At 60.2% G+C, this 57,671-nt stretch carries 54 protein-coding genes (2 of these 54 cut by a window edge); 23 read left to right on the top strand and 31 right to left on the bottom strand.

The features are described 5' to 3' along the window. The 4 genes in view from MLC70_RS08205 to lnt are tightly spaced (each overlapping or abutting the next) and all read left to right on the top strand, a layout consistent with a single transcriptional unit that may run on beyond the window. A protein-coding gene (locus MLC70_RS08205) for a PhoH family protein (protein WP_248182915.1) crosses the window boundary here: on the top strand, nt 1–981 show its 3' portion. Its footprint begins 3 nt before the window's first position; only the last 981 of its 984 coding nucleotides appear in the window; its start codon lies off the left edge, out of view; the stop codon is at nt 979–981. Then, nucleotides 978–1,451, top strand: a complete 474-nt coding sequence (gene ybeY / locus MLC70_RS08200; RefSeq protein WP_248182912.1) for an rRNA maturation RNase YbeY — start codon at nt 978–980, stop codon at nt 1,449–1,451. Before MLC70_RS08205 ends, ybeY begins: the two co-directional genes overlap by 4 nt. Next, nucleotides 1,448–2,293 (top strand): CorC family transporter, encoded by an 846-nt coding sequence (locus MLC70_RS08195; RefSeq protein ID WP_248182909.1) that lies wholly within the window; start codon nt 1,448–1,450, stop codon nt 2,291–2,293. Before ybeY ends, MLC70_RS08195 begins: the two co-directional genes overlap by 4 nt. Continuing rightward, nucleotides 2,283–3,830, top strand: a complete 1,548-nt coding sequence (gene lnt, locus MLC70_RS08190) for an apolipoprotein N-acyltransferase (RefSeq protein WP_248182907.1) — start codon at nt 2,283–2,285, stop codon at nt 3,828–3,830. The genes MLC70_RS08195 and lnt overlap by 11 nt, the downstream gene beginning before the upstream one ends. Before the next feature lie 32 nt (nt 3,831–3,862). On the opposite strand, the gene MLC70_RS08185 is transcribed toward lnt, so the two are convergent. After that, complete coding sequence (locus MLC70_RS08185) at nt 3,863–4,414, bottom strand: zinc ribbon-containing protein (RefSeq protein WP_248182905.1); 552 nt, start codon at nt 4,412–4,414, stop codon at nt 3,863–3,865. A gap of 195 nt (nt 4,415–4,609) precedes the next feature. Between MLC70_RS08185 and leuS the strand changes: the two genes are divergently transcribed. The 5 genes from leuS (at nt 4,610) to MLC70_RS08160 (ending at nt 9,966) form a co-directional block, all read left to right on the top strand. Continuing rightward, entirely contained in the window at nt 4,610–7,195 is a 2,586-nt protein-coding gene (leuS, locus tag MLC70_RS08180) for a leucine--tRNA ligase (RefSeq protein ID WP_248183078.1), read from the top strand. A gap of 1 nt (nt 7,196) precedes the next feature. Further along, nucleotides 7,197–7,769: an LPS-assembly lipoprotein LptE gene (locus MLC70_RS08175; protein ID WP_248182903.1), complete on the top strand. Its 573-nt coding sequence runs from the start codon at nt 7,197–7,199 to the stop codon at nt 7,767–7,769. Between the two features lie 2 nt (nt 7,770–7,771). Then, nucleotides 7,772–8,779, top strand: coding sequence for a DNA polymerase III subunit delta (holA, locus tag MLC70_RS08170; RefSeq protein ID WP_248182902.1), 1,008 nt, complete (start codon nt 7,772–7,774; stop codon nt 8,777–8,779). A 99-nt stretch (nt 8,780–8,878) separates the two neighbouring features. Continuing rightward, complete coding sequence (locus MLC70_RS08165; RefSeq protein WP_248182900.1) at nt 8,879–9,142, top strand: hypothetical protein; 264 nt, start codon at nt 8,879–8,881, stop codon at nt 9,140–9,142. Nucleotides 9,143–9,516: 374 nt separating this feature from the next. Then, nucleotides 9,517–9,966 (top strand): endonuclease, encoded by a 450-nt coding sequence (locus MLC70_RS08160; RefSeq protein WP_248182898.1) that lies wholly within the window; start codon nt 9,517–9,519, stop codon nt 9,964–9,966. Between the two features lie 91 nt (nt 9,967–10,057). Here the strand turns inward: MLC70_RS08160 and MLC70_RS08155 are convergent, their stop codons facing one another. From MLC70_RS08155 to bioB, 9 genes are all read right to left on the bottom strand, one after another. After that, entirely contained in the window at nt 10,058–11,848 is a 1,791-nt protein-coding gene (locus tag MLC70_RS08155) for an acyl-CoA dehydrogenase C-terminal domain-containing protein (RefSeq protein WP_248182896.1), read from the bottom strand. A 189-nt stretch (nt 11,849–12,037) separates the two neighbouring features. Then, the gene (locus MLC70_RS08150; RefSeq protein WP_248182895.1) at nt 12,038–13,837 is read right to left on the bottom strand and encodes an acyl-CoA dehydrogenase C-terminal domain-containing protein; all 1,800 of its coding nucleotides are present in this window, start codon (nt 13,835–13,837) and stop codon (nt 12,038–12,040) included. Between the two features lie 241 nt (nt 13,838–14,078). Continuing rightward, the gene (locus MLC70_RS08145; protein WP_248182893.1) at nt 14,079–14,684 is read right to left on the bottom strand and encodes a putative metalloprotease CJM1_0395 family protein; all 606 of its coding nucleotides are present in this window, start codon (nt 14,682–14,684) and stop codon (nt 14,079–14,081) included. Between the two features lie 85 nt (nt 14,685–14,769). Further along, nucleotides 14,770–15,015, bottom strand: a complete 246-nt coding sequence (locus MLC70_RS08140; RefSeq protein WP_248182892.1) for a flagellar biosynthesis protein FlgE — start codon at nt 15,013–15,015, stop codon at nt 14,770–14,772. A gap of 51 nt (nt 15,016–15,066) precedes the next feature. Further along, nucleotides 15,067–15,759 (bottom strand): dethiobiotin synthase, encoded by a 693-nt coding sequence (gene bioD, locus MLC70_RS08135; RefSeq protein WP_248182891.1) that lies wholly within the window; start codon nt 15,757–15,759, stop codon nt 15,067–15,069. 3 nt (nt 15,760–15,762) lie between these two features. Beyond that, nucleotides 15,763–16,578 carry a malonyl-ACP O-methyltransferase BioC gene (gene bioC, locus MLC70_RS08130; protein ID WP_248182890.1) on the bottom strand — a complete coding sequence of 272 codons (816 nt, stop codon included), beginning with the start codon at nt 16,576–16,578 and terminating at the stop codon, nt 15,763–15,765. After that, on the bottom strand, nt 16,578–17,321 hold the full coding sequence (locus MLC70_RS08125; RefSeq protein WP_248182888.1) for an alpha/beta fold hydrolase: 744 nt from the start codon (nt 17,319–17,321) through the stop codon (nt 16,578–16,580). Before MLC70_RS08125 ends, bioC begins: the two co-directional genes overlap by 1 nt. After that, nucleotides 17,318–18,508 (bottom strand): 8-amino-7-oxononanoate synthase, encoded by a 1,191-nt coding sequence (gene bioF / locus MLC70_RS08120; protein WP_248182887.1) that lies wholly within the window; start codon nt 18,506–18,508, stop codon nt 17,318–17,320. The genes MLC70_RS08125 and bioF overlap by 4 nt, the downstream gene beginning before the upstream one ends. Nucleotides 18,509–18,546: 38 nt before the next feature. Then, a complete protein-coding gene (gene bioB / locus MLC70_RS08115; protein ID WP_248182886.1) occupies nt 18,547–19,605 on the bottom strand; it encodes a biotin synthase BioB in 1,059 nt (352 codons plus the stop codon). Between the two features lie 49 nt (nt 19,606–19,654). On the opposite strand from bioB, the gene MLC70_RS08110 reads away from it, so the two are divergent. Then, nucleotides 19,655–20,389 (top strand): ComF family protein, encoded by a 735-nt coding sequence (locus MLC70_RS08110; protein ID WP_248182885.1) that lies wholly within the window; start codon nt 19,655–19,657, stop codon nt 20,387–20,389. Here MLC70_RS08110 and MLC70_RS08105 read toward each other — a convergent pair. After that, a complete protein-coding gene (locus MLC70_RS08105) occupies nt 20,386–21,528 on the bottom strand; it encodes an NAD(P)/FAD-dependent oxidoreductase (protein ID WP_427902095.1) in 1,143 nt (380 codons plus the stop codon). The genes MLC70_RS08110 and MLC70_RS08105 overlap by 4 nt on opposite strands. Nucleotides 21,529–21,684: 156 nt before the next feature. Between MLC70_RS08105 and MLC70_RS08100 the strand changes: the two genes are divergently transcribed. From MLC70_RS08100 to cmoB, 5 genes are read left to right on the top strand one after another with little or no spacing between them, the layout of a single operon-like run. After that, entirely contained in the window at nt 21,685–22,122 is a 438-nt protein-coding gene (locus MLC70_RS08100) for a hypothetical protein (RefSeq protein ID WP_248182884.1), read from the top strand. 10 nt (nt 22,123–22,132) lie between these two features. Continuing rightward, nucleotides 22,133–23,134, top strand: a complete 1,002-nt coding sequence (locus MLC70_RS08095; RefSeq protein ID WP_248182883.1) for a serine/threonine protein kinase — start codon at nt 22,133–22,135, stop codon at nt 23,132–23,134. 34 nt (nt 23,135–23,168) lie between these two features. Continuing rightward, on the top strand, nt 23,169–23,522 hold the full coding sequence (locus MLC70_RS08090; RefSeq protein WP_248182881.1) for a PA3694 family proteiin: 354 nt from the start codon (nt 23,169–23,171) through the stop codon (nt 23,520–23,522). Then, on the top strand, nt 23,515–24,276 hold the full coding sequence (gene cmoA / locus MLC70_RS08085; protein WP_248182878.1) for a carboxy-S-adenosyl-L-methionine synthase CmoA: 762 nt from the start codon (nt 23,515–23,517) through the stop codon (nt 24,274–24,276). Before MLC70_RS08090 ends, cmoA begins: the two co-directional genes overlap by 8 nt. A 9-nt stretch (nt 24,277–24,285) precedes the next feature. Then, nucleotides 24,286–25,278 carry a tRNA 5-methoxyuridine(34)/uridine 5-oxyacetic acid(34) synthase CmoB gene (gene cmoB / locus MLC70_RS08080; protein WP_248182877.1) on the top strand — a complete coding sequence of 331 codons (993 nt, stop codon included), beginning with the start codon at nt 24,286–24,288 and terminating at the stop codon, nt 25,276–25,278. A 68-nt stretch (nt 25,279–25,346) separates the two neighbouring features. Here cmoB and MLC70_RS08075 read toward each other — a convergent pair whose 3' ends face one another. The 11 genes from MLC70_RS08075 to MLC70_RS08025 all read right to left on the bottom strand — a co-directional run bounded on the left by MLC70_RS08075 (nt 25,347) and on the right by MLC70_RS08025 (nt 38,332). Beyond that, a complete protein-coding gene (locus tag MLC70_RS08075; RefSeq protein ID WP_248182876.1) occupies nt 25,347–26,642 on the bottom strand; it encodes an adenylosuccinate synthase in 1,296 nt (431 codons plus the stop codon). 14 nt (nt 26,643–26,656) lie between these two features. Beyond that, nucleotides 26,657–27,838 (bottom strand): ATP phosphoribosyltransferase regulatory subunit, encoded by a 1,182-nt coding sequence (locus MLC70_RS08070; protein ID WP_248182874.1) that lies wholly within the window; start codon nt 27,836–27,838, stop codon nt 26,657–26,659. Nucleotides 27,839–28,017: 179 nt separating this feature from the next. After that, nucleotides 28,018–28,893 (bottom strand): protease modulator HflC, encoded by an 876-nt coding sequence (hflC, locus tag MLC70_RS08065; RefSeq protein WP_248182873.1) that lies wholly within the window; start codon nt 28,891–28,893, stop codon nt 28,018–28,020. A gap of 2 nt (nt 28,894–28,895) precedes the next feature. Then, nucleotides 28,896–30,086, bottom strand: coding sequence for an FtsH protease activity modulator HflK (hflK, locus tag MLC70_RS08060; RefSeq protein WP_248182872.1), 1,191 nt, complete (start codon nt 30,084–30,086; stop codon nt 28,896–28,898). A gap of 77 nt (nt 30,087–30,163) precedes the next feature. Further along, nucleotides 30,164–31,462 (bottom strand): ribosome rescue GTPase HflX, encoded by a 1,299-nt coding sequence (gene hflX / locus MLC70_RS08055; protein WP_248182871.1) that lies wholly within the window; start codon nt 31,460–31,462, stop codon nt 30,164–30,166. Nucleotides 31,463–31,583: 121 nt separating this feature from the next. After that, nucleotides 31,584–31,835 carry an RNA chaperone Hfq gene (gene hfq, locus MLC70_RS08050; RefSeq protein WP_248182869.1) on the bottom strand — a complete coding sequence of 84 codons (252 nt, stop codon included), beginning with the start codon at nt 31,833–31,835 and terminating at the stop codon, nt 31,584–31,586. Nucleotides 31,836–31,869: 34 nt separating this feature from the next. Continuing rightward, nucleotides 31,870–32,868 (bottom strand): tRNA (adenosine(37)-N6)-dimethylallyltransferase MiaA, encoded by a 999-nt coding sequence (miaA, locus tag MLC70_RS08045; protein WP_248183074.1) that lies wholly within the window; start codon nt 32,866–32,868, stop codon nt 31,870–31,872. 57 nt (nt 32,869–32,925) lie between these two features. Next, nucleotides 32,926–34,845 (bottom strand): DNA mismatch repair endonuclease MutL, encoded by a 1,920-nt coding sequence (gene mutL / locus MLC70_RS08040; protein ID WP_248182867.1) that lies wholly within the window; start codon nt 34,843–34,845, stop codon nt 32,926–32,928. A gap of 20 nt (nt 34,846–34,865) precedes the next feature. Beyond that, nucleotides 34,866–36,209, bottom strand: coding sequence for an N-acetylmuramoyl-L-alanine amidase (locus tag MLC70_RS08035; protein WP_427902098.1), 1,344 nt, complete (start codon nt 36,207–36,209; stop codon nt 34,866–34,868). A gap of 60 nt (nt 36,210–36,269) precedes the next feature. Then, nucleotides 36,270–36,764 (bottom strand): tRNA (adenosine(37)-N6)-threonylcarbamoyltransferase complex ATPase subunit type 1 TsaE, encoded by a 495-nt coding sequence (gene tsaE, locus MLC70_RS08030; RefSeq protein ID WP_248182866.1) that lies wholly within the window; start codon nt 36,762–36,764, stop codon nt 36,270–36,272. Between the two features lie 5 nt (nt 36,765–36,769). Beyond that, nucleotides 36,770–38,332, bottom strand: coding sequence for an NAD(P)H-hydrate dehydratase (locus MLC70_RS08025; RefSeq protein ID WP_248182864.1), 1,563 nt, complete (start codon nt 38,330–38,332; stop codon nt 36,770–36,772). Nucleotides 38,333–38,463: 131 nt separating this feature from the next. Between MLC70_RS08025 and queG the strand changes: the two genes are divergently transcribed. Then, complete coding sequence (gene queG, locus MLC70_RS08020) at nt 38,464–39,528, top strand: tRNA epoxyqueuosine(34) reductase QueG (RefSeq protein WP_248182863.1); 1,065 nt, start codon at nt 38,464–38,466, stop codon at nt 39,526–39,528. Here queG and orn read toward each other — a convergent pair. Continuing rightward, the gene (orn, locus tag MLC70_RS08015) at nt 39,523–40,065 is read right to left on the bottom strand and encodes an oligoribonuclease (RefSeq protein ID WP_248183069.1); all 543 of its coding nucleotides are present in this window, start codon (nt 40,063–40,065) and stop codon (nt 39,523–39,525) included. The two genes, queG and orn, sit on opposite strands and share 6 nt — an antisense overlap. A gap of 165 nt (nt 40,066–40,230) precedes the next feature. Here orn and rsgA point away from each other — a divergent pair, with 165 nt between their 5' ends. Beyond that, complete coding sequence (gene rsgA, locus MLC70_RS08010; RefSeq protein ID WP_248182862.1) at nt 40,231–41,286, top strand: small ribosomal subunit biogenesis GTPase RsgA; 1,056 nt, start codon at nt 40,231–40,233, stop codon at nt 41,284–41,286. 15 nt (nt 41,287–41,301) lie between these two features. Here rsgA and motB read toward each other — a convergent pair whose 3' ends face one another. Next, the gene (gene motB, locus MLC70_RS08005) at nt 41,302–42,261 is read right to left on the bottom strand and encodes a flagellar motor protein MotB (RefSeq protein ID WP_248182861.1); all 960 of its coding nucleotides are present in this window, start codon (nt 42,259–42,261) and stop codon (nt 41,302–41,304) included. Between the two features lie 55 nt (nt 42,262–42,316). After that, nucleotides 42,317–43,168, bottom strand: a complete 852-nt coding sequence (gene motA, locus MLC70_RS08000) for a flagellar motor stator protein MotA (RefSeq protein WP_248182860.1) — start codon at nt 43,166–43,168, stop codon at nt 42,317–42,319. Between the two features lie 145 nt (nt 43,169–43,313). On the opposite strand from motA, the gene asd reads away from it, so the two are divergent. Next, on the top strand, nt 43,314–44,174 hold the full coding sequence (asd, locus tag MLC70_RS07995; protein ID WP_248182858.1) for an archaetidylserine decarboxylase: 861 nt from the start codon (nt 43,314–43,316) through the stop codon (nt 44,172–44,174). A 51-nt stretch (nt 44,175–44,225) separates the two neighbouring features. On the opposite strand, the gene epmA is transcribed toward asd, so the two are convergent. Next, entirely contained in the window at nt 44,226–45,200 is a 975-nt protein-coding gene (gene epmA, locus MLC70_RS07990; RefSeq protein ID WP_248182855.1) for an EF-P lysine aminoacylase EpmA, read from the bottom strand. A 9-nt stretch (nt 45,201–45,209) separates the two neighbouring features. Further along, the gene (gene efp, locus MLC70_RS07985; protein WP_248182853.1) at nt 45,210–45,785 is read right to left on the bottom strand and encodes an elongation factor P; all 576 of its coding nucleotides are present in this window, start codon (nt 45,783–45,785) and stop codon (nt 45,210–45,212) included. A gap of 45 nt (nt 45,786–45,830) precedes the next feature. Between efp and epmB the strand changes: the two genes are divergently transcribed. The 3 genes from epmB to MLC70_RS07970 all read left to right on the top strand — a co-directional run bounded on the left by epmB (nt 45,831) and on the right by MLC70_RS07970 (nt 51,038). Continuing rightward, nucleotides 45,831–46,871: an EF-P beta-lysylation protein EpmB gene (gene epmB / locus MLC70_RS07980; protein WP_248182851.1), complete on the top strand. Its 1,041-nt coding sequence runs from the start codon at nt 45,831–45,833 to the stop codon at nt 46,869–46,871. Nucleotides 46,872–47,088: 217 nt separating this feature from the next. Then, nucleotides 47,089–48,888, top strand: coding sequence for a GTPase (locus MLC70_RS07975; RefSeq protein ID WP_248182848.1), 1,800 nt, complete (start codon nt 47,089–47,091; stop codon nt 48,886–48,888). 65 nt (nt 48,889–48,953) lie between these two features. Then, complete coding sequence (locus tag MLC70_RS07970; protein ID WP_248182846.1) at nt 48,954–51,038, top strand: EAL domain-containing response regulator; 2,085 nt, start codon at nt 48,954–48,956, stop codon at nt 51,036–51,038. A gap of 30 nt (nt 51,039–51,068) precedes the next feature. Here MLC70_RS07970 and serB read toward each other — a convergent pair whose 3' ends face one another. Both serB and parC read right to left on the bottom strand, forming a co-directional pair. After that, entirely contained in the window at nt 51,069–52,277 is a 1,209-nt protein-coding gene (serB, locus tag MLC70_RS07965; protein ID WP_248182844.1) for a phosphoserine phosphatase SerB, read from the bottom strand. Continuing rightward, nucleotides 52,270–54,564, bottom strand: a complete 2,295-nt coding sequence (parC, locus tag MLC70_RS07960) for a DNA topoisomerase IV subunit A (RefSeq protein ID WP_248182842.1) — start codon at nt 54,562–54,564, stop codon at nt 52,270–52,272. Before parC ends, serB begins: the two co-directional genes overlap by 8 nt. Nucleotides 54,565–54,833: 269 nt before the next feature. On the opposite strand from parC, the gene MLC70_RS07955 reads away from it, so the two are divergent. Beyond that, the gene (locus MLC70_RS07955; protein ID WP_248182841.1) at nt 54,834–55,088 is read left to right on the top strand and encodes a hypothetical protein; all 255 of its coding nucleotides are present in this window, start codon (nt 54,834–54,836) and stop codon (nt 55,086–55,088) included. A 116-nt stretch (nt 55,089–55,204) separates the two neighbouring features. Beyond that, nucleotides 55,205–56,842 carry a methyl-accepting chemotaxis protein gene (locus MLC70_RS07950; protein WP_248182840.1) on the top strand — a complete coding sequence of 546 codons (1,638 nt, stop codon included), beginning with the start codon at nt 55,205–55,207 and terminating at the stop codon, nt 56,840–56,842. Nucleotides 56,843–56,875: 33 nt separating this feature from the next. Here MLC70_RS07950 and MLC70_RS07945 read toward each other — a convergent pair whose 3' ends face one another. Next, nucleotides 56,876–57,460: a YceI family protein gene (locus tag MLC70_RS07945; protein ID WP_248182838.1), complete on the bottom strand. Its 585-nt coding sequence runs from the start codon at nt 57,458–57,460 to the stop codon at nt 56,876–56,878. A gap of 67 nt (nt 57,461–57,527) precedes the next feature. Next, nucleotides 57,528–57,671, bottom strand: partial view of a cytochrome b gene (locus MLC70_RS07940; protein WP_248182836.1) — the end only. Its footprint extends 408 nt past the window's final position; 144 of the gene's 552 nt are visible here — the last part of the coding sequence; its start codon lies off the right edge, out of view; its stop codon occupies nt 57,528–57,530.

Raw genomic sequence — 57,671 nt, 5'->3', positions numbered from 1 at the left:
AAAGAAAACGATTCCAGACAGTTTGACCTGCACCCGGTTGATCAGCGGCGGCTGACCACACTTTGCGGCCAGTTTGATGAGCACATCAAGCACATTGAGCGGCGCATGCGGGTCAACATCGGTCGGCGCAACCACCATTTCCGGGTCGAAGGCGAGACCGAGCATGTTGCTGCGGCGGTGGAAGTTATCCGCCACCTGTATCGCGAGACCGAAGCCACGGAAGACATCTCGCCCGACACCGTGCACCTGTTCATCCGCGAAACCGGCTTCGAACGGCTGCCCGAAGACGTTCCCTACGATGGCTCGGCCACCGTGATCAAGACACCGAAGCTGCAGGCCAAGCCCCGTGGTGCCAACCAGCAGAAGTACGTGCACAGCATACGCACCCACGACATCAACTTCGGGATTGGCCCGGCGGGTACCGGCAAGACCTGGCTGGCGGTGGCCTGTGCGGTGGAGGCGCTGAAAGATGAGCAGGTCAAACGCATCCTGCTGGTTCGACCGGCTGTAGAGGCAGGCGAAAAGCTCGGCTTCCTGCCCGGCGACCTGGCCCAGAAAGTGGACCCCTACCTCCGGCCACTCTATGACGCCCTGTATGAAATGCTGGGCTTCGAACAGGTTACCCGATTGATCGAAAAAAGCGTGATCGAGATTGCACCGCTGGCCTTCATGCGTGGGCGCACGCTGAACAACTCGTTCATCATCCTCGACGAAAGCCAGAACACCACCCGCGAGCAGATGAAAATGTTTCTGACCCGCATCGGCTTCGGGTCAACCGCCGTGATCACCGGTGACACCACCCAGGTGGACCTGCCCCGTGGACAGAACTCCGGCCTGATTCACGCCGCTGGCGTGCTCAGCGAAGTATCCGGGATCGGCTTTACCCGGTTTGAATCCAAAGATGTGGTTCGTCACCCGTTGGTGCAGCGCATTGTTGAAGCCTACGACTCCTTTGACGACGGGAGTTCAAGCGGCCAGTGAGCGAGCTGACAGTAGATTTGCAGCGTATGACTGACGCGGATGGAATCCCTGCGGACGACGCGTTCGGGCAATGGGCCCGGAAGGCGTGGCTGGGAGACGATCCGTCTGAAGTGACCATCCGTATTGTCGACGTTGACGAGAGCGCCGAGCTGAACAGCCAGTACCGGGGAAAAAGCGGCCCGACCAATGTGCTGTCCTTCCCATTTGAGGCGCCAGCGGGTATAACAGTTCCGTTGGCCGGTGATCTCGTCATTTGCGCGCCAGTCGTTGAAAAAGAAGCCAAAGATCAGCACAAAACGTTGGCGGCCCATTGGGCTCACATGGTGGTGCATGGCATGCTGCATCTCCAGGGTTACGATCACATTGAAGACAACGATGCCGAGGTCATGGAAGCCCTCGAAATCCGGCTGCTGGAGCAGCTTGGACATGGCAATCCTTACGAATCAGAGGAAACGGAAAAAGACTCATGAGCGACGATCAGTCGAGTCGCAGTCAGGGCAACAGGTCCTGGCTGGAGCGTATATCGCAGGCCTTTTCCAGTGGGCCTGAGTCCGTAGAGGACGTGCTGGAAATCCTGCGGGATGCCGAATCCCAGGAGATTATCGACGCCGATGCCATGAGCATCATCGAAGGCGCCATGCAGGTCATCGACATGCGGGTGGACGAGATCATGATCCCCCGCTCGCAGATGGTCACTGTCAAGGCGGCTCAGGACCCCAAAGAATTCCTCGGCGAAATCATGTCATCCGCCCACAGCCGATTTCCGGTGATTGGCGACAGCCAGGACGATGTCATCGGCGTGTTGCTCGCCAAAGACCTGCTGCCGCTGGCTCTGAACAATGAGCTGGACTGGAACCACACCCGCGAAATCCTCCGGCCACCCACATTCGTGCCCGAAAGCAAGCGCTTGAACCAGCTGCTGAAAGAGTTCAAGGAAAACCGCAACCACATGGCCATTGTGGTGGATGAATACGGTGGCACAGCCGGCCTGATCACCATCGAGGATGTACTGGAGCAGATCGTCGGCGAGATCGAGGACGAGCACGATTTCGACGAGGAAACGCACATCAAGGCCCGCGGTGATGGCACCTACGCCGTCAAAGCCGTCACGCCGGTTGACGATTTCAACGAGTTTTTCAAGACCGAACTGGATGAAGAAGAGTTCGATACCATTGGTGGCGTTGTGCTGAAGGAATTCGGTCACCTGCCCAGACGGGGCGAATCGGTTGCATTTGGCGGGCTGCAATTTACTATTGCGAACGCTGATAACCGAGTCATCCGTCTGCTGCAGGTAACCCGAAGTGAGCAATAACGACACCCAGGCCCGAATTCCCGATACCCGCCTGTCCGAGAACCGCTGGCTGCTGATTGCCACCCTGGTGGTGGCCGGCGGGCTGCAAACCCTGACGTTCTCGCCCTTCCACTGGTGGTGGCTCGGCCCGGTATCGGTGACACTGATTCTGCTGGCCTGTGTGCCGCTGGCGCCACAGAAACTCTTCCGCGCTGGCTGGCTTACCGGCCTCGGGCTGTTCGGCAGTGGCGCCAGCTGGGTCTACATCAGCATCAGCGAACATGGCAACACCTCCATTCCGGTGTCCCTTCTCCTGACCGTCGTCTTTGTTGCCGGGCTGGCCCTGTTTCACGGGCTGGCGTTCTGGGGCTGGGGCAAACTCGCGAAAGAAAGCTATGTGCGGCGGCTGCTGCTGTTCCCGGCCATCTGGATTCTTGGAGACTGGGTACGGGGCTGGCTGCTGACCGGCTTCCCCTGGCTCTACCTCGGCACCGCCCACGTGGACGGACCGCTCGGCGCCTTCGCCCCCCTGGTGGGCGTGCATGGGGTGACGCTCTGGGTCACCATCACCGGCGTGGCATTCTTCGCGTGCTGGTGGCTGTATCTGAACCGACGCACCGCCAGCGCCGCAATGGTTGTTGTGGTCGTCCTGCTGCCCTGGGTTACCGGGCCTGCTCTTTCCAAAGTGGAGTGGACTCAGGTCAGTGATGAACCCATCACCTACGCTTCCATGCAGGGCAACATTCCCCAGCAAATCAAGTGGGATCCGGACTTCCTGCGGGATCAGATCATCGTGTATCTGGGCCTGACTGAAGAGGACTGGAACACCGATCTGATCCTCTGGCCGGAAACCGCCATCCCCATTCCCCAGGACAGCGCCGGCAAGATTATTGACCACATCGACGAGGAACTGGGCGAGCGCAGCACGCTGATCACCGGCATTCCCTGGTACGGCTTCAGCGATCGCATCGAGGATTTCACGTTCCATAACAGCATCATGGCCATCGGCAACGGCGAGGGCATGTACCACAAGCAGAAACTGGTGCCGTTCGGCGAGTATGTTCCGCTGCAACAATGGCTGCGGGGGCTGATTGGTTTCTTTGATCTACCCATGTCCAGTTTCAGCCGGGGGCCTGCCAACCAACCCCCGTTGATCGCCAACGGCCACCGCATCATGCCCTTCATCTGCTATGAGGTGGCGTATCCGGACTTCGTCGCCCGTAACGCCCGCAACACCGACATGCTGCTGACCATCAGCAACGATGGCTGGTTCGGCGACTCCATCGGCCCGCTGCAACATCTGCAGATTGCCCGCATGCGGGCGCTGGAAACCGGTCGCTACATGTTGCGGGGCACCAACAACGGCATGACGGTGGTGATTGACCAGCATGGCCAGATCAGCGAGTCGATCCCCCAGTTCACCCGCGGCACGCTGCGGGGTGAAGTGTTTGCCGCCAGCGGTAACACGCCCTACATGCTAACGGGCTCCTGGCCAGTCCTGACCCTGGCACTCATCCTGATTGTGTTCGTCCGTGAGCGCATCATTCCCAAGCCGTAGGTTGGATTAGCGACGCGTGCTCCGACCCACGATCAGTCTGGCTGGTTGCGGGGCCAGCGACTGGTTACCCGCTCGTAGTAGTGGGAGCCACAGGCCTCGCAGGGCTCCAGGTGACTGGTCGCGGTCAGGCAGCGCATGTGGTTGCAGTTCAGGCACTGGAACATGCCGGCCGTCGCCACCTCCCCGGAGATGTAGTGGCCCACCTCCTGATTTTCCAGTTTCTGTTTCAGCTCCAGGGTATCCACCAGGGTCTGGTCAGCCACCGACAGCAACCGGTCCGACAGCTCGTGCTCCAGCAGCGCGATGTCCAGCTGCAGCCATTCCTTCAACCCTTCGCCGGTTTCATCGACAAAGTGTAACAAGTGCTGCAGGTCCCGCTGCAGGTAATCACCGAGCAGGTCGGCCTCTTCCCGTGTCATCTCATCCAGTTCGTACTCCACCTCAACGGCTTTGCGGACCTCCTCGTCCAGGGTCTGTAGCGACTTCTCCTGTAACTCGTTAAGGCCTGCTTGCACCCTTGCCAGCATACGGTCATAAACTTCCAGTGCTTTCCCGGACAGGTGGTTACGCTCAGTCTCGGTCATCGGTGACTCCTTTTGAACGTGGGGGGCGTTGGCAGCCAGGGCGACCTGCGCCACTGCTCTAAGTCTGGCACAGGTTCCGCAAATTGGCAGACTACCTGTTAGTCCTTGTGTGCGTTAGAATGTCCGGCCCGCTCCGGACATCGTTTTGATACAGGGTTTTATTTTCCACACAAGGTAATTTCGGTAATGGCAGGAATGGACGAGCAATACAATCCACGTGACGTAGAACAGAGTGCACGCACTTTCTGGGAAGAGAACAAAACCTTCACCGTCAGGGAAGAGCCCGGCAAACCGAAGTACTACTGCCTGTCCATGTTCCCCTATCCGAGCGGCAAGCTGCACATGGGGCACGTCCGCAATTACACCATCGGCGATGTCATCTCCCGATATCAGCGCATGCAGGGCAAGAACGTCATGCAGCCCATGGGCTGGGACGCGTTCGGATTGCCGGCGGAAAACGCCGCCATTGCCAACCGAACCGCGCCTGCCAAGTGGACCTACGCCAACATCGAATACATGAAGAATCAGCTCAAGCAGCTCGGCTTCGGGTACGACTGGGACCGCGAACTGGCCACCTGCAAGCCGGACTATTACCGCTGGGAACAGTGGTTCTTCGCGCGCCTCTACGAGAAGGGCCTGGTGTACAAAAAGATGTCCACCGTCAACTGGGACCCGGTTGATCAGACGGTTCTGGCCAACGAACAGGTGGTGGATGGTCGCGGCTGGCGCTCTGGCGCGCTGGTCGAGCAGAAAAAGATTCCCCAGTGGTTTATCCGCATCACCGATTATGCCGAAGAACTGCTCAACGACCTGGATCAGTTGGAAGACTGGCCCGAGCAGGTCAAGACCATGCAGCGCAACTGGATCGGCAAATCTGTGGGCACCGAACTGACCTTCCCGCTGAAAGGCAGTGATGAGGGCCTGACGGTCTACACCACCCGACCGGATACCCTGATGGGGGTCAGTTACATGGCGGTGGCTGCAGAGCATCCGCTGGCCCGGGCCGCTGCCGAGCGTCACCGGGATGTCGCCGAGTTTGTGGACGAATGCCGCAACAGCAAAGTGGCCGAAGCCGAGCTCGCCACCATGGAAAAGAAAGGCATCGACACCGGGTTCAAGGCCATCCATCCGCTGACCCAGGAAGAAATTCCTGTCTGGATCGCCAACTTCGTGCTGACAGACTACGGCACCGGCGCCCTGATGGCGGTACCCGGGCACGACGAACGGGACCACGAATTCGCGCTGAAATACCGCCTGCCGATCAAGCAGGTGATCGCCGCGCTGGATGGCCGCGAAATTGATGTACAGGAAAAGGCATTTACCGAGAAGGGCACCCTGGTGTCTTCCGGCAAGTACAGCGGCCTGACCAGCGATGAAGCCTTTGATGAGATCGCAAGCTATCTGGAAGACCAGGACATTGGCCGCCGCACCGTTAATTACCGGTTGCGCGACTGGGGCGTGTCCCGACAGCGTTACTGGGGGGCACCCATTCCGATGATGACTCTGGCGGACGGCACCGAGCGCCCGGTTCCGGATGACCAGCTGCCGGTAACGCTGCCGGAAAACGTGGAAATGGACGGCGTTCAGTCGCCCATCAAAGCCGACCCTGACTGGGCGAAAACCTCTTACAACGGCCAGCCTGCTACCCTGGAAACCGACACTTTTGACACCTTCATGGAGTCTTCCTGGTACTACGCCCGCTTCTGCAGCCCCAACTACGACCAGGGCATGCTGGACCCGGCCGCGGCCAACTACTGGCTGCCGGTAGACCAATACATTGGCGGGATCGAGCACGCGATCCTGCACCTGCTGTATGCCCGTTTTTTCCACAAACTGTTGCGGGACGTAGGCCTGGTCACCAGTTCCGAGCCGTTTAACCGCCTGCTCTGCCAGGGCATGGTGCTGGCGGAAACCTACTACCGGGACGACGCCAACGGTGGCAAGACCTGGATTTCCCCCGCCGACGTAACCGTGGAGCGAGACGCCAAAGGTCATGTTACCGGTGCGGTCCACAAGCAGGACGGGCAACCGGTGGAAGTGGGCGGCGTCACCAAGATGTCCAAGTCCAAGAACAACGGCATTGATCCCCAGGCCATCATTGATCAGCACGGCGCCGACACCGTGCGCCTGTTCATGATGTTTGCAGCGCCCCCGGAACAGTCTCTGGAATGGTCTGACAGCGGTGTCGAAGGCGCACATCGCTTCCTCAAGCGCCTCTGGCGGCTGGTGGGCGAATTGAGTGACGGCGGCGCTGTTCCGCCGCTGGACATTGATGCCCTGAACGATGCCCAGAAAGATCTGCGCCGCAAAACCCATGAAACCATCGCCAAGGTCAGCGACGACATCAGCCGCCGGTTGACCTTCAACACCGCCATTGCGGCGGTGATGGAGCTACTGAACGAGGTCAGCCGCCTCGGCGACAACGAACCCCAGAGCCGCGCCGTGCGTCAGGAAGCGCTGGAAGTGGCCGTACTGATGCTGTCGCCGATCGTACCTCACATCTGCCACCGCCTCTGGCAGGCGCTGGGTCATGACACCCCGGTGGTGGATGCCACCTGGCCAAAGGCAGACGAAAGCGCCATGGTGCGCAGCCAGATCCAGGTCGTTCTGCAGGTGAACGGCAAGGTTCGTGCAAAGGCGGATGTGCCGGCGGACATCGACAAGGCGGGGCTGGAAAAGCTCGCCCTGGAGAACGAGAACGTGGTTCGTTTCACCGAAGGCCAGACGGTCCGCAAGGTGATCGTGGTGCCCGGCAAACTCGTCAACGTGGTGGCCAATTGATATGACCCTGAGAGCCCACACCGCCAGGATTGCCCGCCTTAGTGGCGTCGCAACACTGTGCCTTGCCCTGGCAGGGTGCGGTTTTCAATTGCGCGGTGCCCCTCCGGTGCCGCCGGGTCTTCAGCCGCTGGCAGTGTCCTGCGTTGAGCAGATTCCAGCCGAGCTCTGCCAGGCAGTAAAAGAACAACTGGAGCTTGGCGACATCGACGTACGCTCGCCCGATGAAGCCGATTTCCTCCTGCGCCTGCAGAGCTTCGAACAGGACCGGCGCGCCAATGCCATTACCGCGCAGGCCGCAGCCGCCGAATACACGCTGCGACAGATTGTTACTATCGAGGTGCTGACCCGCGAGGAACTGCCGCTGATTGCCGAAACCCGGCTCAACAGCAGCGAAACCTACCGGTTCGACGAAACCAACGTACTGGCCAAACAGCGGGAGGAGCAGGAGCTTCGCCAGCAACTGTTCGACCGCCTGGCACAGCAGGTCATCTTTCGCCTCGCGCCGCTGACCGACGCCCGCATTGCCGAAATACGGAGAGCGGCGGAAGAGGATAGCAGCCAGGATAGCCGCTGATTATGAAAACCCAACCGGCGCAACTTCCGCAGCTACTGAAAAAGTCCCTCGCACCGGTATATCTGATCTCCGGGGATGAGCCGCTGCTGGTTCAGGAAAGTTGCGATCAGGTTCGAGCCGCCGCGCGCGCAGCCGGGTTTCACGACCGCATGACTTATCATGCCGATCACCAGTTGGACTGGAACGCCGTAGGCGAGGAGTTCAGCGCGCTGTCCTTGTTCGCGGAAAAACGCCGCATCGAGATACATCTGCCCACCGGCAAACTCGGCGACGGCCGCGCCGTGCTGGAGCGTGTGCTCCAGAATCCCCCGGAAGACATCATCCTGATATTGATCAGCGCCCGGCTCGATGCCGCCGAAACACGGCGTAAATGGTACAAGGAGCTCCAGAACAAAGGTGTTCACGTGCCGGTCTGGCCGGTGGACGGGGACAAGTTTGCCGGCTGGCTGCAGCAGCGATCCACCGCCCGCGGGTTGCAGCTTACCCGCGGTGCGCTCGCCATGCTCGCGGAACGGCTCGAGGGGAATCTGCTTGCCGCCAGTCAGGAGCTCGATCGTCTGGCACTGTTTGGCGACGCAAAAACCATTGATGAGGAGGCCATAGAACAGGCGGTGCAGGACAGCTCCCGCTTCAACGGCTTTGAGCTGGTTACCGAGCTGCTTGCCGGTCGCGCTGCGCATGCCCGCAAGATGATCGGTGTGCTTCGGCAGGAGGGCGAGAACCCGCTGGGACTGCTCGCGGTTCTGACCCGTGACCTGAATCTGACACTGGAACTGAGCGCGGCCCTCGGGCGCAGAGAGGCCCCCGCCGGCTTCCTCAAACAGCGCGGCGTGTTTCAGCCTCAACGGGCACGCATCATTGAGCAGGCCGCGCGCCGCCTCTCCCGACCACAGCTGCACAAAGCGCTGGAACTGTGCAGCAGCATTGATCGCGCCACCAAGGGTTTCGATCCCGGCTCGCCCTGGCATTTCCTCGAGGATATGGCGACCCATCTCCACCGCCGCACCTGATCCAGATCAATCCCGCACCGCCCCTGTGAACGGCACCCTTGCAGCTTTTCGAATTCCGGAGCATTGTAGAAGCACCATCACTCAAAGGAGGTGACTGATATGAATCTTCAGGAAGATCTCAAAAAGCTGTCGGAAAAAATCAGGCAGTATCGTGACGAGGCCCGGGTTCAGCTGCATCTGGCACGGGAGGACGTGAAAGACGAGTGGGATGATCTCGAAAAAGACTGGGAGAAGTTCCGCAACAAGCTCGATCTCGTGCTGCACGATGCCGAGGATGCAACCCACGATGCCAAACAGACGGCGCAACGATTGGGCGAAGAAGTGCGGGCCGGCTATGAACGCATCCGCGACCGCTTGAAATAACGACGCAACGAGTTAACACAATAATACAAAACAAGACACCAGAGGCTCTGATTCACCGAGCCTCTGTGCCATACTTCACAGTGTTTAGTGAACCAAGCGTCATTTTCTTGTCCATCACGGGTTAACATTCAACCAAGGGTGGCCTGAATAGCAAAGGCGTTTGCAGACACTGCGAGGTATAAACCGATATGAATAAAAAAAGACTAACCTTACTGACACTCTCTCTTCTTCTGTTACCCCCGCTAGTTATTGGTCAGAACACCAGATTCAGTGATCCCGATACGGTTGCGCGAGACCAGTTCTGGGGCACTCTTTACGCTGACGGTGGCACATCCTTCTTTTGTGAAACGCCTTTTACCAGCAAGGGCTTCATCATGACCGAAGGTCACGTCTACCCACTGGCGGTCGTGCGCAGCTCACTGGGCTGCGGCACATCAAACCAATGCAGCAATGACGATCGATATCGGCAGATCGCTTCCGATCTTCATAACATGGTACCGGTAGCTACCCGCGTGGAAATACGTCGCCGCAACGCCCGCTATGAGCAACTGGGAGCCGGCGCCCGGGAGGACGAATGCGGCAATCGCGAAAGCGCGCAGTTCTTCGAGCCCCCGGCCCCGGTCAAAGGCGACGTGGCACGGACCGTCGCCTACATGGTCGATACCTACGATCTGCCCTGGGTGGGAACCTCCACCGTATTCAAAGGCTGGAACAGGGTGGATCCTCCGGATGACCGGGAGCTGACCCGACACCGTGAGATCAGCGAGCTTCAGGGCAATGACAACCCGTTTGTCACCAATCCCGACCGGATGGCAAATCTGTAGCTCTTCCCGGGTTATGTCTACGGACAAAAAAGGCAGATCCCTTCCGGGATCTGCCTTTTTCATGTCCGCAATATCTTCTGAACGCGAGCGATCAGAATTCCTCTGCAGTTAACGCCATCATCGATTCACTGCCACTGCGGATGCCTTCCGCCAGTGACACTGTCTTGGGCAGCAGGCGGTCGAAGTAGAAACGTGCGGTCTTCAGCTTGCCGGTATAAAAGCCGGACGTGTCGCCCTCGGCTTTTGGAGCCGCGGCCTTGACGACTTTCGCCCACATGTAACCCAGCGCGGTCAGACCGAACAGATCCAGATAGTCCACGGAGGCAGCACCGACAGCATTGGGGTTGTCACCCGCCTGCTTGATCACGTGCTCGGTAACATCGGACAGGCGCTCGAACGCAGCCGCCAGAGGCTCGAGGTAGGGGCGCAGGTTCTGATCGCCGCTGTTTTCTTCGATAAACGCAGCCACGTCGTTTGCGAACAGCTCATAGAGTTTACCCTGGCTGCCCACCACCTTTCGGCCCATGAGATCCAGCGCCTGAATGCCGTTGGTGCCCTCATAGATCTGGGTGATACGGCAGTCCCGGACCAACTGCTCCTGACCCCATTCGCGGATGAAGCCGTGACCACCAAAGACCTGCTGACCCATGATACAGGCATCCAGACCACGGTCGGTCAGGAACGCCTTGGCGACCGGTGTCAGCAACGCCACCATGCCTTCGGCGTGCTTGCGACGCTCGTCGTCTTCGGCGTACTTGGAGATGTCCAACCATTGGGCAACGTAGGTCGAGAACGTACGGCCGCCTTCCACATAGCTCTTCATGGTCAATAGCATGCGGCGAACGTCCGGGTGCACCAGAATCGGGTCGGCCGCTTTCTCCGGCTGTTGGGCACCGGTCGGGGCACGGCTCTGGGTACGATCAAGCGCGTACTCACGGGCGCTTTGCAGTGATGCCTCAGCGGCACCAATGCCCTGGATGCCAACACCCAGACGCTCGTAGTTCATCATGGTGAACATAGCCGCCAGGCCCTTGTTCTCCTCACCTACGAGCCAACCCTTGGCGCCGTCAAAGTTCATCACGCAGGTGGCTGAGCCCTTGATGCCCATTTTCTTCTCGATGGAGCCGCAGCTGAAGCTGTTACGCTCGCCCAGGGAACCGTCTTCATTGACCAGGAACTTCGGCACCAGAAGCAGGGAGATGCCCTTCGGGCCTTTCGGGGCGTCGGGCAGCTTGGCCAGCACCAGGTGGATAATATTCTCCGCCATGTCGTGCTCGCCCCAGGTAATGAAGATCTTGGTACCTGTGACGTTGAAGGAGCCGTCGCTGTTCGGCTCGGCTTTGGTGCGGATAATACCCAGATCGGTACCGGCATGAGGCTCGGTCAGATCCATGGCGCCGGACCAGACACCGGAATACATGTTGGGCAGGTACTTTTCTTTCAGCTCCTGGCTGCCGTGGGCATCAAGGGCCAGGCAGGCACCGGCAGTCAGCATCGGTGCCAGGCCGAACGCCATGTTAGCGCCTTGCATCATTTCTTCGAACTGGGCGACCAGGGTTTTGGGCATGCCCATACCGCCGAATTCCGGGTTACCACCCAGGCCGTTCCAGCCACCTTCCACGATGGTCTGATAGGCTTCCTTGAAGCCTTCAGGGGAGGTCACCTCACCGTTGTTCCACTGGGTGCCCTGCTCGTCACCCTCCCGGTTCAGCGGCGCAAGCACGCCACTGGTGATTTTCCCGGCTTCTTCCAGAATGGCGTCAGCGGTGTCCGGATCCACGTTCTCCGCTACTTTTGGCAGCGAAGCCCAGAGTGCCGGGGCATCGAAAACTTCGTTCAGAACAAAGCGCATGTCACGTAAAGGGGCCTGATAATCAGCCATCAAAAACTCTCCAAATTGCAGTCAGTCTGTCGGCACGCCCGCTATGATGGGCTTTAACGTGCCGCTCGGCTATGTGTCCGCTCAAGGTTATTTTTATCGGGCAGTATTCTACCCTATTGGCGTCGCTAACTCATGAAAAAAGCCCGCCTCCGGGGAGAGCGGGCTTTTTCTGGGTTACCTGCCCGCGCCTCAGAGGGCGAAGGCTTCTTCCGGCATATCCATCAGGCTGTCAGCACCGGCCAGCATGCTCTCGGCGTGAGCCTTGGCACGGGGCAGCATACGCTTGAAGTAGAAGCGCGCAGTCTGAACCTTGGCGTTGTAGAACATTTCTTCCGTGGTTCCGTCGGCCATCTTGTCCAGCGCAACCTTGGCCATGCGGGCCCAGAGGTACGCGAATACGGCGTAACCGGAATACATCAGGTAGTCCACGGATGCAGCACCGACTTCCTCGCGGTTCTTCATCGCAGTCATGCCGATCTTCATGGTCAGATCGCCCCACTCTTTGTTCATCGCCGCCAGCGGCTCAAGGAATTCCTTCAGCTGGTCGTTGTCAGCATTTTCCTTGCAGAACACATGTACCTGCTTGGTGAACCCTTTCAGAGACTCGCCCTGGGTCATCAGAACCTTACGGCCCAGCAGGTCCAGCGCCTGGATACCGGTGGTACCCTCGTAGATCATGCCGATGCGGGCGTCACGTACGTTCTGCTCCATGCCCCACTCGGCGATGAAACCGTGACCACCGAACACCTGCATGCCCAGGTTGGCAGCTTCATAACCGATTTCGGTCAGGAACGCCTTGGCAATCGGTGTCAGGAAGCCCAGCGCTTCGTCAGCCGCCTTGCGCTCTTCCTCGGTCTTGCCACGCTGAACGACGTCAGCCTGCTGTGCGGTCAGGTAAATCAGCGCACGGGCGCCTTCGGCCACGGCTTTCTGGGTCAGCAGCATACGACGCACGTCCGGGTGAACGATGATCGGATCCGCAATACCCTCCGGGTTCTTCGGGCCGCTCAGGGAGCGCATCGCCAGACGATCCTTGGCGTAGGTCAGGGAGCCCTGGAAACCCAGTTCCGCAGCGCCCAGACCCTGAATCGCTGTACCGATACGGGCAACGTTCATGAAGGTGAACATGCAGTTCAGGCCCTTGTTCTCCGGCCCGATCAGCCAGCCCTTGGCGCCGTCGAAGTTCATTACACAGGTGGCGTTGCCGTGGATACCCATCTTGTGCTCGATAGAGCCACAGGAAACCGCATTACGCTCACCAGCAGATCCGTCTTCGTTCGGCAGGCTCTTGGGTACGATGAACAGGGAAATACCCTTGGTGCCTTCCGGCGCGCCCGGCAGGCGGGCCAGAACGATGTGCACAATGTTCTCCGCCATGTCGTGCTCACCGGCAGAGATAAAGATCTTGGTGCCGGTAATGGCGTACGTGCCGTCCGCATTCGGCTCAGCCTTGGTACGCAGGGTGCCCAGGTCAGAACCGCAGTGCGGCTCGGTCAGACACATGGTACCGGTCCACTCACCGCTGATCAGTTTAGTGAGGTAGGTCTGTTTCTGCTCTTCGGTGCCGTGCTCTTCGATGGTGTTGGTGGCGCCGTGGCTCAGGCCCGGGTACATACCGAACGACCAGTTACAGGTGCCGACCATCTCGCTCATGACCAGGCCGAGGGAGCTTGGCAGCCCCTGACCGCCGTAGTTGGGATCGGCAGTCATGGACGGCCAGCCACCTTCTACGTACTGCTGATAGGCTTCCTTGAAGCCGGTCGGCGTTTTCACACCGTCTTCGCTCCAGGTGCAACCTTCGCGATCACCAACCTGGTTGAGCGGAGACAGAACCTGCTCACAGAACTTGGCACCTTCCTGGATAATGGCGTCAACCATATCCGGAGTTGCATCCTCGGCACCTTCCAGATTGGCGTAGTGCTGCTCGCTGTCCAGCAGCTCGGTCATTACGAATTTGATGTCACGCAGGGGCGCTTTGTAATCAGGCATGGAATCCACCTCAGATGTTCGGTCCTGTCCGCAACACAGGTTGCAGCTCTCGGCCTTGGGGTTTGCTCAGACACTGCGACGCTATCGCATCACAGCCTTAATTAAACACTTGTTTGAAACATACGTTTAGAGGCACAGAATTGTCAATAGCCGCTTCTGAAATTTGTGTTGCGTTTTGTGGCCAGGACAGCCAGGGCAAAAGGCTTGCAACCGAAAAAAGACAGGGAGAAAACTTATGGAATCAGGCGGTTACCGATCGGTTACCACCGAGCTCCGGTTCACTGATGCGAGATACAGCCTGATAGGTTTCGCTGGCCTGACGGGAAAGTCCGGGGCGCTCATCGCCACGCTCCTCCGACATCTCCCGCGACACCTCCACCTGAGCCTGCAGCATAGTCTGCATTGCCTGTGCTGCAACGGACCGATCCTGCGCCGAGGGTTCCGCCGGGGCCATGGCCGCCGCCCGAACCACGCGCATTTTCTCGATGGTGGCCTGCGGGTCCCCCTCAACCGGAGCGACATCGATGGAGACTTCACCGCCCACAGCATACTGAGCGCCATCCGGTCCACGTTGGAAGACGTAGGAAATAGCGCCGGCGTATTGGCCGCCAACGGCCTGATGCGCGGTCTCGTGGGCCCTGACTTCACGATCGCGGGCCTTGAGTTCCGACAGCTCCTTCAGCTGCGCCTCGTCCAGATTCTGACCGTTGGCCGCCGCATTTCTGGCCGCGGATTCCCTGACGCGCTCAACCTGATCCGGATTCTCACCACCACGCGGGCTGGCGCCAGAAGGTTTAGTGCGTCCATAGGCCGCAGTGTTTCCGTCCGGCGGAAGGACAGGAGACATTCCTGAATACAGGGAGGGAGAGGGTCCGGATATCATCGGGTCAGGCGACCGGGATCAACGGGTGTCAGGCAAACATCAGGCCCGCTCAGGCCTTGATGTCCAGCAGAGTGCCAAGAGTTTCGTCGGCGGTTTTGACCACTTGGGCGGACGCCTCGACGCTGCGCTCGTATAGCTTGAGATCAACGATCGGCTCGATCAGGGAGTTGCCGCCATCGGCCGTACCCTGAGGACCGTCGGCGCCACCGCGGGCGATTTTCCGGGCAGCGTTCTCCATGCCCATCATGCCGTCCTGGATACCCTGAATGCCAATTCCCAGTGCGTTGTTGATCATGACCAGACCACCAGATGACCGAATATTGACTCCAGTAAGCCACAAACCTGGTCAATTTTCAAACAAAACATCCACAGTCAGGTGCCGCGCCAGTTCGGCGGGGTCCGGCTGCACTTGCCAGGGAATCACTCCCAGGCAGGGCGCTCCGAGCCCCATCAGCAGGTAGTTCAGGGTTTCCTGCTCACAGCTCATCACCTCCTGATCAGGCCGGTTCGCCACCCAGCCTGCGAGGGTCAGGCCGTCATTGCGAATAGCCTCGGCACTCAGCAGGGCATGATTGATACACCCGAGCCGGAGGGGCACAACCAGTATCACCGGTATGCCCATTTCTCCGGGTACTGCCGAATAGGTTTCCCGATCGTTGAGCGGCACCCGCCAACCCCCTGCCCCCTCGATCAGCAACAGATCCGCTGGCCGGACCTGCATGCCCCGGCAGAAACCCACCAGGCGCTGCGCCGTCAACTGCCGCCCCGCGATTTCCGCCGCCACATGAGGCGCAATGGCAGGCTTCAGGGCAATGGGGTTGACCTGATCATAAGGCAACGACTCGGTCATCGCCGACTGCAGAATGAGCGCATCCTCGTTCCGCAATCCGTAAGGCGATTCATCGCATCCGGAGGCAATGGGCTTCATCGCAAGGGTGCGTTTGCCCAGGCCTTTGGCGGCCTCAAGGATAGCCGCTGAGGCGATGGTTTTTCCCACACCGGTGTCTGTTCCGGTGACAAAAAAGGTTTTTTTGGCCATGACTCACTTACCGTATGAAATCCAGCATGCTTCGTAGGATGCGGAAATGGACCCGCATGATCGTTTCGGATAATGCTCACACATCGCCCGGACGCGGCCCGGAGCGGTCAGCGTGTTGCGCCGATCCGCTCCTTTGTAGACCGCACCCAGGTGTTTGAGCTCACGCCCCAGCGTAAGCGGCGAAGCGTAATCGAGCTCTATCGTTTGTGTGTCCAGCCCGGCACCCGGTAGCTGATGATGAACCTGCTTTGCCACCGCCGCCGCGGTATCGAACGCATTGACATGGCGATGGCCGGGATCCGCCTGCGCCCACGCCTGCGCGAGTTCCCGCAGGCTGCCTTCGAGCAGCGTGGAACATTGCAGCACGCCCCCTCTGTTCAGCACCCGGCGGCATTCTGCAAACACCCGATCAGGATGCTCACACCATTGCACCATCAGATTACTGAACACCACATCAAAGCTGCCGTCTGCAAACGGCAACTGTTCGGCGTCGGAGACCACCCAGCGGATGCCTTCCGGACTGTTCCTGCGCGCGTGGTCAATCATACCGCCGGACAGATCGACGGCAGTCACGTGAGCCCCGGGGTAACGCCGGGCCAGTTGGCGGGTGAAATAACCGGTACCACACCCCAGGTCCAGGATGCGCAGGGGCGCGCGGCCTGGCTCGAACGGCGGCAGCCGCGCGATCATGAAGGCTCCCATCCGTTGCTGCAGACGCGAAGCCATCTCGTACGTCGCTGTTGCCGCGCCGAAATCCGTCGCAATCTTGACCTTTTCAACCGGCGCGGCCAGCGAACCGGGCTTCATCGGCATACCCATCAAACCTTCCCGCCTGCTTCCTCAAGAAATGCTGCCATCATCTGCCGGCAACGCTCAGCCGCCTGCCCTGCCGGCCAGTGCGCCATGCCGCTGACCACACGCGCCTGATGACGCCCGGCTATGCCCGACCAGCCCGCCCAGGGCCTGACCACGGCATCCCTCTCGCCCAGCAAGTGCAACGCGGGCGTGGTCGATTCCGCCCACAGTGCCCGCTGGTCCTCCAGGCGAAGCCACTCCAACCCTTTGTCGAGATTCGCGCCAGACACCGGCGAACCCGCTTCGAGCCAGGGCCTCAGCTGTTGTCTGAGTCGCCGCTCGCCTTTATCGCCGTTGACCAAAAGCCATAAAAAATGCGACCACTGGCGCGCCGGATCCCGGGCAATGCCCGTGGCAAAATGATTGAAGTCGCCGGCCGGCATACCGGAACGCCAGCCCCCGGCGGCAGTGAAACGAGGAAATCCACCGACCGTGATCACGGCGGTCACCGCACCGGACCGTCGGGCTGCCGCAGCCATCGCAACCTGGGCGCCGAGCGACCACCCCAGCCAGACCGCCGGCTCCGGATGCCGGGCCAACAGGGTGTCGGCGACGTCCGCCACGGAATCGCAGGCGGTCATGAGCGCGTCGTCCAGGCTGATCAGCACCGTCTTGCCGGGCCAGCCGTCATACAACCCTGAGAGCATCTCGCAGCGCACACCCCAACCGCCTACAACAACCAGCGTGCCGGCGGACACTTCACTCATGCAGTTTGTTCCACCGCGGGGCCAGGGCCGGCCGCCTCTTCCGGATAACACTCCGCCAACCCGTGCAGCAGCCGGTCAACGTCGTCCAGAGTGTGCGAGGCGCTGAATGTCACTCTCAGCCGCGCTTCTCCCTCCGGCACCGTCGGTGGCCGTATGGCGGTCACCAACAACCCCCTGGCCTCAAGCGCCTCGCTGAGCGCCAGCGCCGCCCAGTTGTCGCCGACCATGATGGGCTGGATCGGGGTAGCCGAAGGCATCAACTGATAACCCAGTGCCGTGGCACCGCTGCGGAACCTGTTTACCAACAGGTCAAGATGCGCTCGACGGTCATTCGCCTGCTCAATCAGATCGAGACTGGCACAAGTGGCCGCCGCCAGCGCTGGCGGCATCGCCGTGGTGTAGATGTAGGTACGGGCCTTCTGGACCAGATAATCCGTGAGCACCCGGGGGCCGGCCACAAAGGCACCGCTGGTGCCAACGGCCTTGCCCAGGGTGCCAATCAGAACCGGCACATCGTCTTCTGACAACCCCTGAGCTGCGACACTGCCACGCCCCTCGGGTCCAAGAACACCCAGACCGTGGGCGTCATCAACCACCAGTAGCGCATCGTGAGCGCGACACACGGCGGCCAGCGCCTTCAGTGGGGCGACATCGCCGTCCATGCTGAACACCCCGTCAGTGACGACGAGTTTGTGGCCGGGCGTCTGCGCCAGCATGCCCTCAAGAGCCGCCACATCACCGTGAGGATAGCGCCGCACCCTGGCGCGACTGAGAATACACCCGTCAATAATTGAGGCATGGTTGAGGCGATCCGAGAAGATGGTGTCGCCACGCCCCGCCAGCGCCGAAATGGCCCCCATGTTGGCCATGTAGCCGGTGGAGAAAAACAACGCCGAGCTGCGCTGGGTATAAGTCGCCAGGCGCTCCTCAAGCCGGTGATGGGCGTCGTGATGACCACAGATCAGGTGGGACGCAGCACCGCCCAGCCCGGTTTCCGGCAGGGCATCGCGGAGCGCTGCAATATTGGCGGGATGATTCGCCAGCCCCAGATAATCGTTACTGCAGAACGACAGCAGGGGCCGGCCTCCCGCAGTCAGCTCGGGCTGCTGGGGACCTGAAATCAGCCGACGGGTCCGGTACAGACCCGCCTGTTTACGCTGCTCGAGTTCTGCCGCAAAATCACGCACGGGTCAGTTCCTTGGCAATGAGCCCGGCCATGGCCGGTTTACGCGGATTCCCGCGTGGCGTCGTAGAACATGTGGCGAGTCGCCTCGTATTCCACCGCCTCGGCAATGGTCTCCTCCTCCTGCTCCTCGCTTGCACACTGCTCACGCTGCTCGGGACGAATGCCCAGGCGACGAAACAGCGCCATGTCGGCATCCGCTTCCGGGTTGGACGTGGTCAGCAGCTTCTCGCCGTAAAAGATGGAGTTAGCGCCGGCCATGAAGCACAGGGCCTGCATCTGCTCATTCATGTTCTCGCGGCCGGCGGACAGCCGCACATGAGAGGCCGGCATCATGATGCGGGCGACCGCGATGATGCGCACGAAATCGAACGGGTCCAGATCCTCCACGTTTTCCATGGGCGTGCCCTTGACCTTAACCAGCATGTTCACCGGCACGCTTTCCGGGTGATGAGGCAGATTCGCCAGCTGCATCAGCAGGCCGACCCGGTCATCCTCGTCTTCACCCATGCCCATGATGCCGCCGCAGCACACTTTCATGCCGGCCTTGCGCACGTTATCCAGGGTGTCCAGGCGGTCCTGGTAGGTACGGGTGGTGATGATGTGACTGTAGTACTTCTCGGAGGTGTCCAGATTGTGGTTATAGTAATCCAGACCGGCTTCCGCCAGCTCCGTCGCCTGATTTTCCTCAAGCATGCCCAGCGTCATACAGGTTTCCAGGCCCAGAGATTTGACCTGTCGGACCATGTCGAGCACGTAGGGCATATCCTTCTTGGTCGGGCTGCGCCAGGCTGCGCCCATGCAGAACCGCGACGCGCCTTTCTCGCGGGCCGCTTTCGCTTCTGCGACCACTTTCTCAATTTCCAGAAGCTTTTCTTTTTCCAGGCCGGTGTTGTAGTGACCACTCTGGGGGCAGTACTTACAATCCTCGGGGCAGGCACCGGTCTTGATGGACAACAGGGTGCTCACCTGCACTTCGTTGGGATCGAAAAACTCCCGGTGCACGCTCTGGGCGCGGAACAGCAAATCGTTGAACGGTAATTGGAACAGCTCGCGGGCTTCCTGCAGCGTCCAGTCGTGGCGGAGTGTGGTAGCGGTCATAATCGGGCCCTGTTAACCTTTCGAGGTCTACTGGTTTACGGATAAGCGAATGATAAAGGGACTGGAACTGCTGTCAACCTTGATTGGACGAAAGGTTAACAGCGAAATGCGGGCAGGACATTGCGTGGCCTGCCTGGATCACCGCGCCATCAATGGCTTATGCGACGGTTGCCGCGCCGACCTGCCGGTGAACCGCTGGCGCTGCCAACGCTGCGCCCTTCCTCTGGCCATACCCTCAGGCACCCTCACCTGTGGCGAATGCATGCGCACGCCGCCAACGTTCACCCGCACACTGGCCCCCTGGCGCTATCAGTATCCGGTTGATGCCATGATCGGTCGCTACAAATATCGCGGCCAGCGCAAATTCGCGCGGCCGTTGGTAGCGGGATTGGGGGACTACCTGGAAAACCACCTGCGTACCTGCCCCGAGTCCGTTCCGGAGCTGATCATTCCCGCGCCCATGCACCGCCGTCGCCGGCGGAAAAGGGGCTTCAACCAGGCTGATGACATTGCCGAGGCATTATCCCGCCGTCTTGCCATTCCCTGGTGCGCCCGCACTGTCAGGCGGAGCCGGCACGCCCGGCCCCAGCGAGATCTCGGCCGGGCGCAACGGTTGGCCAACCTCCAGGGGGTATTCACCGTCACGCGCCCGCTGCCTCTCCGAATCGCCATTGTGGATGATGTCATTACCACTGGGGCCACAGTGCGCAGCCTGACCGATGCGTTACGGGATGCCGGTGCTGAGGATGTTCAGGTGTGGGCTCTGGCCAGAACCCCGGGCTAGAGCCGGTCAGCAACATACCCGGCAATCGCAAGGCTCGCGGTGAGCCCCGGGGACTCAATGCCGAACAGATTCACCAGCCCCGGTACCCCATGGACATCCGGTCCGTCAATTCTGAAATCCACGAAGCCGCTGCCCGGCCCTGCCAGCTTGGGCCGGATACCGGCATACGCCGGTTGAAGTCGATTGACGTCCAGCGCGGGCCACCACTGCTGGATACCCCGAGCGAACACACTCACCCGCTGCGGATCCACGGTGTAATCCTGCCGTGTTATCCACTCGACGTCGGGCCCGAAACGGGCCTGCCCGGCAAGATCGAGCGTCAGGTGAACGCCGAGGCCACCAGGCTCCGGTAACGGATAAACCAGGCTGTTAAAAGAATGGCGCCCGCTGTAGGCAAAATACACGCCGCGTGCCAACCATTGCTGCGGGACCGCCGAGGGCTGCAGTCCCTGCCACTGTCGGGCCAGCGGTATCGCACCCAGCCCGGCCGCATTCACCACGGTGCGGGCTGTCACCCGGCAGGGCGCGGCGCCGCCGATGGTCAGGTGATGCTCGCCCGCCCGAGAGCAGGCAGCCTCCACCGACGCGCGGGTCACCAGTTGACCACCGGCGGCTTCCAGATCCGCCAGCAAAGCCAGCATCAGGCCGTGGCTGTCAACGATGCCGGTCTCCGGGGAATACAGCGCCCCAACAACCTTCAGACCTGGCAGGGCGGCCCTGGTCGCCTCTGCCTCCATAAGCGCCAGGTCGACGCCGTTGCGACCGGCCTGATGCTGCAGGCGCTGCAACTCCGCCCTCTGGTCCGGATGAGTCGCCACAATCCACTTGCCGGTTTTCCGGTGATCGATCTGTCTTCGCTGGCAGTAGTTGTACAACATCCGCCGACCCTGCACGCACAGCTGCGCTTTCAACGACTGTGGCGGGTAATAGATGCCGGCGTGGATAACCTCACTGTTGCGGGAGGAAATGCCCTCACCGATCGATGCACCCTGCTCCACAACCAGCACGTCCCGACCCCGCAGCGCCATTTCCCGCGCGATAGCCAGACCCACCACACCGGCACCGATGACCACGGCATCCATCTGAAAACTTTCCAACCGAGAACCTTCCAGCATGTCCGGCTTTGCCCGCTTTTCCATGTCCACCCGATTGAATCCGGCCAGAATTGAGAGGATGAGAGTATCGCAGAACGCAGACCGAAGGAAAAAGCCTGCGGCAGCGCTGCATTCGCATGACGATGCTGGCGAGGAAACGGTATACTTCAGGCTCACGTACATGCAGGAAGCAGGTGTGAGATGTCAGACAGGAAGCAGTTTTTAACGGTGATGCTGGTTGCCGCCCTTTTCGTGAGCTGGCTCGGTTGGCGCGGGTTTGAGGTGATCAGCCTTAACCAGACGCTCAAGGCCGATGAGATGGTGGCGAATTACCCTTACCAGCACCGCGTGCTGCGGGTGGAAGGCTCCACTGCCATCATGAGCTCACTGCGATCCCACGACACCTCCACCCGCTACGCGCTCACCACCATATTTCCCGTCATGCGCAACCTCAGGGAAGGCGACCGCGGCTGGCAAATGGCAGAGCGGGAACTGGCCCGGGTACAGGCGCGTGCCGGCAATCTGGTGCTTAGCGCGTCGGGCATCACGCGCGTTCGCTGGGAGCTCGACGAGAACTGGTACCACCTCAACAACATGCAGGTCCGCAGCATGCTGGCCCGGCAGGAATCAAGGCACTGAAAACGACTCTATGACCGAAACCTCCAGCCATCCCTACGACGCCCTCACGCCGGATACCATTCTCGATGCCATGGAAAACGCGGGCTTTGTCATCAACGGGCGGCTGTTCGCGCTAAACAGTTATGAAAACCGCGTTTACCAGATCGGCATCGAGGACTCCTCGCCGGTCATCGTCAAATTCTACCGGCCCGGCCGCTGGTCCGAGGCGCAGATCCGTGAGGAACACCGGTTTACCGCCGAACTGATCGAGGCACAGATTCCGGCAGTCGCTCCAGTGACGCTGCCCACGGGTGACACCCTCGGCCGATGGCACGAATTCCTGTTCGCCGTATTCCCTCAACGGGGTGGTCAGGCACCGGACACCAGCGTCACCGATACGCTCTACCGCCTCGGATCCTGGCTCGGACAGCTGCACAATGTGGGGGCCACGACACCGTTCGAGCACCGCCCGGCCGTGGCCATTCTTGACGGCATCACCAGCAAGAACCGACTGCTGATTGAGGGCAACTGGATTCCCGCGGATCTCCGCCCGGCCTGGGACAGCCTGATTCCCGACCTGCAGGACGCCTGTGCCCGCCGCATTGACGACGCTGGCGACGTGGGCAGCCTGCGCCTGCACGGCGACTGCCACGCGGGCAATATCCTGTGTCGGGAGGAACAGATGCTGTTTGTCGATCTGGACGATTGCCGCAGCGGGCCCGCGGTGCAGGATCTGTGGCTATTGCTTAACGGCGACGATGCCGAGCGTGGCGCGCAGTTTGGCGAACTGCTCGAGGGTTATGAGATGTTCCGTGACTTCAATCGCCGCGAGCGGCATCTTATCGAGCCACTGCGTTGTCATCGCCAGATTGCCCACTGCGCCTGGCTGGCCAACCGCTGGGACGACCCGGCATTCCCAAGGTTCTTTCCTTGGTTCGTGCAGCCAAGGTTCTGGTCAGATCAGATTCTGTCCATGCGGGAGCAACTCGCTGCCCTGCAGGCACCCCCCATCAATATTCCCGGCCAGTACTGATAACGGCCGAACCGACTAACCCGGAGATGTTCTGATGAGCGAGAAAGAGGCCACATTCACGGTCCGCAGTCTGATCGCCACGGCCATCGGTGCCGTGATCGCCACCGTTGTCGTACTGGAAGTCAGCGGCCGCATTGATCACGACAACAACAAAGACAACATTCCGGTGGGCGAGTTCCAGGCCATTCACGTCACCCCCGGGGAAGAGTTCCGCATGTCACCCAAATCGTCGGAACTCCACGCCGCCTGCGAGCAGGGCTACCTGGCCATCGCAGCGGATATTGATCCGGACTTCCGCGGTATTGTGGTGGACCACAAGAACCGTGGCGTGCGTTGTAGCCGCGGGCCGGCGCCGGAGGCAGCAGAGGACGCATCCGGCAATGACTGACAAGCCCCAAAAACCGCCGGTGCAGGAAACCGACCGCCTGTTTGCCACCGAACGCAATCCAGAGGACTTCCGCTTTGATGCGTCGGTGGCGCGGGTGTTTCCGGACATGATCCGGCGCTCGGTACCGGGCTACACCACCATCATTCCGATGATCGAAGTGATCACCGAGCAATATGCCCAGGCCGGCAGCAACTGTTACGACCTCGGCTGTTCGCTGGGGGCGTCCACCCTGGCCATGCGCCACGGCATTCCGTTTGCGGACTGCATCCTGACCGGTGTCGACAATTCCGATGCCATGATCGAGCGTTGCGAGCACTACATTGCTCTGGATGACCACCCTCTGCCGGTGCAATTGCGCTGCGAGGACATTCTCAGAACCCCCCTTGAGAACGCCTCCGTAACCACGCTGAACTTTACGCTGCAGTTCGTGCCGCCCGGTGAGCGGGCCAGACTGCTGGCGCGCATCGCGGATGCCACCCGCCCCGGTGGCGCACTGATCCTGTCGGAAAAGATCCGTTTCGAATCACCGCAGGATCAGGGCATCCAGACCCGGCTTCATCACGAATTCAAGCGCGCCAATGGCTATTCCGACCTTGAGATCAGTCAGAAGCGCTCAGCGATCGAACAGGTGCTGATTCCGGAAAGCCTTGAGGAGCACCGGCACCGATTGCTGGAGGCGGGCTTTGACCAGGTTATCGTCTGGTACCAGTGCTTCAATTTCGTGTCCATGCTTGCCGTCAAATCCGGCGTTTGAGGAGTCACCATGGCAACGTTCGACTGGCAGCACTGCTACCAGCCACTTCTTGAGGAACTCGCGAACGACGGGCAGAATCACTGGGCAGACACCCTCAGGGGCCAGCTCCGGCGCCGGTTTGATGAGAACCCCCACGGCGATATTTCCCGCTGGATGGGTGCGCTGGACCAGCTCCCGGACATCGATCACCCGACCGTTCGCCTCGACGCGTCCGCCATCACTCTGGGCAGCGATGCGCCGCTCACCCAGACCCAACATGCGCAACTGCAAAGCGGTCTGCGGGGTCTGATGCCCTGGCGCAAAGGGCCGTTCGACTTTTTCGGCACCTATGTGGACACCGAATGGCGCTCCGACTGGAAGTGGGACCGCGTCGCCCCCTACCTGGCAGACCTCCGCGGCCGCCGCATTCTCGATGTCGGTTGCGGCTCGGGTTATCACTGCTGGCGCATGCTGGGGGACGACGCCGCCCGGGTGATCGGCATTGATCCGGGCCTGTTGTTCCTGTTCCAGTTTCTCAGCGTTAAACACTACACCCCGGACGCACCGGTGGACCTGCTACCGATACGCATGGAGGATCTGCCGTCGGGGCTTGAAGCCTTTGACACCACGTTCTCCATGGGAGTGCTTTATCACCGCCGCTCGCCGCTGGATCACCTGCTGGAACTGAAGGACACTCTTCGCCGCGGCGGTCAACTGGTTCTGGAAACGCTGGTGGTGGATGGCCCCGAGGGCTACAGCCTGATGCCGGAGGACCGCTACGGCCAAATGCGTAACGTGTGGTTCCTGCCCAGCTGTGACACGCTGCTGCGCTGGCTTGGCCGCACCGGGTTCCGCAATGCCCGGGTGGTGGATGTTACCGACACCACCATCGACGAGCAGCGGCGCACCGACTGGATGCGTTTCAATTCGCTTGAAGATTTTCTCGATCCAGACGATTCCGGCAAAACCATCGAAGGCTACCCTGGCCCCAAACGGGCCACCGTCATTGCCGAAAAACCCTGACCGCAGCCGTTTTCACCCTGCAAGAACAGAAAAACCCGCTCGTAAGCGGGTTTTTCATAGCGTCGGCCTTACTCGCCGAAGGGGTGTCGCAGGGTAATGGTTTCCACCCGATCCGGACCGGTCGAGATGATGTCGATCGGCGCCTCGATCTGCTCCTCCAGGAAACGGATGTAGGCGAGGGCATTTTCCGGCAGCTGCTCCAGGGTGGTCAGACCCACAGTGCTCTCTTTCCAGCCGGGAAGCTCGGCATAGACCGGTTCGATATCATCGTAGGTGTCGCAACCAATGGGCGGGCGGAAGATTTCGCCGTTCGGGGTCTTGTAGCCGACACATACTTTCACCGTATCCATGCCGTCCAGCACATCGAGCTTGGTCAGGCAGATGCCGGACACACTGTTGATCTGGATGGCATGGCGCAGAGCCACGGCATCGAACCAGCCACAACGCCGGGAACGGCCAGTGGTGGTGCCGATCTCATTACCCTTGACCGCCAGGTGCTGGCCCATATCATCGAACAGCTCGGTCGGGAACGGGCCGGAGCCGACACGGGTGGTGTAAGCTTTGGTAATACCCAGCACGTAATCGAGGAACAGCGGGCCAAAACCAGAGCCGGTTGCGGTGCCGCCGGCGGTGGTGTTCGACGACGTGACATACGGATAGGTACCCAGGTCGATGTCCAGCAGCGAGCCTTGCGCGCCCTCGAACAGAATATGCTCGCCGCGCTTGCGGTAGTCGTGGAGCATGTCGGTAACGTCGGCCGCCATGGGCAGAATTTCCTCGCCCATCTGTTTCAGCTCGGCCAGCGCGGCATCGATGTCTTCGGCCTCTTCCTTGAAATACTCGGTGAGCACGAAATTGTGGTACGACATGATCTCCCGCAGCTTTTCCTCGAACGACACAGGATTGAAAAGATCACCCAACCGGACACCGCGGCGGGACACTTTGTCCTCGTAGGCAGGGCCGATACCACGGCCAGTGGTACCGATCTTGTCGTTTCCCTTGGCGCGCTCGCGGGCCTGGTCGATGCGAACATGGGTACGCAGAATGATCGGGCAAGCCAGGCTGATACGCAGGCGGTCACGCACCGCCACGCCGTTGGCTTCCAGCTCGCGCACTTCCTTCAGCAGCGCTTCCGGGGAGAGCACCACACCGTTACCGATCATGCAGTGGACGTTCTTGCGCAGAATGCCGGAGGGAATCAGGTGCAGCGCCGTCTTCTTGCCTTCGATCACCAGCGTGTGACCGGCGTTGTGTCCGCCCTGAAAGCGAACAACGGCTGAAACCTTGTCCGTCAGCAGATCAACGATTTTACCTTTTCCCTCGTCACCCCACTGGGTGCCCAGCACAACTACATTTTTACCCATGATTCTCTCTCAATTCAGCCCAGTTGATCCACGACCCACTGGCCGTCACGGTTTACCAAAATTCTGTCACAGCCACGCTTTGCGGGATCTGTGTCTGCATCCTCGGGCAATGCCCGTACAACGCTTTCCGTCATCCGCAAACCGGCAATCACACTTTCCAGCGCCGGGTCGGCATCGACCGGCGCCCAGATCGCACCGGCTCGCCGCGAGACTCGCTCGCCCAGCGACACCAGTGCGCGAATATCAAGGCTGAAGCCCGTGGCCGGCCGGGCACGGCCAAAATCGCTGCCAATTGAGTCGTATCGACCGCCTTTGGCTACGGCATCGCCATGACCCGGCACATACGCGGCGAAGACGAGCCCGGTATGGTAGTTGTAACCCCGCAACTCACAGAAATCGAAACCGAAACTGATTTCCGGAAAATCCCGTGTGAGCAGATCCGCGACACGCCCCAACTGATCCAGGGCGGCGGTCAGCGCTTCCGGAGCGCCGGCCAGGATCTGTCGCGCATCGGCCAGCGCTTCCGGACCGCCGCTGACCCGCGCCAGCGCGCGCAGACGGCCACCTGCAGAGTCCGCGGCACAGTCTCCCAGCAACTCATCCAGCTCCGGCACCGACTTCCGCGCCATGGCGTCGAAGATCGCAGCTGAGGTATCGCGATCGAACCGGGCCTCACCCATCAGCGTTTCATAGATTGAAACATGCGCCAGATCCAGGTGGATTCGAGGCAATCCCGCCACCCGCAGGGTTTCCAGCATGAGGCTGATCACTTCAAGATCGGCAGACTCGGAAGCACTGCCAAACAGCTCACAACCGGCCTGAATCGGCGTGCGACCCGTCAGCATATGGCGCGGGCGGGTGTGGAGCACATGCCCGGCGTAGCACAGGCGGGTAATCCCGTCCTGGCCGAGGGTATGGGCATCAATGCGTGCGGCCTGCGGCGTCATATCGGCGCGCACGCCCATCATCCTGCCGGTAAGCTGATCGGTCAGCTTGAAGGTTTGCAGCTCCAGATCGTGACCGGTCCCGGTAAACAGGCTTTCGAGGTATTCAATCAGCGGCGGGATGACCAGTTGGTACCCCCAGCGCTGGCAGGTGTCCATTACGTCGCGGCGCAGGGATTCTATCTGTCCTGCAAGAGGCGGCAGAATGTCTTCCACGCCATCGGGCAGCAACCAGCGATCTGATACTGTCATGAGATTCCGTTGTCCGTTCTGCCCCGCGTCGACCAGAGGCGGCGGGAGTGCACAGGATTTAGGGCGAAGTCGGGAGCAGGAGAAAACCCGAACCAAAACCGGCCGAATTTTACACTGTTGCCAGACACAAAAAAACCGGAATACCGAGGTATTCCGGTTTTGGATTCAGGCAATGCCTCTTAGCGGGCGCCCTGAGGATCCTTGAGGTACCGCAGGAAATCGCTGTCAGAGTCGATCACCATGATATCGTCCTTGCTTGAGAACGTGTTCTGGTAGGCCTGCAAACTGCGATAGAAGCTATAAAACTCCTGGTTAGAGCCATAGGCATCGGCGTAGATGCGCGACGCTTCACCGTCGCCCTCACCGCGCGTCTCCTCTGCCTGGGAGAACGCCTCTGCCAGCACCACCGTACGCTGACGATCGGCGTCAGCGCGAATACCCTCTGCCAGCTCGCGGCCGCGGGAGCGAAATTCCTGCGCCAGCTTTTCACGCTCGGTCGCCATCCGGCGATAAACGTTCTCGCTGACCTCGCCCGGGAACTCGATCGCCTTGACCCGGATGTCCAGAATTTCGATGCCGAATTCCTTAATCGCGGTTTCATTCGCCCGATCGCGCAGGGTGTGCATCAGTTCGTCGCGCTGCCCCGATACCACCTCGACCATGGTGCGAACACCGAATTCGTCGCGGAGCCCGTTGTCTACCCGCGACTGCAGCAGTGACTGGGCACGGAACTCATCACCACCGGTGGCACGATAGAACTGATCGACGTTGAGAATTTTCCAGGCGATGTACGAATCTACATCCAGCGGTTTTTTCTCAATGGTCAGGTACTGACGTGACGGGAGGTCCATGGTCAGAACTCGAATATCGAACTCGCGGATCTGATCAATCACCGGCACCTTGAAGTGCAGGCCTGCCTGCAGATCGGTCTGTACCAACTCACCGAAACGAAGCTTCACGCCACGGTGGGTCTCCGGAATGATGTACACGCTCGACAAAACCAGCAGGACTACAATGAGGGCCCCTGCGAGGCCCACTACACCTTTGGGTCCCATAATTATCTGCTCCTCCGAATGCCAGTATCCTGCCGTCCGCGCAGCTCCTGAATGACCTGATCTGTCAATGTCTGGATATTGACCTCACCGTCAGAGCCGCCCGATGAACTGCTGTTGCCGCTTCCCATTCGGTTCTGGGTCAGCCGATCCAGTGGCAGATACATCATATTGCCACTGCTCTCGGTGTCGACCAGCACCTTGCTGGTGCTGGAAAGCACACCCTCAAGAGCCTGCAGATACATGCGCTCTCGCGTTACCTCAGGGGCCGTCCGGTACACCTCCAGCATTGCAAGGAAACGGGCGGTTTCACCGTTTGCTCGCTCAATGACCTCCTGTTTGTAGGCCTGAGCTTCTTCGATCATGCGCTGAGCCTGACCCCGAGCTTCCGGAACCACCTTGTTGCGGTAGGTCTCGGCTTCTTCTTTCACGCGCTGTTCGTCTTCGCGGGCACGCTGAACCTCACGGAACGCATCCTGAACCGCATCCGGCGGCTGCGTGCTTTCAACGTTGACCCGAACAATCTCAAGCCCGGCGCCGTAATCCCTCAGGAACGTCTGCAGACGTTGCTCGACACGAACCGCCAGCTCGGCACGCCCCTCGGTGAGCACCTGATCCAGCGTGGAGCTGCCGACTTCATGGCGCAGGGCGCTGTCTGTGGCAAACGCCAGTGCTTCGTTGGAGTCACGTATGTTGAGGACGTAAGCCTTGGCGTCGCCAACCCGGTATTGAACCTGCAGATCAACCGTCACCAGGTTCTCATCCTGGGTCAGCATCTGACCGCTTGATTCTGCCGTGCGCACGTTGGTGACGCGCACCTTGGTGACGTCGTCAATCAACGGAACCTTGAAACGCAGACCCGGGCTCTCGGTGCGACTGAATTCACCGAAACGCAGCACAACAGCGCGCTCCTGCTCGTCTACCGTGTAAAACGACTGGAAGATGACATAACCCACAACGAGGATGCCGGCCAAAGCCAGAATGGCGCCGAACCCACCGCTGTTTCCGGATGACGAACCACCGCCGGACCCACCGGAGCGGTTGCCCTTGCCGCCCAGCAGCTTGTTGAGTTTGTCGAGGCCTTTTTTCAGTGCCTCATCCAGGTCTGGCGGACCCTGATCATTGCCGCGACGACCACCACCGGTTCCCCAGGGATCGTTGTCGTTACGGTTACCACCCGGTTCATTCCAGGCCATAGTGCTCTCCGTTCCTGACTAATAGAATGGCTGCAAATACTAGGGATTTATAAGCGCCCCGGCAATAGCGATACCGTTTACTCTGTTCCTGCGTCAATTCTCAGATCCTGTTCACGCACATCCGCGCGGCTCAATAACTGAAGCCAGTCGCGATTCTGCAGTCGCACTTCCAGAGCCGTGTCACCGCTGTCGCGGTGCTCTTCAGTCACCACCGACCCGGCCTCATGCAGCAGGGCCCGCAACTTTCCATCTTGCGGCCCCAGCAGGACATGGTGGTGGACCACATCCTCTGCGAGTCGTTCGACAACCGCGTCGAACAGCCCCTGAATGCCCTGCCCGCTGACCGCCGAAAGCCACACCTTCACCGGCAGTCCATCCTCGTTACGTTCCACACGGGGGGTAAAGTCGTCCAGCAAATCGATCTTGTTGAACACCTGAAGCATGGGAATTTCGTCTGCTCCGATTTCCGCCAACACTTCCTCAACCTGCTCCATGTTTTCATCCCGACGGCTGTCATGACAGTCGATGATGTGCAGCAACAGGGTTGCCTGGGTGGTCTCCTCCAACGTCGCACGGAACGCCTCCACCAGCTTGTGAGGCAGATGGCGAATGAAGCCCACCGTGTCCGCCATTACGACCGCCCCGATATCGGGAAGTTCCAGACGACGCAGCGTCGGATCCAGGGTAGCGAACAGCTGATCTGCAGCATATACGGTCGAAGTGGTAATACGGTTGAACAATGTGGACTTGCCTGCGTTGGTATATCCCACCAACGATACCGTGGGAATGTCCGCACGCTTGCGGGCACGGCGACCCTGGTTGCGCTGCCGTCGCACTTTCTCAAGGCGTTTGTGAATGGATTTGATCCGCTCACGCAGCAGCCGCCGGTCGGTTTCCAGCTGGGTTTCACCCGGCCCGCGCAGGCCGATGCCGCCCTTCTGGCGCTCCAGGTGGGTCCAGCCACGGATCAACCGTGTCGACATGTGCTCAAGCTGAGCCAGCTCGACCTGGAGTTTGCCTTCGTGAGTGCGCGCGCGCTGCGCAAAGATATCGAGGATTACCCCGGTCCGGTCAAGGACCCGGCACTGGAGCTCGCGCTCGATGTTGCGTTCCTGGGAGGGGCTGAGCGAGTGATTGAACAGCACCACGTCTGCCTCGTTGGCATTGACCGCGTCGCGAATCTCCTCAAGCTTGCCTTCCCCAACGAAGAGCCTGGGACTCGGCTGTTTTCGCGAGCCCGTAACCAGACCCACGGGTTCGACACCCGCAGAAGTGACCAGCTCGCGGAACTCATCGGGATCTTCAGACTCCTCGTGAGAGGTAAAATCAATGTGGACGAGGATCGCCCGTTCACCAACGTCGGGACGCTCAAACAATTGGCAGCAACTCCTGGGTCATCAAAAAAGTGTCTGGTGCATAAAAACAAACACCCGCGATCCTCAGAACCCTTGCGGGCTCATCGGAAACGCGGGTGGCAATGCCGGAGAACCGGGCAACTCAGTCTTCAGCCTCACCCTCTCCGCCGGGAGCCTGCTGGGGAATGCGCACATTCCGGGCCGGCACCACAGTCGAAATCGCGTGTTTGTAGACCATCTGGCTGACAGTGTTTTTCAGCAGAATCACGAACTGGTCAAAGGATTCAATCTGGCCCTGCAGCTTGATGCCATTGACCAGAAAGATAGAAACCGGAATGCGTTCCTTGCGCAAGGCATTGAGGTAAGGGTCTTGTAAAGAATGCCCTTTTGACATGTGTTTTCTCCTGTTTATATGTAAGTGCAGATCGTCATTTTTCAGAATTAAATGTGGCGCGAAGTCTGATATTTTTCAAGGCTGCCTCAATGATATGTTCGTCATCACTGGCAAGCCAGGTCACATCGGACCACTTTCGCAACCAGGTCAACTGCCGTTTGGCGAGCTGGCGGGTTGCTGCCACTCCCTTGCTGACCATGGTGTTGTAATCGTCATCACCGGCCAGGTAGTGCCATGCCTGTCGATATCCGACGCAGCGCATGGAAGGCAGACTGACATTCAGATCCTCACGACCCATCAATCCGCGGACTTCCTCAAGGAAGCCCGCATCCAGCATATTCTGAAATCGCCGGGAAATACGTTCGTGAAGTACCTTTCTGTCAGGTGGAGCAACAGCAAGTTGCACAACAGTATACGGAAGCGACGAGGTTTCGTCTGCCTGCCATTGCGTAAAATAGGTGTAATCCTCGACATTTGCGCCAACCGGCCCGCGATTCCCTGCCCCTGCAGCCTGCGCCCGCCAGAGCTCGGAAATGGGCCTGCCGGTCAAGCGGATCACCTCCAGCGCCCGCATCAAACGCTGCCGGTTATTCTGATGGATCAGATCCGCCGCAACCGGATCGCGGGCCCTGAGCTCATCGTGCAGGGCTGCCCACCCCAGGGCTTCCGCCTCCTGCTCCAGCGTCCGCCGCAGCTCCGGGTCGGCAGAGGGCAGATCAGACATGCCATGGAGCAGCGCCTTGAAATACATCATGGTGCCGCCAACCAACAGGGGAATACGGCCTCGCTGGCTGATTTCCGCCATTTCCCTCAGGGCGTCACGGCGGAAATCCGCGGCGGAGTAGCGCTCTGTCGGATCACAGATATCGATCAACTGGTGGGGCGCGCGGGCCAGCTCAGAGGCGGTGGGCTTGGCGGTACCGATGTCCATGCCACGGTATATCATCGCTGAATCGACGCTGATTATGTCACAGGGCAACTGCTCACACAGCGCCATTGCCAGGTCGGTCTTACCAGACGCGGTTGGCCCCATCAGAAAAATGGCCGGTGGCAATGACGGTGCTCCGGTCGGGATTTCGTTCCTCACACGTCAACGCCCCCGCAGGAACAGCTTGTCCAGCTCGGACAAGGTCACCACCGTCCAGGTCGGGCGACCGTGATTGCACTGGCCACTGCGCTCGGTGGCTTCCATATCCCGCAGCAAGGTGTTCATTTCCGGAATGGTCAACTGACGGTTCGCCCGCACAGAGCCGTGGCAGGCCATTGTGCCCAGCAATTCATGGGTCACCGCCTCGACACGATCGCTCTGACCGTTCTCGATAAGGTCCGCCAACACGTCCCGAACAAGCTGCTCGGTGTCGGCACCGCGCAACAGGGCAGGCACCTGGCGAATGGCCAGGGTTTCCGGCCCGATCCGCTCCACCTGCAGCCCCAGTTGCTGAAGCTCGCTGGCGTGGGTTTCCGCCAGCGCCGCCTCTTTCTGGCTGACCGCAAGTGATACCGGCACCAGCAGGGGCTGACTCTTTAGGTCCTGCGCCTCCAGTGCCCGCTTCATGCGCTCGTACGTGATGCGCTCATGAGCTGCGTGCATATCCACCACAATCATGCCCTGACGGCTCTGGGCAAGAATATAGATACCGTGGAGCTGGGCAATCGCATAACCGAGGGGAGGCTCTGCTTCACTGTCTACCGGCGGTGTTGGCTGCCCGGCCGCGAAGTCACGAGCCGGCGCGTCCTGGGGAGCATTCACCAGCCCCCCGCCCTGATTGAGGGATTGATAGAAGCCCATCTGGTCCCGCGCCTGCCACTGGTGCTGCGGCGGCTGAGACTGTGTACTGCCCGAATGCGCGTCAAACACCGATGCCGTTTCCCCCCAGCTTCGACTGGCAGGCCGCTCGGCCTGGCCAGCGACACCGGGGTAGGCTGATTGCGGGCCCGCTACAACGGCTGACTCCGAACCTTCGCGCACCGCAGATTGGGCAACGGCGCCCCGCAAATGGTCGTCTGGCCGCACATCCGCCAGAGCTTTGTGCAGCGTCCGGAAGATGAAATCGTGCACCAGACGGCCGTCGCGGAATCGCACCTCGTGCTTGGTAGGGTGCACGTTGACATCCACCGTGGCCGGATCCACTTCCAGATAGAGCACAAATGCCGGGTGGCGATTGTTGTACAGCACATCGCGATAGGCCTGGCGCACTGCATGAGCCACCAGGCGGTCACGGATTACGCGGCCATTGACGAAGAAATACTGCAGATCGGCCTGACTGCGGGAGAAGGTGGGCAATGCCACCCACCCCCAGAGTCGCAGGCCCGTGGCCTCGGCATCAATGACCACGGCGTTGTCGATAAACTGTTGCCCACACAGGGCGCCGATGCGCCGCTCTTTATCCAGCGGATTCGCGGCCGGGCGCAGGCTCTGGATCACCCGCTGGTTGTGGCGCAGGGTGAAACCGGCATCGAAACGGCTCAAAGCCTGCCGGCGCACGCACTCGTCAACGTGGTTGAATTCGGTCTTTTCGGTGCGTAGGAACTTGCGGCGGGCCGGTGTATTGAAAAACAGGTCCCGCACCTCGACGGTGGTGCCGATCGGGTGCGCCGCCGGGGATATTCGGGCGTCCATGTCACGCCCCTCAACCTCGACGCGGGAGGCCGCCTCCTGATCCTCGGTACGGGACGTCAGCGCCAGCCTGGATACGGAACTGATACTGGCCAGCGCCTCACCACGAAAGCCCAGCGATGCCACCGCCTCCAGATCGTCGAGACTCTCGATCTTGCTGGTGGCGTGGCGGCTGAGTGCCAGCGGCAGATCGGCTTCTCCGATTCCGAAACCGTCATCCCGCACCCGGATCAGTTTCACACCACCCTGCTCAATATCGATATCGACACGGCTGGCGCCGGCATCCAGGGCGTTTTCCACCAGTTCCTTGACCACGGAGGCCGGGCGCTCCACCACTTCGCCGGCCGCAATCTGGTTGGCAAGCCGTGGTGACAGCAATCGTATGGCGGGCATAGTACGGGCGAACCTCTTGATCAGGATGCGGGAATGCGAATGGTTTGCCCTACCATAACACGGTCGTTGTTCAGGCCGTTAAACCGCATCAGCTCGCTGACGGATGTCTGGTACTCCCGCGCCAGCGTGGACAGCGTGTCTCCGCGGCGTATTCGGTACTGACTGATACTGCCGCCAATCTTGCCGCTGGCTTTCTGGTGGGCCAGCAAGGTGCCAGGGGGCGGCGTCTTGGCAAAGTAATCGTAAATACCATCAAACACGGCGTTGGCCAGCTTGCGTTGGTAGGCAGAGCTGGCCAGGTTTCGTTCCTCCTGCGGATTGGAGATGAAGCCGGCTTCCACCAGCAACGAGGGAATATCCGGTGACTTCAATACCACGAAGGCCGCCTGTTCCACGCCCCGCTTGTGCAGCTTGGTCACGTTTCCGAGCTTGCCCAGAATCGAGCTGCCCACACCGAGGCTGGAGTTGATGCTGGCAGTCATGGAGAGATCCAGCAGCACGCCCGCAAGCATCTCATCGCGCCCGTTGAGGGAGACGCCACCGGCGCCACCGATCAGGTCCGAGCGGTTTTCGCTCTGCGCCAGCCAACGTGCGGACTCACTGGTTGCCCCCCGCTCTGACAGGGCGAACACCGACGCGCCGCTGGGTTGCGGCGTACGGAATGCGTCCGCATGAACGGACACGAACAGATCCGCATTGTGCTTTCTTGCCAGCAAGGTGCGGCTGCGCAGGTCGATGTAGTAATCGCCAGTACGGGTCAGCTTGGCGGTGAATCCCGGATTCTCGTTGATCAGACGCTGCAAGGTCTTGGCCATGGAAAACACCACGTCTTTCTCGCGGGTTCCTCTCGGGCCGATGGCGCCGGGATCTTCACCACCGTGACCGGCATCGATCACCACGACAATGTCGCGCTTGCCATTCGGGTTCTGCGCCACGGTTGGTGTGGCAGGCTTCTGGGTTTTCAGGCCACCCTCATCAATCAGATCAACCACAAGGCGATGACCGTATTGTTGATTAGGCTCAAGCTGAAAGCTCCGCGGCTTGATGTCGTCCTTGAGGTCCAGCACCACCCGCAGATCATTGCCATTGCGGCGGGCACTGCGGATTCGCTTGATCGGACTGCCCGACAGATCGAGCCCGGAGAAATCGGTTCTCAGGTCGACATTCTTCATGTCGATCACCAGCCGCGCTGGGCCGGTCAGCGAAAAGACGTTGTGGTCCACCTTGGCGGCAGTGTCCAGCACCAGCCGCGTGTGATCGGGAGCAGGCCATAGCCGCGCGCCCTCAACGCCCGTAGCGGCCGAAAGCACGGCCGGCCAGGCCAGCAATGTCATCAGCGCTACAGACGCCAGCGATTTTCCCATTGCCTTGATGTCTTTCATACTGCGTACCCGCTTTTTTATCCTGTTCCGCATCGAGGCGGATTATCCTGTTTCAGCACTACTAAAAGCTACCACCAACCTGGCTCCAACATCCGTTCCAGCCACGATATGCGCAAGACGCCCCTTGCCCTCCTGCACCAGGGCAACCGTAAGATCTGCCGTCGGCAGAACCCCCTGCCCCCGCTCCGGCCACTCGATCAGGCACAAGGCGCCGCTCTCGAAGTAATCGCGAATGCCCATGTACTCCAGTTCTTCCGGATCACCCAATCGGTACAGGTCAAAATGATAGGCCGCAGGACACAAGTGCTCGTAGGGCTCCACCAGCGTGTAAGTAGGGCTTTTGACCGCCCCCACATGCCCCAGGCCACGGATCAGCCCGCGACTCAGAGTGGTCTTGCCCATGCCGAGGTTACCCTCGAGAAAGATCGTCACGCCCCGGCCTGCCGCTCTGATCAGGCCCGCAAGCCGTTGCCCCAACGCCTCGGTTTCCGCCTCGTCGGCGAGAAAAACCCGGGTCCCGGACTCAGTTGATTGCATAGCCATCATGGTTCCAGTGTTCCCTCGTAGATGTTGAGCTGCTCCGCCTCGGCCAGCACCGACGGCAAAGCGTCAATCACATCGGTCGGCAGCAGGCCCATGTACCCCTTGCTCAGAGTTGCCCGCTGCGCCGCTGCCAGATGCAGGGCTGCGCCCATTCTGGCAGCCGTGGAGGGATTCCCGAACTGGCCGTACAGAGCACCGACGATACCGGCCAGCACATCCCCCATGCCGCCGGTTGCCATACCCGGATTACTCCCACTGACAATGGCTGGCAGCGCTTCCTCACAACCGACCACGGTACCGGCGCCTTTCAGCAGCACCGCGCCACCGTATACCTCGCAAAGTTTCGCCGTCGCCTTGAGCCGGTCAGCTTCAATTTCCGCCACCGGGCAACCCAGCAACCGCGCCGCCTCCCCGGGATGGGGGGTGAGAATGTGGTCGTTCTCCCGAATCGCCACTCGCGAAGCCATCAGATTCAGCGCATCGGCATCCAGAACCCGGGGCTTTCCACTGGCCACCACCTGCTGCAACATTTGCTGGCCCCAGGCGCTCTGGCCAATACCCGGACCGCAGACAATCACGTCCGCCGCCTCCGCCAGGGCGGGCAATTCCGACCCATGGATCAGCCCCTGCACCATGATGGAGGGGCACCGCGCCAACGCCGGCGCCGCATGCTCGGGTCGGGTGGCCAGGGTAACCAGGCCGGCGCCGCTGCGGGCCGCCGCCTCAGCCGCCAGGATCCCTGCTCCGCCGAAACCCCGATCACCGGCCACCACCAGCACGTGCCCGAACCGCCCCTTGTGGGCGGTCAGTGGCCGGCGGGGCAGGCTCGCCTGCAGTATCGGCCAGTCAATGCGATGGGCTATTGGCACCTGGCCAGAATGCGCCAACCATGGCTCCGTTCCCAGAGGCTCAAAACAGAGAGCCCCACACACTTCCGGCCCCTGACCCGTGAACAGGCCCGCCTTCAGGCCGATAAAGGTCACGGTAAGATCGGCACGAACCACATCACCCGGCGCCGCACCGGTGGTGGCATTCAACCCGGACGGCAGATCCACCGCCACCACGGGGGCGGGCGAGTGCTGGCATCGCCGGATCATCTCTGCGAACGGTTCCCGGGGCACGCCGGCCACACCCGTACCCAGCATGGCGTCCACAATCAGCGACGCGGACGCGAAGTGCTGATCACGCTCCGAGGCGGACAGCGTTTGCAGGTCCTTGACCTCGACACTGTCACCGCAGGCTTTCTGCCAGGCCCGGCGGGCATCGCCAGACAGTTTCTCCACCGGTGCAACGGCCAGGCAATCAACCGGTATACCGTGGCGCTGGGCGGCCGCTGCCACCAGATACCCGTCACCGCCGTTATTACCGGCGCCACAGAGCACCATAAGCCGGCCTGGCTCGGGCCACCGCTGCATCAACCGGCGGAACACGGCGGCCGCTGCCGACTGCATCAGCCCGAATCCATCAACCCCCTGCTGATCAATCACATAGCGATCAATCTCCCGCACAGCGTCTGCGGAGTACAGGTCTTCTGGTAGACTGTGGCGATCAGTCAGGCGCATACAACCGCGCTCCAGCTAAAGAAATCAGTTTAAGAAAATTGGCCAGATACCTGTAAAGCATAGCAAAACACAGAAAAAGGTCATAACTTAATCAGATTAAAATTCCGTACGCTCACGCTGTTTGCACAAACATGACCGAGAAATCCGCCGAAGCCATTGAAAACCTGCCAGATTCCGTACGCACCTGGGCGCGGGAACTGGGCTTCAATGACGTGGGCATCACCCACCCGGACACCGGTGTGCATGGTGAGCGCCTCAAAAGCTGGCTGGCAAAAGGCTATCACGGCGAGATGGCGTACATGGGTGACCATGGCGACAAACGCTACACGCCCACTTCGCTGGTACCGGGCACCCTGCGGGTGATCTCGGTTCGCATGGATTACCTGGCCGCGCCGGACAACCCGAAACAAGCACTCACTGACCGGGAACGGGCCTATGTCACTCGCTATGCCCTCGGCCGGGACTACCACAAACTGATCCGCAAGCGCCTGGCGACTCTGGCCAAACGCATTGACGAAGCCGTCAGTGGCCACGATCACCGTGCGTTCGTGGACAGTGCGCCGGTTCTGGAACGCGCGCTGGCCCAGCGCGCAGGCCTGGGCTGGATCGGCAAGAACAACATGCTGATTCACCCCAAGGCCGGCTCGTTTTTCTTCCTCGGTGAAATTTTCACCAGCGCGCCGCTGCCAGTGGACGAGCCGTTCGAAACCGATCACTGCGGCAGTTGCAACGCTTGCCTGGATTTATGCCCCACGGACGCCTTCGCCGGACCACACCAGCTGGATGCCCGCCGCTGCATCAGCTACCTGACCATTGAGCTGAAAGGCAGCATTCCGGAAGAATTCCGCCCCCTGATGGGCAACCGTGTCTTCGGCTGCGACGACTGCCAGCTGGTGTGTCCCTGGAACAAATTCAGCAAACCCAGCCGGGAGCCGGACTTCCAGCCACGCCACGGCCTGAACAACAGCGAGCTGGCCGAGCTGTTCCTGTGGACCGAGGAACAGTTCCTCAAGCGCACCGAAGGCTCTGCCATACGCCGCACCGGTTACGAGGGCTGGCTACGCAACCTGGCCGTCGGCCTTGGTAACGCTCCCTCCACCATACCGGTGATCGAAGCCCTGAAACAGCGAGCCGATCACCCTTCGGAGATGGTACGGGAACATGTGCAATGGGCCCTGAGACGGCACGGTTTATAGTTTGAAGAAGGTGGCCCGGTAGTGGCGCAGCTCGTCGATGGAGTCGCGAATGTCATCCAGTGCCAGGTGACTGCCTTTCTTTTTCACACCCGCCAGCACATCCGGCCGCCACCGTCGCGCCAGCTCCTTGATGGTGCTGACGTCGAGATTACGGTAATGAAAAAAGTCTTCCAGTTCCGGCATGTACTTCACCAGAAAACGCCGATCCTGGCCGATGCTGTTGCCGCATAGCGGTGATTTACCCGGCGCCACATACTGTTTCAGGAACTCGATGGTTGCCAGTTCGGCTTCCCGCTCCGAGATTTTGCTGTCTTTCACCCGCTGGGTCAGACCGCTCTCACCGTGGGTCCGGGTGCACCACTCGTCCATGGCGTCCAACAGGCTGTCCGGTTGATGGATAGCGATCACCGGCCCCTCGGCCACCAGGTTCAGTTCCGAGTCGGTGACGATAGTCGCCATCTCGATGATTTTTTCTTTTTCCGGATCCAGACCGGTCATCTCCAGGTCGATCCATACCAGGTTGTTCTCGTCCACCATGCGTAATTCCTCGAAACTGTCGGGTTGGTGCAGGGCACCCGCCAGTGCCCGTAAAGTCAGATACATTCTCAGAGGTTGATGCCGATCGTGCGGGCTGCGATCCTCAGGTTAGCGTATGATGGCACAGCAAAACCTACCCTTCATCAGGATTTCAGCAACTTCTCTATGGCAAAGCGGCGACTGAACAAACAGCAACAATGGCGTATCCAGAAAATTCAGGCGGAACGCACCGCGCGGGTGTCGCGGAAGGAAAAGGCCATTGAGGAGCTGACGGAAGCCGGCGAACTGGGGCCCGAACAGCAGGGGCTCATTATCGCCCATTACGGCCAGCAGCTGGATGTGGAAGGGTTGGAGGGGGAGAACCAAGGCCAGGTGGTACGTTGTTTTGTACGGGCCAACATCGATGGTCTGGTGACCGGCGACAAGGTGATCTGGCGCCCCGGCAAAAGCGAGACCGGGGTCATTGTTGCCCGCTGTGAGCGCACCAACCTGCTGCAGCGCCCGGACAACTTCGGCGCACTGAAACCCGTCGCCGCGAACATCGACCACATCATCCTGGTGATAGCGCCGGAACCGGAGCCCCACGACAACCTGATTGACCGCTATCTGGTGGCGGCCGAAAGCACCGACATTCCCGTGGTGATCCTGCTGAACAAGACCGATTTGCTGACAGACCGCAACCAGCAGGCCATTGATGAGCTGCTGGAGCGCTACGAGACATTGGGCTATGACGTGGTGCGCACCTCCGCAATGGACTCAGGCAGCACGCCTTCACCACAGGTGGAGGATCTGGTGCGGAACCAGACCAGCGTGTTCGTGGGCCAGTCCGGCGTCGGTAAGTCGTCGATCATCCAGACCTTGCTGCCGGATGAGTTGCTGCGGGTTGGCGCCCTCTCCGAGAGCACGGGCAAAGGCACACACACCACCACCACCGCGAAACTCTTCCATCTGGCGATTGGCGGCGATCTGATTGACTCTCCCGGGATCCGGGAATTCGGCCTGTGGCACATGACACCCCAGGAGCTGGAATATGGCTTTCGGGAAATTCGCGACCTGATCGGCCAGTGCAAGTTCCGCAACTGTCGCCATCTGGGGGATCCGGGCTGCGCCATTGATGCGGCCGCGGAAGAGGGGCGCATCAGCTATCCGCGCCTGAAGAGCTTTCACCGCATTCTCAAAGACATGACCGAGCAACAGGCCCGCGGCCTCAAGCTGGACTGAACACCGCTCGGGTGATTACCAGTTCAGCTCACCCTCAGCCGGTGCCTCGCGCTCCTGCAGCCAGTCACCCTGCTCCAGGCTTTTCATAGCTGCGTCCTGCTCCGCCTCGGTGGGGAGCGTCAGGTCAATCAATGGCTCATCGGATTGACCGGCGGCGTTCTGAATGCCATCCGCCGTTTTCTTGTTGAGCACGATAATCGAGATCCGACGGTTCACCGGTGCGGTGGCGTCGTCCTTATCAAACAGCACCGAATCACTCAAACCCACAACCCGGGCAATCTGCTGCGAGCGCACACCACCGGCCACCAGCGCCCGGCGTGCCGTGTTGGCGCGATCGGCAGACAGCTCCCAGTTGGTGTACCCGGGACGACCGTTGAACGGTGTTGAATCCGTATGGCCGGTAATGCTGAGCTTATTGTTGACCGCCCCCAGCGGCTTGGCGAGCTCAAACAGGATGTCCTGGGAATAATATTTGAGCTCGGCCCGGCCACTGTCGAACATCGGTCGCTGGGAGCGATCGACGATCTGGACACGCAGGCCTTCGCTGGTCACGTCAATCAGCAGCTGATCCTTGAACTCCTGCAGGGTGTCACTCTGTTCGATGCTTTCCTTGAGGTCCTGGAACAGCTCCTCCATCTGCCGCTGCTCGAGCGTTTCCGCCAGCTCTTCAACCACCTGATCCTCAATCTGGATGTCGCTCCGCTCGACATCCTGGGTGCTTTCGTTGATCACAGAGGCACTGCCCTCTAGATCCACCGGGTTGGGCGATCCTCCCTCGGTGAACCCGATCGGATCCTTGAAATACCCTTCCACCGCAAGCTTCTGCTCCGGCGTTGCGGTCGCTGTCAGCCATAACACCAGAAAGAACGCCATCATGGCGGTGGCAAAGTCGGCAAAAGCCACTTTCCAGGAGCCGCCGTGATGGCCCCCGACAACCTTCTTCTTGCGTTTGACGATGATCGGTTGTTCTTCCACTAACCTGCTCCAACAGCCCGGGGGTCGTTACGTCGGCTTCGTTACGTCAGCTACGTTATTTCGAGCGCACGTGGTCGTTGAGCTCCTGGAACCCTGGCCGCTTGTCGGTGGGCAATGCCTTGCGCCCGAACTCGATGGCCATCTGCGGCGCCTGTCCGGACACGGTGGCGACAACCGAGGCTTTCACACATTCGTAGGCTTTCAATTCGTACTTTGCGGCATGTTCCAGGGCAATCGACGTCGGCCCCACAAACCCGTAGCCCATCCAGATACCGAGAAAGGTACCGACCAGCGCCGCTGCGACGCTCAGGCCGATCTTTTCCGGGCCTTCGGTCAGAAAGTTCATGGTGATCACGATACCCAGCACCGCGGCTACGATACCCAGCCCCGGCAGGGCGTCGGCAATCTTGTTAACCGCATGGGCAGGCTCTTCCAGCTCATGCTGGCGGCTGTCGATCTCGTTTTCCATCATGCCCTCCAGCTCATGGGTCGCCATGTTGCCGGAGCTGATAATGCGCAGATAGTCAGTGATGAACGACAACAGGTGCTTGGATTTCATGATGGCCGGGTATCGTGAAAAGATCTGGCTGGATTCGGGGTCGTCGATATCCTCCTCGATGGCCATCACACCCTGCTTGCGGGACTTATCAAAGATGTCGTACAGCAGGCTGAGCAGGTCTACATAGAATGCTTTGTTGTAGGGCGACCCTGTCAGCAGCCGCAGACAGGCCTGAAACACCTCTTTCACCGTGTGCAGCGGGTTGGAGATGATGAAGGAGCCGACCGCCGCACCCCCGATGATCAGGATTTCAGTGGGCTGCCACAGCACCGCAAGGTTTCCGCCGTGAAGCACGTAACCGCCAAGAACACTCGCAATGACTACAACCGCACCGATAATCAGCAACATGGGGGGAGCACACGCCTTATGTAGTGGTTTTAACTGACCCGATCATAGCAAGCACCGGGTCCAACCGAGAAGCGGTGAAACAATTTCTATACACGCCGCTGTATTTGGTAAACTTCGCGCCTTTGAGCGCAAAGGAACCCGTTTCATGTTCGACAAGCTTTTTGTTCTGAGCCAGTACGTCACCCCGCAACTGGCGCTTTCCCGGCTTGCCGGCCGCCTCGCGGACAATGACCGGTCGCCGGCGCTCAAGAACCGCGTCATTCGATGGTTTATCGGCCGCTACGGCGTAAACATGAGCGAAGCGCTGGAATCGGAGCCGGAAGCCTACCCCAGCTTCAACGCCTTCTTCACCCGCGCCCTCAAACCGGGCCTGAGACCAGTGGACAGCGGCAGTTCGGTTCTGGTCAGCCCGGTGGATGGCGCCATCAGCCAGCTCGGCCGGGTTACCGGTGACCGCGTTTTTCAGGCCAAAGGCCAGTCGTTCAGTCTCACCGAGTTGCTGGGCGGTGACGATGCGCGCGCGGAAGCGTTTACCGAAGGGGAATTTGCCACTATTTACCTATCGCCTAAGGACTACCACCGCATCCACATGCCCCTGGCCGGCCGGCTACGGGAGATGGTCTACGTGCCCGGCAAGCTGTTCTCGGTGAACCCGGTGACGGCGGAAAACGTTCCCAACCTGTTCGCCCGTAACGAGCGGGTGGCCTGCATTTTTGACACCGATGCCGGCCCGATGGCGCTGGTGCTGGTCGGGGCGATGATTGTGGGCAGCGTTGAAACCACCTGGGGTGGCGTGGTGGCGCCGGGAACCGGCCTGGTCACCAGTACCCGTTACGACGATGACCAGCCTGCCATTCAATTCGAGAAAGGCGAGGAAATGGGCCGATTCCGGCTGGGCTCCACCGTGGTACTGGTCATGCCCAAAGGCGCGGCTGCATGGAATGACGACGAGGCACCGGGCAAAACGGTGCGCATGGGCGAAGCCTTTGGCACCACCGGATCCTGAATCCTTCCACCCGCCCAGCCCCCTCGACATCGACTCCGGTTGCGGCCGGAGTCAGGCGATTTCCAGCGGAAAGGCCACCACGTCAGCAATGTTGTTGCTGCCCAATTTCAGCATCAGCAGCCTGTCCAGTCCCAGAGCCACACCGGCACAGTCGGGAACACCGGCCTCAAGAGCCGCCAGCAACGCAGAATCCACTGCCATTTCCGGTTTGCCGGCCAATCGGCGAACCCGGTTGTCTTCGTCAAACCGCCGACGCTGCTCGATGGCATCGGTGAGCTCCCAATAGCCGTTGCATAGCTCGATCCCACCCACGTAGAGCTCGAACCGGTGGGCCAGACGGACACCATCAAGCTCGCTGACTTTCGCCAGGGCCGCCTGGGATTCCGGGTAAGCGGTGATGAACACCGGTCCGAATCCCGCCAGCGCGGGTTCCACCAGATAACTCATCAGCAGATCCAGGCAACCGTCGCGCCCGAGTGTCAGGGTTTGCTCCGGCGCCAGCCACTGCTCGCAACGCCGCCTCAGTTCGGTGTCCGCAACCCGGAACGGATCGACACCGGCGAACCGCTCAAGGGCGTCGCGATAGCTCAGAACCTTCGGGCGCTCGCAGCCGAGCCAGCCCACCACCAGGTCGCTGACCTCCGCCATCAGGTCGGTATCTGTAAACCCGGGTCGGTACCATTCCAGCAGGGAGAACTCCGGATTATGACGGGAACCCCGCTCACCGTCGCGGAACACCCGGGCAACCTGATAGATAGGGCCTGACCCGGCAGCCAGCAACCGCTTCATGTGGTATTCCGGGGACGTCTGTAGCCAGCCACCGCCGCTGGCTCCAGCCACCGGGGCCGCGTTGGCCGCAATACCATCGAGGTTGGGGTCGGTTACGCCGTGGCGCCCCAGCACCGGCGTTTCCACTTCCAGCACGCCCCGTTGCGCAAAAAAGCCGCGCAACCAGGCTGACTGGCTTGCGCGGCTTTTCAGGGCACCCAGCGAGGCACGTGGCTGCCACTCCGGTGCATCAGTCACGGGATCAACCTAGCTGCTCTTGACGCGGTTAACATACTCACCGGAACGGGTATCCACCTTCAGAACTTCGCCGATGGTGATGAACAGCGGGACGTTAACAACCGCACCGGTAGACAGCGTGGCCGGCTTGGAACCGCCCTGGGCGGTATCGCCTTTCATGCCCGGATCGGTATCAACCACTTCCAGCTCCACAAAGTTGGGAGGGCTCACGGTGAGCGGCGCACCGTTATAAAGGGTCACCGTGTAAACGTCCTGCTCTTTCAGCCACTTTACGGTGTCACCCACCGCTTTGGCGTCTGCCGGGTATTGCTCGAACGAGCCATCCGTCAGCATGAAATGCCAGAACTCGCCATCGGTATACAGGTATTCCATGTCCTGCTCGATTACATCGGCGGATTCCAGACTTTCGCCCGATTTGAACGTGCGCTCCCACACCCGGTTGCTCATCAGGTTACGCAGTCGTACCCGGTTAAAGGCCTGGCCTTTGCCCGGTTTGACGAATTCGTTCTCAAGAATCACGCAGGGGTCGCCATCCAGCAAAACCTTAAGACCGCCGCGGAATTCGTTGGTAGAATATGAAGCCATGAAATGTCCACCTGAAAAGATGCAATTAAAATTTCAAAGGTCGCTATGATACAGCGAACCCCCACCCGTATAGAAGCCCGCCCGGCCGATAACGACTCCGCCAGCTGGCAGCAGTTGTTATCCGGGGCCATCACCTCACCGACGGCGCTGCTGGAACGGCTGGACCTGGACCCCCGACTGTGGCTGCAGGGCGCAGAGGAGGGTCATCGCCTGTTTGCCATACGGGTTCCGGAGCCCTACCTGAGCCGGATAACACGGGGAAACCCTCAAGACCCTCTGTTACGCCAGGTGCTGCCCCTCAGTGAAGAAGGCGTTCTGGCAGACGGCTATGTCTCGGATCCGTTGCAGGAAGTGACCGCCTCGGAAACCACCGGCCTGATCCGAAAATATCAGAGCCGCGCACTGCTCATGGTGACCGGTCAGTGCGCCATCAATTGCCGCTACTGCTTTCGCCGCCATTTCCCTTATGAGGAACATCGATTGTCACCGCTTGACCGCGATCGCGTGATCGATACCCTGCGGCAGGATACCCGGATCAATGAGGTGATTTTCAGCGGTGGCGACCCCCTGGTAGCCAGTGACCGGCTGCTGGCAGCCTGGACGGCGGCCATCGGCGAGATTCCCCATATCCGCCGCTTGCGGATCCACACGCGCCTGCCGGTGGTCATTCCGCAACGGGTTTGCGATTCATTATTGGCCTGGCTGCCCGAAACCCGTCTTCAGACCGTGATTGTGCTGCACATCAATCACCCGGCGGAGCTGGATCTGGCCACACGATTGGCGTTGGCGAGGCTGCGGGCCGCAGGTGCCACTCTGCTGAACCAGAGCGTCATTCTCCGGGGCGTCAATGACAACGCCGAGGTTCTGACCGAGCTCAGCGAGGCGCTGTTTGAGGCGGGGGTTATGCCGTATTACCTCCATGCCTTCGATCCGGTTGCAGGCGCGCATCATTTTGATGTGAGTGATGACGCCGCCCGGGCCCTGGTGCGCACAATGCTTGCCAGTCTGCCGGGCTTTCTGGTGCCGAAGCTGGTCCGCGAGATTCCCGGCAAAGCCGGCAAGACCCCCATCGACCTGTTTGCGTGACCTTTTTTGGCAAAGCTGGCCCAGAATCACTTGTGAAACTTTGTGAACTCGTGATTTTCTCGCTTTTTGTTCTGCCTTTGCTATTTTAAAGTTCAAATTGTCCTACGATAAAAACCTGTATTCACGGCGTTTTCCGATTTAACGGGCAAAACCCTCGGCAGCCGTATATGACAACACTCAGGGTCCCGGTTGTGGCCCATACAATTGGCGCGTACTCATGGAAGGAATGACTCTGAAACCGGATCTCCGGGTTCCTGATCAGAAAACGGCAAGTCTCTCATTTTGCGAGACGTCTCCAAAAGCGTTCCGGGACTGGATCAACCAGCTACCAATGGCCAACATCGGCGAGTCGTCCCGCCAGCTCTATCACGCCATCATCGAGCTGAACCACCTGTTTGTCCCGGCTCAGCAGCGCCTGCAGTTTCTGGAGCTGATCCGCCCTAAAATCCACTTTGTCTGTGCGGAGCTGTCCCGTCACTACCTCGGCATGGCGGTAGCACTGCCAGAGAAACATAAAAAAATCGCCAATCTGTCCCAGGCCCTGCAACTGCACTGCGCCAGCGGGTACAAGCTGTGCGTACTGGAGTTTCTCGATAACGGCGGCCTCGACAAAAACCGCAAAGGCGTCGCAACGTCGGTGCACCGGGCCATCTCGGAACTGGCCGCCACCATTGTCAGGGCCCATCAGCTCTACTGTCCCAGCCCGTCGCACAGCTGGCTGGAGTGCCACCGGCTGTTCCGGTTCGCCCACCGCAACAAGCTGGCCACGGTGACGGTGGACGACGAAACCCTTGTGCACCGCCGCAGCAGCACGGTTGAAGACAGCTACAAGCGGATCCTGTTGCTGGGCTGCGCCCGGGCTAACCAGCTGCGACAGAACGAGCTGCTGCAAACCTACGAGCTGTTCGAAACCTGGACCGAGCACACCCAGTGCGGCCCGGATCTCGACGAAAGCCTGTTTGCCGTCAACATGGAACGTGATGCACCACCGGTTTACCGCAGCCTGCTTGAGCAGAAACCCGGCGCAGACACCTTCGGCTTTGATACCCGGAAGTTGTCCCGCATGCTGGCAGACGGGCTCCACGCCGGAATCGATGCCAAAAGCGCCGCAAACGCGCTGCAGTTGCCGCCCCGCGTCAGCGAGACCCTGCTCACCCACCTGTGTCAGGCCCTCGGCATTCTGGCCAAACGCAATTTCAACCGTATTTCCAGCCAGGGCACGCTCGAACTCTGTGTCGGCCTGACCGCTGCGCACTATTTCATCGCCGGCAAGAAACATTTCAGTGATTTTGTCAGTGGCCACGACAACGGCGATAACCGCGAGAGCAATGTGTTCATGCGCTCTTCCCGCGCGGATGACGCCTGGGCCGGAGCACACGATGCAGCACCGGCGGATGATCGCACGCACGCTTCCGACGCCCCCATCAATTTCCGTGGCAGCCACGGTCAGGTGCCCCAGACCGGGTCCGACAAGGCGGCTCCCCAGTCTCACCGGGCACTGCTGGTCAACACCAGCCCCGGGGGCTATTGCGTAGCCTGGGAAAACAATGTGCCATCGTCATTGCAGGCCGGAGAAATTCTCGGAGTGCGGGAGCAGTCCACCCACCCCTGGAGCGTGGCAGTTGTTCGCTGGATACGACAGGTCCGCAGCCAGGGCACGCAGATCGGCATCGAGCTGCTGGCACCCAGCGCCTCCCCCTGTGGCGTGCGACTGATCCAGAAAATCGGCAACAGCAGCGAGTTTCTGCGAGGTCTGTTGCTACCGGAGATCAGTGTGGCCAACCAGGCTGCTACACTGATAACACCGAGGCTCCCTTTTCAGTCCGGTAGCCGGATCTCTCTGCTTCATGATGGCCGCGAAGACAACGGCCAGTTGTTGCAGAAGCTGTCGGCCACCGGCAGCGTCAGCCAGTTTGAGCTCAAACTGATGAATTCCGGCACCACCGGCAGCAGTACCGCGCCTCCGGCGGCCGGCTCCAGCGGGGATGAATTTGACTCTCTGTGGCCCTCGCTGTAGCTTCAGCACCTCCGGTGCCGTCGTCGGGGAGGCACTGTCCACGCCTATCACGAGACGTCTGACGAATGCAGAAAAAGAACACGACCGTACACCTTCTGATCCTGGATCCATCACAGAACGACGCCGAGTCGCTGGTCAGTCTGCTGAGGAATTCCGGAAAAGCCACGCGGGCCCATCGCATTACGTCCGAAGAAGACCTGGAAGAAACGCTGAAGAGCGGAAGCTGGGACCTGCTCCTGGCCCGCGACATCGAGCAGGAATTCAGCGCTGACGATGCCCTCGCGATGATCCATCGCCTCGACAAGGACATTCCTTTCGTTCTGCTGACCGATGAGTACAGCCGCGAACGAACCGTCGCGGTGATGCGGGCTGGCGGCCAGGACACCGTGCCGTTCGATTACACCGACCAACTGGTGCTGGTGGTTAACCGCGAATTGGCCGCTCTCGAGGGGCGCCGCCGGAGGCGGACACTGGAATCTCATCTGCGAGAAGCAGAGCAGCGCTGCCAGCTGCTGTTGGAAAGCTCGAAAGACGCCATTGCCTACATTAACGATGGCATGCACATCTACGCCAACCAGTCGTACATGGAATTCCTCGGCTACGACGATATCGATGACCTGATCTGCATTCCGGTGCTCGACACCCTCAACCCCGAAAGTCAGGACAAATACCGGGAATTCATGAAGGCGTTCACCGAGAGCGGTGAAGACGGCATGACCCTTAACTGTGTTGCCCGTCGCAGCGATGACCACGAACTGAACGTGGTCATGTCGGTGTCCGCCGCGACCTACGACGGTGAGCTCTGCACCCAGATCGTATTGCAACCGGAGCACAGTGATGCGGAACTGGAAGAGAAGCTGCGCCAGATCAGTAGCCAGGATTTGCTGACCGGTCTGTACAATCGCCAGCATCTGATGGATGCGCTAGGCCAAGCGGTGGCCAAAGCCGGCAGGGACAATGAGACTGGCGCGCTGGCGTACATCGCGCTGGACAATTTCATGAGCCTGAAAGGTCAGGTAGGCATTGCCGGCGCGGATCTGCTGCTGGGCGACCTGGCTAACATTCTTCGCGAACACGCACCAGACAACGCTATTCTGGCGCGCCTGAGCGATGACGCCTTCTGCCTGCTCTGCCAGCCCGGCGATGACAAGGCGCTGGCAGCCGAGTGCAAGCGCCTCTGCAAGGCCGTTGAGGATCACCTGTTTGAAATCAACGGGCGCACGGTGCAACTTACCCTCAGCATCGGCGTTGCCGCCATTACCGAGAATTCGCCCAAGGCACCCGATGTCATGGGGCGTGCCCACACGGCCTCGTCAGAGCTCAAGAAGACAGAGGGCCACGCCAATGGCAACGGCGTGCTGATTTACAACCCTGCTGACTACGAAACGCTGGATGAAGGCAACTCAGCAGAGGCCATCCAGCAAGCACTGGATGAAAACCGCTTCCGCCTGCTGTTCCAGCCAATCATCAATCTGCGTGGTGAGGGCGAAGAACACTACGAGGCTCTGGTTCGAATGCTGGACAAGGATGGCGAAGAGGTCTCTCCGTACGACTTCCTGCCGCCCGCGGGTCCTACGGACATGTCCATCAAGATCGATCGCTGGGTCATCCTGCAAACCATCAAGCAATTGTCCAGCCACCGCTCACGGGGGCACGACACCCGGCTGTTCCTCAACATCACCGGCGAAACCCTGGAAGACAAAACCTTCACGCCCTGGCTCAGTGTCGCTCTAAAGGCTGCGAGACTTCCTGGTGACTCGCTGATTTTCCAGATCCGTGAGAGCGATGCCAACAACTTCATGAAACAGGCCAAGGAGTTTGCCAAGGCGGTTCACGAGCTGCATTGCAAGGTGTCGATCAGCCAGTTCGGATGTGCACTGAACCCGTTCAACACCCTCAAGCACATTGAAGTGGACTACGTGAAGATCGACGGCTCGTTCACCGAAGAGATCCAGAAAAGCGAGGAAGCCAAAACAGAGGTCAAGGAAATGGTCAAGAGCCTGCAAAGCTCGGACAAACTGACCATCATTCCGCTGGTGGAAAACGCGGGCGTGCTCGCCACCCTGTGGCAGGCGGGCGTGAACTACATTCAGGGTTACTATCTGCAGGCACCGGTTCCGGAAATGAACTATGACTTCGGGGATCACTGACGCGCAGGATCCCCTCCCGTCAATGATCCGTTACTGATCCTCGCTTTCGCGGTATCCGATCAGATAGAGAATGGCGTCCAGACCGAGCGTGGATATCGAGTGTCGGGCTGATTCCTTGACCACCGGTTTGGCACGAAACGCCACTCCCAGCCCGGCCTGGCTGAGCATGGGCAGGTCGTTGGCGCCATCTCCCACCGCAATCACCTGCTCACGGGAAATGTGCTCCCGCTCCGCGATTTCCAGCAGCAGTTCCGCCTTGCGTTTGCCGTCCACAATCTGGCCGGATACGCGGCCGGTTACCTTGCCGTTCTCGATTTCGAGCTCGTTGGCGTGGATGTAGTCAATGCCGAGGTTACGCTGCAGGTGGCGGGCAAAATAGGTAAAGCCTCCTGACAGGATCGCGGTGCGATAGCCCAGGGACTTGAGGCGGCGGATCAGATGCTCAGCGCCCTCGGTCATCTTCAACCGGGCGGCGATTCCTTCCAGTACCGACTCGTCCAGGCCCTTGAGCAACGCCAGTCGCTCGGCAAAGCTCTGGCTGAAATCCAGCTCGCCCTGCATGGCACGCTCGGTGATCTCGGCTACCTGGTCGCCCACGCCGGCCTCGCGGGCAAGCTCGTCAATCACTTCGGCTTCAATCAGGGTGGAGTCCATATCGAAAACCACAAGCCGGCGATTGCGACGAAAGATGGAATCCTCCTGAAAGGCAATGTCGACGTTCATTTCACCGGCGATATGCAGAAAATCTGCCCGCAGCTGCTCGAGATCCGATGGGGTGCCGCGCACCGAGAACTCGACACAGGCGATGCGGTTCTCCGCCGGATTCAGCGACGGCCGCGCGGACAGGCGGCTGATGTTGTCGATGTTCAGCCCGTGGCGGGCAGTGATCGCCGACACTCTGGCGATCTGCTCAGCCTTGATGTCCCTGGACAGCAACGTCACGATGTAACAGGCGCGATTTCTGGCGGCGGCCCAGGTCTGGTATTCCTGCTCGGTGATCGGGGCAAAGCGTACCTGAAGATCCAGCGCATGAAGGCGGAACAGCAGGTCACGAATCACCGGAGAGGCTTTGGACGCATCCGGAATCTCGATCAGGATGCCCCAGGTGAGGTGATCGTGAATCACCGCCTGGCCGATATCCAGAATGCGGACATCGTATTGCCCCATAATGCCGGTGATTTCCGAGGTGAGCCCGGGTTTGTCACGCCCGGACACGTTGATCAGGACCAATTCACTCACTGTCGGTGAACTCCTCTTCGGTGACCGTTCCGGCAGCCGGAATCACGTCAATGCCGTCCACCCGCTGCAACCCGCGGGGGAGTTTGTGGCCCCGGCGGCCACGCTCGCCCAGATAGTGCTCCAGGTCACGGAACTGCAGTCCCATCTTGCGCTTGCCGGCGCGAATCTCAAGGTTGTCATCCTCGGCGAACACCGCTACCGCAACCACGTACTCCTCACGGTTCTGAACCCTCGCCGAGGGAATACTGATGAGTTTGTTGCCCTTGCCTTTGGCCAGTTCCGGCAGTTCATTGAGCGGGAACACCAGCATCCGCCCCTCGTTGGAAATCGCACCGAGGAACAACGGCTTGTCGGTCGCGGGCACCACCACTGGCGGCATAATCCTGGCGCCTTTGGGCACACTGACCACGGCCTTGCCGTTGCGGTTCTTGCTGATCATGTCCTCCAGCGAAGTGACGAATCCGTACCCGCCGTCAGTCACCAGCAGAACCTTGCGGGAGGGATCGCCCATCAACAGGCCCGAGAAGGTTGCACCCGAAGGCGGGTTGATGCGCCCGGTCAACGGCTCGCCCTGCCCACGGGCCGACGGCAGACTGTGCGCCATCAATGAATAGGCCCGCCCGGTCGAGTCGAGGAAAATCGCCTGCTGGTTGTTCCGCCCTCTGGCGGCCATGGCGAAACGGTCGCCGGACTTGTAACTCAGTCCCTCCGGCTCGATGTCATGCCCCTTGGCTGCCCGCACCCAGCCCTTGTCCGACAGCACCACCGTGACGGGGTCGTTGGACACCAGGTCCAGATCACTGAAGGCGCGGGCCTCCTCACGCTCAACGATCGGGGAGCGACGGTCATCGCCGTAGGTTTGCGCATCGGCCAGCAATTCGGATTTGATCAGTTCGCGCAAACGCGTTTCTGATCCGAGAATGGACTGCAGCTCGTCACGCTCGGCGGACAGTTCGTCCTGCTCACCGCGGATCTTCATTTCCTCAAGCTTGGCCAGGTGGCGCAGCTTCAGCTCCAGAATGGCCTCCGCCTGATCCGGCGACAGCCCGAAGCGCGACATCAGCTCGGCCTTGGGCTTGTCCTCGTTGCGGATGATTTCGATCACCTCATCGATGTTCAGATAGGCAATCAGCAAACCTTCCAACAGGTGCAGCCGCGCCAGCACCTTGTCGAGGCGGTATTGCAGGCGGCGGGTCACGGTAGTGCGGCGGAAGCTCAACCACTCCGTCAGCATCGTTTTCAGGCCCTTGACGGCGGGCCGGCCATCGTTGCCGATGACGTTGATGTTAACCCGGTAGGTTTTCTCCAGATCGGTGCTGGCAAACATGTGCGCCATCAGCCCATCCAGATCCACCCGATTGGAGCGCGGCACAATCACCAGGCGAGTCGGGTTTTCATGATCTGACTCATCCCGCAGATCCGCCACCATCGGCAGCTTCTTCGCCTGCATCTGCTGGGCAATCTGTTCCAGCACCCGGGCACCGGACACGTGGTGAGGCAGATCAGTAATCACAATCTCACCGCTGTCCCGCATCCATTTGGCGCGCATGCGCAGGGAGCCGCGACCGGTCTCATACATCTGGCGGATGTCTTTGCGCGGCGTAATGATTTCCGCCTCGGTGGGAAAATCCGGACCTTTAACGTGCTCACACAGGTCGTCAACGGTGGCCTCGGGCTCATCGAGCAGGCGAATACAGGCCGCCGTCACTTCACGCACGTTGTGGGGCGGGATGTCGGTGGCCATACCCACCGCGATGCCGGTGGTGCCGTTAAGCAGAACGTGGGGCAACCGCGCCGGCAACACCGACGGCTCATCCATGGTGCCATCAAAGTTCGGCACCCAGTCGACGGTACCCTGGCCCAACTCGCTCAGCAGCACATCGGCAAAGGCCGCCAGCCGGGATTCTGTGTACCGCATTGCGGCGAAGGACTTGGGATCGTCCGGAGAGCCCCAGTTACCCTGACCATCCACCAGCGGATAGCGATAGGAGAACGGCTGGGCCATGAGCACCATGGCCTCATAGCAGGCGCTGTCACCGTGCGGGTGAAACTTACCCAGTACATCACCCACGGTGCGAGCAGACTTCTTGTACTTGGAGGTAGACTTGAGACCCAGTTCCGACATGGCGTAAACAATGCGCCGCTGAACCGGCTTGAGACCGTCACCCACGTTCGGGAGCGCACGATCAAGGATGACGTACATGGAATAATCGAGGTAGGCCTTTTCCGTGTAGTCCCTCAGCGAAACCCGCTCAAAGCCTTCGTCCGTCGTCTGAAACTCTGGCATGGATGCCTCTTTTTACCTGTTGTGAATTCTGCCGGCTTTTGTGTCCGTTCACCGGAATCGCCCGGTACCGAATCGGAGGCCACATTATATGGACGCGGGCGCTGATACACCAACAACCGCCACGCAATAGTTGAGACCCCGTAAATTTCGAATACCGTCAATAGCCATTTCCAATAGCGGAATTCCCGCATGGAGAGTCGGTAATGCTGCCCGTATGCTCGCCTGCAGTGAATAGATGACCGTTTTTTACCCTGAGCAAGCGGAACACTATGAAACCGAACATCAAAGCCTGCGGGCAAGCCATGGTGACCGCCATGGTCAATGCGATACTAGCTCTGGCGCTGATGCTGCTGGTGGAGTTTGCCATCAGCGGCACCTTCCAGGTCGCGGAGCCCTATCTCTGGGCCGGCCTGTTAATCTGGCTGGTGATCTTCGTGGCCCAGTTCTGGCGCCAGCGCCATCTTTGCCGATCAGACGACCGACAATTCATCAAACACCCCGCAAAAACCACCGACCTGCCCTGACCTTCCCGCGGCCCGGCCCGGTTGCCCGGGCCCGCCGGCGAAGTTTCGTGATTAAATCGCAAATGCTGCTAATGTAAAGGGAATCAACCTCAATCTCCTGACAGGTAGGCATTTTCATGAACTTGAGCACCTCCATCGGCCTGCGCACCAAAATAGCCCTGCCCTTCGCCATCACAGCCATTGCCCTGATAATCATCGGCCTGTTCAGCGTCAGAACCGTGCAGAATCTGGTTTCAGATGCAGACACCATTGCTGAACGGTTCCTGCCCGCAGTCAGTGAGGTGCTCAACGGCGATCGTGGCCTTTACCAGGCGCTGGTGGCTCAGATGGCACTGATTGATGCAGCCCGTGCCGGTGAATCCACCAAGGGTTTTACCGGTGACTTCGACGAGAACGTCCAGCAAGCCAAAGACCGCATGGGCGAGGCATCGAGGCGACTGTCCGGGACCGGCGTTGCCTCGATACTGACAGGTTTTGATGCCGCATTTGAGCGCTGGGAACAATCGGCAAGGAACGCGATGGCGATGGCCACCGCCGGTGACAGCCGGGGCGCCCGCGCCCTGATGCAGACCGAGGGAGCCCCTCAGTTTTCCACCCTTCGGGATTATTTCGACACAGTTGGCCTTCACGCCGACGAACTCGCCCACGGGAGAGCCCGGGAAGCATCGTCAGAGGGCCAGAACAGCTCGGTGGTGATTCTCGCCACCACCGCCGTGGCGGTCTTGCTCGGCGTGATTCTCTTCCTGGCCTTCATCAGGATGATCATCGGATCCATTGCCGTGCTGCGCAGACAGCTGGACAACATCGCCCAGGGAGAAGGCGATCTGACGCGCCGTATCCCGGCGGAGACCAATGACGATCTCGGCCAACTGGCCACCAGCTTCAATCAGGTGCTCGCCAACCTTCAGACAATGATCGGCGCCATTCAGCAGCTCAGCAACAAACTGGATGATGGTGCGCAGGAACTGGCCACCGCAGCACGGGACAACAACAACGGTATCAGCAAACAAACCGACTCCATTTCCATGGTGGCCACCGCCGTCAATGAAATGCAGAGCGCCATTGAGGAGGTGGCGGGCAATGCCTCCCGGGCGGCGGAAATTACGCGTTCAGCGCAGGAGAAGGGCAACAACAGCGCCACCATCATTCGCAGCTCGTCAGAGCAGGTACGGCGCCTGGCGTCTCAGATTAACAAGGCCGTGGACGTTATCCGCAAGCTCGCACAGAATTCGGAGAACATCACCTCGGTGCTGGATGTCATCCGCGGCGTAGCTGACCAGACCAACCTGCTGGCACTCAATGCCGCGATCGAAGCGGCGCGGGCCGGCGAGCAGGGGCGAGGGTTCGCGGTCGTTGCCGATGAGGTACGCACCCTTGCTCAGCGCACCCAGCAATCTACAGAAGACATCCAGGCCATGATATCCACGCTGCAAACGGGCGTATCGGATATCGTCGCGGTAATGGAAACGGGCAGCCACGAAGCGGTGGAAACCGAAAAGCTGGCCACCGAAGCCGAAAGTGAACTGAACGGCATTCTGGCGGCCATGGCGGACATCAGCGACATGAACATCAGCGTGGCGTCGGCCACTGAAGAGCAAACCCAGGTGGTGGATGAGATCAATCGCAGCGTGACTGAGATCAACGATCTTGCGGCGGAGAGCGCGCGTCGCTCGGAGGGAATCGATTCCATCAGCAAATCCCTTGCGGGTTATGCGGATGATCTCAAAGGTCAGACTGGCCGGTTCCGGGTCTGATCCGGAACCGGCCAGTCTGACCTGCAGGCCAGCTTATTGGCGAATGCCCTCTACCGAAATCTCGATGTGGACGGTCTCAGAGGCTTTACCGAGATCCATGGGAATGCCGAAATCCGCCAGCTTCAGCTCGGTTTCCGCTTCGAACCCCATGCGGTAGCCGCCCCAGGGGTCTTCGCCATGGCCCAGCAGTTCCGCTTCCAGAGTAATTTCCCGGGTAACACCCCGGAGTGTGAAGTCACCGATGATATCGGCCTCGTCGCCATCGTCGTCCAGCACGATCCGGGTGCTTTTGAAAGTGGCTTGCGGGTACTCATCCACGTAGAGGAAATCCTCGTTGCGCAAATGCTTGTCGCGTTCGGCGTGGTTGGAATCCACGCTGCTGGTGTCAATGCTGACCTCCACTGAGCTGTTTTCCGGGTTCTCCGCGTCATACACGAACTGGCCATCGAAATCGTTGAAACGACCATAGAGCCAGCTATAGCCCAGGTGGGAAATCTTGAAGGTGACAAACTGGTGAGCGCCTTTCTTGTCGAACGCGTAGGTGCCAGTGTGTTCCGAAGCCTGAACAGCCCCGACAAGCGACAGGGATACGGCAGAAGCCAGCAACAGTTTTTTCATAACACTCTCCTTTGATGAAACAGCCCGATCAGGGGCGAGTCGATATTCGATTCAGGGATTGCAAACACTATCGGTAAATACCCAGCATCCGGCGCAGGGTGTCGTCTTTGTCCAGCACATGGTGTTTGATCGCCGCCAGGGCGTGAATCACAGCCAGCACGACAATTGCCCAGGTGGCCCAGTAGTGCACCTCTCCGGCGATGTCCTCCAT

It is taken from the genome of Marinobacter goseongensis (assembly GCF_023156235.1).
GTDB lineage: Bacteria > Pseudomonadota > Gammaproteobacteria > Pseudomonadales > Oleiphilaceae > Marinobacter > Marinobacter goseongensis.
This window is presented reverse-complemented; position numbering and strand designations above follow the sequence as displayed.

Coding starts and splice junctions, on each gene's coding strand:
- MLC70_RS08195 (WP_248182909.1), top strand. CDS start 1,448: ATGAGCGACGATCAGTCGAGTCGCAGTCAGGGCAACAGGTCCTGGCTG.
- MLC70_RS08185 (WP_248182905.1), bottom strand. CDS start 4,414: ATGACCGAGACTGAGCGTAACCACCTGTCCGGGAAAGCACTGGAAGTT.
- leuS (WP_248183078.1), top strand. CDS start 4,610: ATGGACGAGCAATACAATCCACGTGACGTAGAACAGAGTGCACGCACT.
- MLC70_RS08175 (WP_248182903.1), top strand. CDS start 7,197: ATGACCCTGAGAGCCCACACCGCCAGGATTGCCCGCCTTAGTGGCGTC.
- holA (WP_248182902.1), top strand. CDS start 7,772: ATGAAAACCCAACCGGCGCAACTTCCGCAGCTACTGAAAAAGTCCCTC.
- MLC70_RS08165 (WP_248182900.1), top strand. CDS start 8,879: ATGAATCTTCAGGAAGATCTCAAAAAGCTGTCGGAAAAAATCAGGCAG.
- MLC70_RS08160 (WP_248182898.1), top strand. CDS start 9,517: ATGACCGAAGGTCACGTCTACCCACTGGCGGTCGTGCGCAGCTCACTG.
- MLC70_RS08155 (WP_248182896.1), bottom strand. CDS start 11,848: ATGGCTGATTATCAGGCCCCTTTACGTGACATGCGCTTTGTTCTGAAC.
- MLC70_RS08150 (WP_248182895.1), bottom strand. CDS start 13,837: ATGCCTGATTACAAAGCGCCCCTGCGTGACATCAAATTCGTAATGACC.
- MLC70_RS08145 (WP_248182893.1), bottom strand. CDS start 14,684: ATGTCTCCTGTCCTTCCGCCGGACGGAAACACTGCGGCCTATGGACGC.
- MLC70_RS08140 (WP_248182892.1), bottom strand. CDS start 15,015: ATGATCAACAACGCACTGGGAATTGGCATTCAGGGTATCCAGGACGGC.
- bioD (WP_248182891.1), bottom strand. CDS start 15,759: ATGGCCAAAAAAACCTTTTTTGTCACCGGAACAGACACCGGTGTGGGA.
- bioC (WP_248182890.1), bottom strand. CDS start 16,578: ATGGGTATGCCGATGAAGCCCGGTTCGCTGGCCGCGCCGGTTGAAAAG.
- MLC70_RS08125 (WP_248182888.1), bottom strand. CDS start 17,321: ATGAGTGAAGTGTCCGCCGGCACGCTGGTTGTTGTAGGCGGTTGGGGT.
- bioB (WP_248182886.1), bottom strand. CDS start 19,605: ATGACCGCTACCACACTCCGCCACGACTGGACGCTGCAGGAAGCCCGC.
- MLC70_RS08110 (WP_248182885.1), top strand. CDS start 19,655: ATGATAAAGGGACTGGAACTGCTGTCAACCTTGATTGGACGAAAGGTT.
- MLC70_RS08105 (WP_427902095.1), bottom strand. CDS start 21,528: ATGGAAAAGCGGGCAAAGCCGGACATGCTGGAAGGTTCTCGGTTGGAA.
- MLC70_RS08100 (WP_248182884.1), top strand. CDS start 21,685: ATGTCAGACAGGAAGCAGTTTTTAACGGTGATGCTGGTTGCCGCCCTT.
- MLC70_RS08095 (WP_248182883.1), top strand. CDS start 22,133: ATGACCGAAACCTCCAGCCATCCCTACGACGCCCTCACGCCGGATACC.
- MLC70_RS08090 (WP_248182881.1), top strand. CDS start 23,169: ATGAGCGAGAAAGAGGCCACATTCACGGTCCGCAGTCTGATCGCCACG.
- cmoA (WP_248182878.1), top strand. CDS start 23,515: ATGACTGACAAGCCCCAAAAACCGCCGGTGCAGGAAACCGACCGCCTG.
- cmoB (WP_248182877.1), top strand. CDS start 24,286: ATGGCAACGTTCGACTGGCAGCACTGCTACCAGCCACTTCTTGAGGAA.
- MLC70_RS08075 (WP_248182876.1), bottom strand. CDS start 26,642: ATGGGTAAAAATGTAGTTGTGCTGGGCACCCAGTGGGGTGACGAGGGA.
- MLC70_RS08070 (WP_248182874.1), bottom strand. CDS start 27,838: ATGACAGTATCAGATCGCTGGTTGCTGCCCGATGGCGTGGAAGACATT.
- hflC (WP_248182873.1), bottom strand. CDS start 28,893: ATGGGACCCAAAGGTGTAGTGGGCCTCGCAGGGGCCCTCATTGTAGTC.
- hflK (WP_248182872.1), bottom strand. CDS start 30,086: ATGGCCTGGAATGAACCGGGTGGTAACCGTAACGACAACGATCCCTGG.
- hfq (WP_248182869.1), bottom strand. CDS start 31,835: ATGTCAAAAGGGCATTCTTTACAAGACCCTTACCTCAATGCCTTGCGC.
- miaA (WP_248183074.1), bottom strand. CDS start 32,868: ATGGGGCCAACCGCGTCTGGTAAGACCGACCTGGCAATGGCGCTGTGT.
- mutL (WP_248182867.1), bottom strand. CDS start 34,845: ATGCCCGCCATACGATTGCTGTCACCACGGCTTGCCAACCAGATTGCG.
- MLC70_RS08035 (WP_427902098.1), bottom strand. CDS start 36,209: ATGGGAAAATCGCTGGCGTCTGTAGCGCTGATGACATTGCTGGCCTGG.
- tsaE (WP_248182866.1), bottom strand. CDS start 36,764: ATGCAATCAACTGAGTCCGGGACCCGGGTTTTTCTCGCCGACGAGGCG.
- MLC70_RS08025 (WP_248182864.1), bottom strand. CDS start 38,332: ATGCGCCTGACTGATCGCCACAGTCTACCAGAAGACCTGTACTCCGCA.
- queG (WP_248182863.1), top strand. CDS start 38,464: ATGACCGAGAAATCCGCCGAAGCCATTGAAAACCTGCCAGATTCCGTA.
- orn (WP_248183069.1), bottom strand. CDS start 40,065: ATGGTGGACGAGAACAACCTGGTATGGATCGACCTGGAGATGACCGGT.
- rsgA (WP_248182862.1), top strand. CDS start 40,231: ATGGCAAAGCGGCGACTGAACAAACAGCAACAATGGCGTATCCAGAAA.
- motA (WP_248182860.1), bottom strand. CDS start 43,168: ATGTTGCTGATTATCGGTGCGGTTGTAGTCATTGCGAGTGTTCTTGGC.
- asd (WP_248182858.1), top strand. CDS start 43,314: ATGTTCGACAAGCTTTTTGTTCTGAGCCAGTACGTCACCCCGCAACTG.
- efp (WP_248182853.1), bottom strand. CDS start 45,785: ATGGCTTCATATTCTACCAACGAATTCCGCGGCGGTCTTAAGGTTTTG.
- epmB (WP_248182851.1), top strand. CDS start 45,831: ATGATACAGCGAACCCCCACCCGTATAGAAGCCCGCCCGGCCGATAAC.
- MLC70_RS07975 (WP_248182848.1), top strand. CDS start 47,089: ATGGAAGGAATGACTCTGAAACCGGATCTCCGGGTTCCTGATCAGAAA.
- MLC70_RS07970 (WP_248182846.1), top strand. CDS start 48,954: ATGCAGAAAAAGAACACGACCGTACACCTTCTGATCCTGGATCCATCA.
- parC (WP_248182842.1), bottom strand. CDS start 54,564: ATGCCAGAGTTTCAGACGACGGACGAAGGCTTTGAGCGGGTTTCGCTG.
- MLC70_RS07955 (WP_248182841.1), top strand. CDS start 54,834: ATGAAACCGAACATCAAAGCCTGCGGGCAAGCCATGGTGACCGCCATG.
- MLC70_RS07950 (WP_248182840.1), top strand. CDS start 55,205: ATGAACTTGAGCACCTCCATCGGCCTGCGCACCAAAATAGCCCTGCCC.
- MLC70_RS07945 (WP_248182838.1), bottom strand. CDS start 57,460: ATGAAAAAACTGTTGCTGGCTTCTGCCGTATCCCTGTCGCTTGTCGGG.